The organism is Litchfieldella rifensis (assembly GCF_042646605.1).
Classification (GTDB): Bacteria; Pseudomonadota; Gammaproteobacteria; order Pseudomonadales; family Halomonadaceae; genus Litchfieldella; species Litchfieldella rifensis.
The window spans coordinates 351,540-395,344 of record NZ_JBHRUG010000019.1 but is presented as its reverse complement, the minus strand read 5'-3'; the positions used below and the strand labels follow the sequence as shown (position 1 = coordinate 395,344).

General features: G+C 65.1%; 37 protein-coding genes. 11 read left to right on the top strand and 26 right to left on the bottom strand.

Annotation, left to right across the window (positions count from 1 at the left end; genetic code table 11):
• Positions 1-498 (top strand): transketolase-like TK C-terminal-containing protein (locus ACFOEV_RS11160; RefSeq protein ID WP_386773862.1); only part of this gene is annotated, 498 nt, incomplete at its 5' end.
• 91 nt (positions 499-589) lie between these two features.
• Here ACFOEV_RS11160 and ACFOEV_RS11155 read toward each other — a convergent pair.
• The 3 genes from ACFOEV_RS11155 to ACFOEV_RS11145 form a co-directional block, all read right to left on the bottom strand.
• Positions 590-1,642: a class I fructose-bisphosphate aldolase gene (locus tag ACFOEV_RS11155; protein ID WP_386773886.1), complete on the bottom strand. Its 1,053-nt coding sequence runs from the start codon at positions 1,640-1,642 to the stop codon at positions 590-592.
• 171 nt (positions 1,643-1,813) lie between these two features.
• The gene (locus tag ACFOEV_RS11150) at positions 1,814-2,230 is read right to left on the bottom strand and encodes an Hsp20/alpha crystallin family protein (RefSeq protein ID WP_386773860.1); all 417 of its coding nucleotides are present in this window, start codon (positions 2,228-2,230) and stop codon (positions 1,814-1,816) included.
• A 33-nt stretch (positions 2,231-2,263) separates the two neighbouring features.
• Complete coding sequence (locus ACFOEV_RS11145; protein ID WP_386773858.1) at positions 2,264-2,725, bottom strand: Hsp20/alpha crystallin family protein; 462 nt, start codon at positions 2,723-2,725, stop codon at positions 2,264-2,266.
• Between the two features lie 160 nt (positions 2,726-2,885).
• Between ACFOEV_RS11145 and ACFOEV_RS11140 the strand changes: the two genes are divergently transcribed.
• A complete protein-coding gene (locus ACFOEV_RS11140; protein WP_386773856.1) occupies positions 2,886-3,260 on the top strand; it encodes a CidA/LrgA family protein in 375 nt (124 codons plus the stop codon).
• A complete protein-coding gene (locus tag ACFOEV_RS11135; protein WP_386773854.1) occupies positions 3,253-3,963 on the top strand; it encodes an LrgB family protein in 711 nt (236 codons plus the stop codon). Before ACFOEV_RS11140 ends, ACFOEV_RS11135 begins: the two co-directional genes overlap by 8 nt.
• Positions 3,964-3,973: 10 nt before the next feature.
• On the opposite strand, the gene ACFOEV_RS11130 is transcribed toward ACFOEV_RS11135, so the two are convergent.
• The 20 genes from ACFOEV_RS11130 to tssB all read right to left on the bottom strand — a co-directional run bounded on the left by ACFOEV_RS11130 (position 3,974) and on the right by tssB (position 31,892).
• Entirely contained in the window at positions 3,974-4,591 is a 618-nt protein-coding gene (locus ACFOEV_RS11130; protein WP_386773852.1) for a hypothetical protein, read from the bottom strand.
• A gap of 527 nt (positions 4,592-5,118) precedes the next feature.
• Positions 5,119-8,592 carry a toxin VasX gene (locus ACFOEV_RS11125; protein WP_386773850.1) on the bottom strand — a complete coding sequence of 1,158 codons (3,474 nt, stop codon included), beginning with the start codon at positions 8,590-8,592 and terminating at the stop codon, positions 5,119-5,121.
• A gap of 12 nt (positions 8,593-8,604) precedes the next feature.
• On the bottom strand, positions 8,605-9,525 hold the full coding sequence (locus tag ACFOEV_RS11120) for a DUF4123 domain-containing protein (protein ID WP_386773848.1): 921 nt from the start codon (positions 9,523-9,525) through the stop codon (positions 8,605-8,607).
• Positions 9,525-11,570: a type VI secretion system Vgr family protein gene (locus tag ACFOEV_RS11115; protein ID WP_386773846.1), complete on the bottom strand. Its 2,046-nt coding sequence runs from the start codon at positions 11,568-11,570 to the stop codon at positions 9,525-9,527. The genes ACFOEV_RS11120 and ACFOEV_RS11115 overlap by 1 nt, the downstream gene beginning before the upstream one ends.
• Positions 11,571-11,572: 2 nt before the next feature.
• Complete coding sequence (locus ACFOEV_RS11110) at positions 11,573-11,860, bottom strand: type VI secretion system PAAR protein (RefSeq protein ID WP_386773844.1); 288 nt, start codon at positions 11,858-11,860, stop codon at positions 11,573-11,575.
• A 45-nt stretch (positions 11,861-11,905) separates the two neighbouring features.
• On the bottom strand, positions 11,906-12,499 hold the full coding sequence (locus tag ACFOEV_RS11105) for a GNAT family N-acetyltransferase (RefSeq protein ID WP_386773842.1): 594 nt from the start codon (positions 12,497-12,499) through the stop codon (positions 11,906-11,908).
• The gene (tssM, locus tag ACFOEV_RS11100) at positions 12,483-16,175 is read right to left on the bottom strand and encodes a type VI secretion system membrane subunit TssM (protein ID WP_386773840.1); all 3,693 of its coding nucleotides are present in this window, start codon (positions 16,173-16,175) and stop codon (positions 12,483-12,485) included. Before tssM ends, ACFOEV_RS11105 begins: the two co-directional genes overlap by 17 nt.
• Before the next feature lie 43 nt (positions 16,176-16,218).
• Complete coding sequence (gene tssA / locus ACFOEV_RS11095) at positions 16,219-17,664, bottom strand: type VI secretion system protein TssA (RefSeq protein ID WP_386773838.1); 1,446 nt, start codon at positions 17,662-17,664, stop codon at positions 16,219-16,221.
• A gap of 11 nt (positions 17,665-17,675) precedes the next feature.
• Positions 17,676-18,335 carry a type VI secretion system-associated protein VasI gene (vasI, locus tag ACFOEV_RS11090; protein WP_386773836.1) on the bottom strand — a complete coding sequence of 220 codons (660 nt, stop codon included), beginning with the start codon at positions 18,333-18,335 and terminating at the stop codon, positions 17,676-17,678.
• Positions 18,332-19,903: a sigma-54 interaction domain-containing protein gene (locus tag ACFOEV_RS11085; protein WP_386773834.1), complete on the bottom strand. Its 1,572-nt coding sequence runs from the start codon at positions 19,901-19,903 to the stop codon at positions 18,332-18,334. Before ACFOEV_RS11085 ends, vasI begins: the two co-directional genes overlap by 4 nt.
• Before the next feature lie 25 nt (positions 19,904-19,928).
• Positions 19,929-22,541: a type VI secretion system ATPase TssH gene (tssH, locus tag ACFOEV_RS11080; protein ID WP_386773832.1), complete on the bottom strand. Its 2,613-nt coding sequence runs from the start codon at positions 22,539-22,541 to the stop codon at positions 19,929-19,931.
• An 8-nt stretch (positions 22,542-22,549) separates the two neighbouring features.
• Complete coding sequence (gene icmH, locus ACFOEV_RS11075; RefSeq protein WP_386773830.1) at positions 22,550-23,407, bottom strand: type IVB secretion system protein IcmH/DotU; 858 nt, start codon at positions 23,405-23,407, stop codon at positions 22,550-22,552.
• A 3-nt stretch (positions 23,408-23,410) separates the two neighbouring features.
• Positions 23,411-24,745, bottom strand: coding sequence for a type VI secretion system baseplate subunit TssK (gene tssK / locus ACFOEV_RS11070; protein WP_386773828.1), 1,335 nt, complete (start codon positions 24,743-24,745; stop codon positions 23,411-23,413).
• Positions 24,745-25,287 (bottom strand): type VI secretion system lipoprotein TssJ, encoded by a 543-nt coding sequence (gene tssJ / locus ACFOEV_RS11065; RefSeq protein WP_386773826.1) that lies wholly within the window; start codon positions 25,285-25,287, stop codon positions 24,745-24,747. Before tssJ ends, tssK begins: the two co-directional genes overlap by 1 nt.
• Entirely contained in the window at positions 25,284-26,645 is a 1,362-nt protein-coding gene (gene tagH, locus ACFOEV_RS11060) for a type VI secretion system-associated FHA domain protein TagH (RefSeq protein ID WP_386773824.1), read from the bottom strand. The genes tssJ and tagH overlap by 4 nt, the downstream gene beginning before the upstream one ends.
• A 5-nt stretch (positions 26,646-26,650) precedes the next feature.
• Positions 26,651-27,670 carry a type VI secretion system baseplate subunit TssG gene (gene tssG / locus ACFOEV_RS11055; protein WP_386773822.1) on the bottom strand — a complete coding sequence of 340 codons (1,020 nt, stop codon included), beginning with the start codon at positions 27,668-27,670 and terminating at the stop codon, positions 26,651-26,653.
• Positions 27,634-29,397: a type VI secretion system baseplate subunit TssF gene (tssF, locus tag ACFOEV_RS11050; RefSeq protein WP_386773884.1), complete on the bottom strand. Its 1,764-nt coding sequence runs from the start codon at positions 29,395-29,397 to the stop codon at positions 27,634-27,636. The genes tssG and tssF overlap by 37 nt, the downstream gene beginning before the upstream one ends.
• Positions 29,398-29,420: 23 nt before the next feature.
• Positions 29,421-29,852, bottom strand: a complete 432-nt coding sequence (tssE, locus tag ACFOEV_RS11045) for a type VI secretion system baseplate subunit TssE (RefSeq protein WP_386773820.1) — start codon at positions 29,850-29,852, stop codon at positions 29,421-29,423.
• 15 nt (positions 29,853-29,867) lie between these two features.
• Entirely contained in the window at positions 29,868-31,349 is a 1,482-nt protein-coding gene (tssC, locus tag ACFOEV_RS11040) for a type VI secretion system contractile sheath large subunit (RefSeq protein ID WP_386773818.1), read from the bottom strand.
• A gap of 33 nt (positions 31,350-31,382) precedes the next feature.
• On the bottom strand, positions 31,383-31,892 hold the full coding sequence (tssB, locus tag ACFOEV_RS11035; protein WP_386773816.1) for a type VI secretion system contractile sheath small subunit: 510 nt from the start codon (positions 31,890-31,892) through the stop codon (positions 31,383-31,385).
• 452 nt (positions 31,893-32,344) lie between these two features.
• Here tssB and ACFOEV_RS11030 point away from each other — a divergent pair, with 452 nt between their 5' ends.
• From ACFOEV_RS11030 to ACFOEV_RS10995, 8 genes are all read left to right on the top strand, one after another.
• Positions 32,345-33,385, top strand: a complete 1,041-nt coding sequence (locus ACFOEV_RS11030; RefSeq protein WP_386773814.1) for a type I glyceraldehyde-3-phosphate dehydrogenase — start codon at positions 32,345-32,347, stop codon at positions 33,383-33,385.
• Positions 33,386-33,415: 30 nt separating this feature from the next.
• Positions 33,416-34,582 (top strand): phosphoglycerate kinase, encoded by a 1,167-nt coding sequence (locus ACFOEV_RS11025; protein ID WP_386773812.1) that lies wholly within the window; start codon positions 33,416-33,418, stop codon positions 34,580-34,582.
• Between the two features lie 67 nt (positions 34,583-34,649).
• A complete protein-coding gene (fba, locus tag ACFOEV_RS11020) occupies positions 34,650-35,714 on the top strand; it encodes a class II fructose-bisphosphate aldolase (protein WP_386773810.1) in 1,065 nt (354 codons plus the stop codon).
• 674 nt (positions 35,715-36,388) lie between these two features.
• Positions 36,389-37,414: a LacI family DNA-binding transcriptional regulator gene (locus tag ACFOEV_RS11015; protein WP_386773808.1), complete on the top strand. Its 1,026-nt coding sequence runs from the start codon at positions 36,389-36,391 to the stop codon at positions 37,412-37,414.
• A 56-nt stretch (positions 37,415-37,470) separates the two neighbouring features.
• Complete coding sequence (locus ACFOEV_RS11010) at positions 37,471-38,457, top strand: sugar kinase (RefSeq protein ID WP_386773806.1); 987 nt, start codon at positions 37,471-37,473, stop codon at positions 38,455-38,457.
• A 42-nt stretch (positions 38,458-38,499) separates the two neighbouring features.
• Positions 38,500-39,483: a 2-hydroxyacid dehydrogenase gene (locus tag ACFOEV_RS11005; RefSeq protein WP_386773804.1), complete on the top strand. Its 984-nt coding sequence runs from the start codon at positions 38,500-38,502 to the stop codon at positions 39,481-39,483.
• Positions 39,484-39,599: 116 nt separating this feature from the next.
• Complete coding sequence (locus tag ACFOEV_RS11000; RefSeq protein ID WP_386773802.1) at positions 39,600-40,277, top strand: HAD-IA family hydrolase; 678 nt, start codon at positions 39,600-39,602, stop codon at positions 40,275-40,277.
• Between the two features lie 133 nt (positions 40,278-40,410).
• Positions 40,411-41,052, top strand: coding sequence for a TetR/AcrR family transcriptional regulator (locus ACFOEV_RS10995; RefSeq protein WP_386773801.1), 642 nt, complete (start codon positions 40,411-40,413; stop codon positions 41,050-41,052).
• A gap of 145 nt (positions 41,053-41,197) precedes the next feature.
• On the opposite strand, the gene ACFOEV_RS10990 is transcribed toward ACFOEV_RS10995, so the two are convergent.
• From ACFOEV_RS10990 to ACFOEV_RS10980, 3 genes are read right to left on the bottom strand one after another with little or no spacing between them, the layout of a single operon-like run.
• A complete protein-coding gene (locus ACFOEV_RS10990; RefSeq protein WP_386773799.1) occupies positions 41,198-42,136 on the bottom strand; it encodes an electron transfer flavoprotein subunit alpha/FixB family protein in 939 nt (312 codons plus the stop codon).
• 14 nt (positions 42,137-42,150) lie between these two features.
• A complete protein-coding gene (locus ACFOEV_RS10985; protein ID WP_386773797.1) occupies positions 42,151-42,900 on the bottom strand; it encodes an electron transfer flavoprotein subunit beta/FixA family protein in 750 nt (249 codons plus the stop codon).
• A gap of 33 nt (positions 42,901-42,933) precedes the next feature.
• Positions 42,934-43,728, bottom strand: a complete 795-nt coding sequence (locus tag ACFOEV_RS10980) for a pyrroline-5-carboxylate reductase family protein (protein WP_386773795.1) — start codon at positions 43,726-43,728, stop codon at positions 42,934-42,936.
• Positions 43,729-43,805 lie beyond the last annotated feature (77 nt).

Genomic DNA, 43,805 nt, shown 5'->3' with positions numbered 1-43,805 from the left:
GGGGCCGCGCTCAAGCGCCATGGCGCGCCCACCGCGCTGGTCTTGTCGCGCCAGACCCTGCCGCACCAGCCGCGCACCCAGCGGCAGCTGGCCGAGATCGAGCGCGGCGGCTACATCCTCAAGGACAGCGAGGACACGCCCGAGCTGATCCTGATCGCCACCGGTTCCGAGGTCGGCCTGGCGATGGACGCCGCCGAAGCGCTCGCCGCCAAGGGCAAGGCGGTGCGCGTGGTGTCGATGCCCTCCACCGACACCTTCGACGCCCAACCCGCCAGCTACCGCGAGGCGGTGCTGCCGGCCAATGTGACCCGGCGCCTGGCCATCGAAGCCAGCCACTACGCCTACTGGTACAAGTACGTGGGCCTCGATGGGCGCATCGTCGGCATGGACGGCTTCGGCGAGTCGGCGCCGGGCGGCGACCTGTTCAGGCACTTCGGCTTCACCGTCGACAATGTCGTCGAACACGCCGAGCAACTGCTGAACGGCACCGCCGAATAAGCGTCACGCCCGTAGACACAAGAAGGGCACGGCATGAGCCGTGCCCTTTTTCGTTGCGCGCTGTGCCTAACGGCAGTCCATTAGCCCTTCCTCAAGCAATGGTGACATCCGGCGACAAATACACGTCCTGGATGGCGTTCAACAGCTCTGCCCCGTCCTTCATCGGCTTCTGGAACGCCTTGCGTCCGGAAATCAGCCCCATGCCACCGGCGCGTTTGTTGATCACCGCGGTGCGCACCGCTTCGCCGAGGTCGGAATGCCCCTTGGAACCACCGCCGGAATTGATCAGCCCGGCGCGGCCCATGTAGCAATTGGCGACCTGATAGCGGGCAAGGTCGATGGGATGGTCGGAGGTCAGCTCGCTGTAGACCTTGTCGTTGGTGTGGCCGAAACCGATATCGCGGTAGCCGCCATTGTTCTCGGGCAGCTTCTGCTTGACGATATCCGCCTTGATCGTCGCCGCCAGGTGATTGGCCTGACCGGTCAGGTCGGCAGCCACATGGTAGTCCTTACCCTCCTTCTTGAACTGCGGATTACGTAGGTAAGCCCACAGTACCGTGGCCATCCCCAGTTGATGAGCCCGTTCGAAGGCCTCACTGATCTCCATGATCTGCCGACGGCTCTCCGGCGAGCCGAAATAGATGGTCGCGCCGACCGCCACGCAGCCCATGTCGTGAGCCTGCTCCACCTCGGCGAACAACGTCTGGTCGTACATGGCCGGCAGGCTCAGGGTCTCGTTGTGATTGAGCTTGAGTATCATCGGGACCCGGTGGGCATAGCGCCGCGCCACCGACGACAGTACCCCCAGCGTCGAAGCCACGCCGTTGCAACCCCCCTCGATGGCCAGCTCGACGATATTCTTGGGATCGAAATACATCGGGTTCGGGGCGAAGGAGGCTCCCGCCGAGTGCTCGATGCCCTGATCCACCGGCAGCAGGCTCAGGTAGCCGGTGCCGGCCAGACGGCCATGATTGAACAGTGCCTGCATATTGCGCAGCACCGCGGGGCTACGGTCGCTATCTGCCACCACCCGGTCGATGAAGTCCGGGCCGGGCAAATGCAGGGATTCGCGACGAATTCCCTCACAGGTGTGATTGAGCAGGCTATCAGCCTCTTCGCCCAGCAGTTTGGCAATATCCGTCATCATCGTGCCCTCTTCCTTTGGGTTGGGTTCCGTTCCCTCAGCGTAGTGGAAGAATTTCGCAATGATGAGCCCCGAAAGCAAGGGTCGTGCGCTCCCTGGAGCGTCCCACAAGAAAGGCGCCCCCAGACAGCGGGAGCGCCCGACAGGCTAAACCACCCAGCCGCTGAGCGGTCAGGCCGCTCGAACTTCGATACGACGACTGCGGTGTGTTTCCTTCTTCGGCAACACTAGGTGCAATACGCCGTTATCGACCCGCGCCTCGATGGCCTCGGTATCGATTTCGTGGCTCAACGTGAAACGGCGGGCGTAACGCTGAGCCCGTACTTCCGCGTAGGTCGCGGACATGCCTTCCGGCATATCGATCCGGATCTCGCCCTCGAGGCTGAGTATGTTGTTATCCACCTCGATATGCAGCCCGTCGCGAGTCACGCCCGGCATGTCGGCCAGCACATGCAGGGCATCGCCTTCCTCGTAGATATCCACTGGCGGCAGCAAGGCGTTGTCCTTCCGCTCACGGGCCGCGATATCCTGAGAGGATTCACGCTTGGTGACATCCTGGGATGATTCACGCTTGGTGACATCGCTCATGACAATTCACCTCCTCTATCCTATCCCCATTCATCACGCTGCCTGAATATCGATCCGCCGGGGCTTGAGCTCCTCGCGCTTGGGCAACAGCACCTCGAAGACGCCATCGTGGAAGCGTGCCTCGGCACGATCGACATCCAGTCCATCGGGCAGTGCGATCGAACGCGCGAACTCACCATCGAACCGTTCACGACGGAAGTAAGGACGCTTGCCTTCGCCTTGCGGCGCCGGTGCCACGGTCTCGCGCTTCCCTTTCAAGGACAGCACGTTGTCCTGGACATTGACTTCGAGATCGTCGCTGGACAAGCCAGCCGCAAACACATAGACGCGGATCGCGTCATCGGTACGGCCGACATTGATCATCGGAAAGCTGCCGCGCGGCACCGAGCGGATATCCGCCGCCCAGGACTCCGGGAAGAACTCATCCAGGAATTGCTGGAACCAGTCCAGGCCTTGGGACTGGTTGGTATCGAAACGCCTGAGATCTCCGAACATATCGAACACCTCCTACGCTATGACAGGTCATCAGTTTTGCGGGTCACCTCTAACCGCGGTACCTTGAGCCTTTCGCTCACCCAGGTCCCGTACCTGGAAAATAGGTACGACGCGACGATTTTCAAGCCCCCGGTCAAGAACGATCCGATTAAGGACGATCATGTCGATATTGCGTGGCTTCCTATGGCTGCTCGGCTTTCTGCTACTTGGCGATATCCTGGTAACGCTCCTGCACCTGCCGATCTCCCATGGCGTTGCCGGCATGTTGCTGATCACCGCCTGGCTGATGGGGCGTGGGCGGCTCAATAACGATATTGCCATCGCCAGCCAAGCGCTGATCCGCCTGCTGGCGATGTTGATCATGCCCGGCGTGGTCGGGATCTTCTTTATTGCCGATGAGTTCGCCGGCCACTGGCTGGCGGTGGCGGTCGCCCTGGTCGTCGGCACCCTGCTCAGCGTACTGACCACCCTGTGGTTGATGCGGCGCTTCATGCCCGGCGTGGAAGCGACATCCGAGGCCGCCCCGAATGAGTGAGTTGCACGACCATCTGCTGAACACGCCCATCCTGGCCATCGCTCTGACCCTGGCCGCCTATCTCGCCGGCCTCAAAGCGTTCGAAAGGCTTGGCCGGCCAAGCTGGTGCCCACCCGTGCTGCTCGCCGCCCTGCTGACAGCCGCTGCCCTATGGCTGCTTGCCATCGATTACACCGACTACCGGCGCGGCGCCGGCTGGCTGACGCTGCTTCTCGGCCCGGCCACGGTAGCCCTGGGCGTGCCGCTGTATCAGCAGAAGCATCATATCCGCGTCCTGTGGCGGCCGATCCTGATCAGCCTGCCACCCGCGGCCATGCTCGCCGCCCTCTACTCCGTGGCCCTGGCCTGGGCCCTAGGCGCCTCCCCCCAGGTGCTGGCCTCACTGGCACCCAAGTCGGTCACCGCCCCTATCGCCATCGGCATCACCGAGCAGATCGGCGGCTCCATCCCGCTGATGATGGGCGGCCTGCTGATTACCGGGGTGATGGCCACCACCGGCGTCAGTTTGCTGGCCAAGTACATGAAGATCACCGATCAACGGGTGCTGGGGTTCGTGCTCGGCGTCAACGGCCACGCCATCGGCACCGTACGCGCCTTCGAGCTCGGCCCCACCGCCGGCGCCTTCGCCTCGCTCGGCATGGGCCTCACCGGCATCTTCACCGCGTTGTTTTTGCCGCTGGCGTGGCGGGTGCTGGGGTTATAAAAATGATGGATCAGGCCGTCAGCTTCTCCTGCTCGTAAACCTCGGCAAAGACCTCGGTGATCGGCCGCTGCGGGTTCCGCTCGTGCAGCGCCTTGACCTTGGCGGACAACCGCTTCAGCTCCCCACTGGGCTGAGCCCATTCGCTCTCGGGTAGCGGCTGCGACCAGGCATCGAGGCTCACCGGCAGGGTCTTGCGCCCCGCCTTCTGGATGGCACGGATCTCCCATTCAGCGAGATGGAAGGGAATCGTCCACAGGTCGAGAATATGCCACAGGTACCACATCGTGACCTTGAACAGGCCGATCTCGCCCTCGCGGTGGCGACGATGCAGTCGCGCCCGGGCGTTGTGGAAGGTATGCACGCCCTCGTAGGGTGGATCACCGGGGCGTTGCAGGCCGTGCGGATCCTGAATCTCCTCGCGGGTGTGGACCTCATATTCCATATAGGCCCGCACCGACTCCCATAGCCCCATCGCCAGCGGCAGGCCGGGTTGCGGCAATTCGAGGAAATTCTGCTGCCCCGTCTCGGGATCGATAAAACCGAGCCCCAGGCCATACTGGCGTTGCACGCCATATTGAGTCACCCCTTGGGCTTGGGTGACCCAAGCCGCGACGGCTTCCCAGGGCACGATGATTGGTGGCTTGCCCCCGCCAGGCTGATAGGCGACTTCACGGCGCTGGCGATGGAAGCGGGTGGGGACATCCTTGCGGAATTTAAAGTGATACTGGAATTTAATGGCTAATGCTAAACAAAGAGCAAAGAGGCATGTTCCTAAAGCCAAGCCAAATGCTTCATTAAAAAGGGCGGCCGCCACCAAGAAAAATGCATCTAAATCTTTGCCATACAGACCAACTAGCCCCCCCCCCACAAGAGGGAGAAGAAAAGCCAACATTAAAAAACCAGTGAAAGGCCCGCCTAGTGTAAGCTGCCAGTTAAAGGGGGTGGGGAGGCTTCCGCCGAAATCTAGATAGGCATCATTCACTTCGCCAATGGCTTGGTTAAAATCTAGTGGAGCAGATCCGGTGGGCAGAGGTACAGGCGAGAGATAGTTGACCTTACCACCGGGAAAGGCGTCGCTATCCCCAGCCCGGCGAGGCTGGCGAATATCGGGTCGGGGTGTCTGGGGCTCGTTAGCTGCCATATTGATGCCTTGAATCAAGTGAGAAGAAGTGGATCGATTTCCTGCCAGGCTGCCGGTTCGCCACGCACGATCTCTTCCGATGGCGTATAGACACCCTCACCTCCCGAGAGGGAAAATCGAATATAGTAATCGTTGGGCTGATAACGTCCATCGCTACTGAGGCTCTCGACCCGTATCGCCATGACGGTATTATGGTAGCGCCAGTCTCCCTCGCCCACCGGCTCCGGCCTGGGAAAGCCCAGGGTCAGAGGCGCCTCATCTTCCAGATCGAGTTGACGATCAATTTGACTGGTCGCGGGATACCAGAATTCTCTAGGACCTGGTCCTGCGTTCGAGCGCACCTGATAGCAGGCCAGCGACAGGGTATATGACGGCTTACCGCCAAAAAGCGCGACAAGGTCCTGCAAGCCGATGGAAGGAAGACTGAGATCGAAATCCACCGACTTTGGCCCTTCGAGCCGATTCTTCCACCAGCTCTCGAACTCCTCGATGTTTACGGTGATCTTGGGCGCCAGTGCAATCGCCTGGAGTCGCATCTGATATTCTTCAAGCGAGGCATCATTGATTCGTTCTGACTCTTGGCTCCAGGGCGTGGTGAGCAGCCAGTCATCATGGCTGCTGGTGCTGTAACGGTTATACAGCCAGCTCCCTCCCAGCTCGAGCACGGTAAACAGCGCCCCGGCGAGATTGAAACGCCAGAACACCGTACCCAAGCGGGCACCGGCAGTGGCCCATTCGACGCCACGAAAAGCCACTGAAGCACCTGCATGGAGGGTATTGACCAGCCCATAGGCATTGGCACCCAACATACCACCGGCACCTACCATACTCGCCATGGCGGCACTCTGAGCACTGCGATTACCGCTTCGCACTGCCTCCTGCCAGTCACCAATACGACTATTCAAGCTCGAATAAGACGCAAAAAACCCTGTGAAGTATGCTGCGAAACCAAGACGAACGTGAAGTTTCCCCAAAGAGGTGGCCACACTTTGGGCGCCAAGGATATTCAAAGCATTTGTCAGAGCTTTTGTTCTGACACTTAGGGCGGTATCCATAATACCTTGAACGGCAAGAAAGCCAGCACTTCCTGTAGAAGCCAGGCTTGTTAAAAAGGGTGTTATTTTAATGTTTTCGTCTGTGTTGACCTGCCTCCATAAATCTCCTACTGCTCGAGATAGTGTGGACAACTGTGCCACAAAGACCAATAGTCCCAACCCATCTCCCACCAGGTTAACCTTAGGCGCCTTGGCAATCCCCTGCCGGAAATTGCGTACTAACCCACCCACTTCCGCCTGCTGAGCCGCTGGCAGCACCAATGTCAAACCGGCACGCCCAGGAGCGGCACCGGCGATACGGACACCGTCCTCGGGGAGTTCCTCGATCGGGCTTAATGCACGCGCAAGCTCTGGCTCATGTATCGTCTGCAACTCATGACGTAGGCGCTTGAAGTCTTCAAGCAGTGTCTTGGCTTCTGGTGACCGGTGTCCGGCGGTTTTCTTGACTCTGTCGCGGCGTTTTCTGATTCGGTCAAGCTCTTCTCGTAAAGCAATGACACGCTGCATGGTACGATGGAAGCTATCCAGTTTCGCGCCAGATTCCACGACGAAACTGGCGCCCGTACGATGGGCGGCGTCGAGTATCCTCGCGGGTAGCGCCTTGGGAAGGCGCCGAAATAGCTCCTCCAGGTTGGGCATAGTGTTGCGGTTGATGCCCTGATAGAACTCGTCCATGACCTGGGCGATGCCTCGCGAGATTGCCGGCGCCAGGGTCTGGTGGGCGCCCTCGGCGATGACCTGGGTGTTATCGGGCAATTCATCCACCGCCGGCAGCTGCCCCGACTCTAGCGAGTTGAGTTCACTGCGCAGATCATCGAACTTGAGCACTGTGCCATAGCCGGCATTAGCGATCGTCGAGTACTGGCCGATGTAGTCACTCTGGTCGGCGAGTGGCAGAGTATGGAACAGTGGTCGATCGTAGTGCGGGGATTCCTCCAGCCAATCGGCCACCTGCTCGGTCGCCTCGTCGCTACGGCAGATATCCTTCAGGCAGCCATACTGAGCTTTAAAGGCGTCATGTACTTGCTGCTCGTCCTGCGCATCGAAGTACCAGGCGGCGGTATGGAACCGCTTGCTGCACAGCATATCGGCGCGATCATCGGACAAGGCGTCAAGCAGGGCATTCCAGCGTTGCAGCCGGGGACGCTGCTCGGCGAGGAAGACATCCATACGCTCCCGGTCGATCAGCTCGTTGATGCCTCGCTGTCCGATCTTGCTGCCTTCCAGCATGGCCCTGAGCCGCTCGTTGTGCTGCCGCTTCATGGAGAGCAGTGCGTCGCCATGCCGATCCACGAAGTCGGCCCCCAGACTCTCGCTGAGGCTATCCTCGACATAGTAGCGGCGTACTTCTCCCTGCAACCGATTGACGATTTCGTAGACATTGGTGCGGTCCGCCTCGCCACGTATCCCTCTCAGGCGTTCCTTGAGTTCGGCCGGCAAGTCTGGGTCGGAGGGCTGCGGCAGTTCGCCGGTGTTGCTGTCCCGATTGAGGAAATCGAGTAGGGCCTGACGAACTTCTCCCTGTCGGGGCTCCTCCATCGCGGCGACCTCGTCCCACATGGCCTGGACGCCCGGATCTTCCGACACCTGACGAAGGTCATTCAGTGAGGTTGCCTTCAACTGGGAAAGCGACTCGATGTAACAGCCCAGCAGGTAATCGCGCTCCGTACGTCCTTCGTTCTCATTTGCCCAGGTGGCCACCCACTCCACTACATTGTCCTGGAACTGGGCCAGGTCGCGCATCACGCCGATATCGTCGCGCACGACCAGGCACAGAGCCTCGTCACGATCCTCCACATCATGCTGCTTGAGCAGCTTGCCCAGCCGCGTCTTGTGATAGTAGGGCTCGTTCTCCCAGAGATAGGGCTGCGCCTCGTGCTCATAGCCAGTCTCAGGCACCTCGAGCTGGGCATCTTCGGCAAACTCGGCCACCCACTCTTCCGCCTGGGCCGTAGTGATTAAGTGTTCGCCCCCACCGGATACAGGATTGGCGCCGGACAAATCTACCGCCTGCATGAAGGCATCGCGATCCGCCTCGCTCTCCATCACCTGGGCACGCTTGGCGTCCGTCCACGGCACTTCGGAGAAGCAGACGTAGAGTGTTCGATCCGTCTCGTACTCGAGCTTACCGCCGGTAATCGTATCGCCTTGGTCACGGAACTCGTATTCGTCGAGCTCGTTGGTCCCACCATCGAGCACATAAAGATAGCCGTTACGCAGCAGGCGAATACCAAGAGGACGCGCGCTCAAGGTGTAAGGAGTCGAGCACCCTGGCTCCAACTCCTCGATCAGGCCATAGCGCAGCGGCAGCAGTTGCACCTTACCATTCAACAGAGGACAGGTAGCGCCTTCCTCACTATCCCGGCATGGCAATTCATGGGCTGCCAGTTCGCCATTATCACGATCGTCAGCGGGGCGCTCAAAAGATGACATGTGACATGCTCCCTATGTCGTGGCGTTAGGTTGTCCAGTGGGTACCGCCGCCAGGGCGGCCTTCAAGCGTGCAAGCCCGCTATTCTGGGAAGTATCGAGCAGAGGGGTATGTACGCCATCAGGCAATAGCGCCATATCCAATGACGTGACCTGCAGACGTGCCATCAGAGTGCACAGCAATCCCCACTCCCGGAGCGAGGAAAATCCCATTTCTCGCCCCTGGTGCACAATCTCAGCCAAACGTGCATAACGCTCCGCATCGCTCGATATCAACAGCCACCCCGGACAGTACTCATCGACGAATCCCATCAAATGGCGGATATCACGGCGCAGATCACAGGTTTTCAAGCGCTGAACCTGAGTCTCGGTTAGTTGATATCCGGTTGGATCGATTTTCGGAGGCAGTGCCGTGGAACTCTCTGGTGACCAGCTTCGCCATTCTCCAGACACGGCATCCGGTACGATTAACTGTTCGATGGGTCCCCAAGGCAGTTGGCTCGAGGAACTGCCCTCTGTCAAAAGAGCCGTGATGACGGCAGGGTCGGCCAGTCGAAGCAACATAGGAACATTGGCGGGATGGCGGACCTGAATCAGACTCTTCAGGTGATCGGCTGTCTCGCCCAAGTCTGCCTGACAAGCCATGAGATACCCCCACTCGCCTTCGAGGCCCTCTTCCAAAAAATGCTGCAGCACTGGATCGTCATGGCCTGCGAGTTGCACCAGCCACGGTGAGACATCCTTGACCTCGGCCCACGGCGTGCCGGCATAGAGCAGGTCCGCGTTCAAGCGACCATCGGACCACTCATAGAGCTTGCGCGGCAGCTCTGGCACCCGAACGCCGTCGAGCATCAGGTAGACCTGATGCTCGATAGGCCAAATCCAGTCTCCACCCAATAATCCCTGTGTCAGAGGCCAGCGTTCGATCATGCTCATCAGCCATCACTTCCTGATTCACATACCGGACATAGCGCCTGCTGCTGCAGCAACGCTGCATGCTGCGGCGCTTTCACCGGTGTGAACTGCGGCGCGGCCTCCACTTCCCCCGGCACTTTGGGCCCCTGAGCCGCTTGCCCCGTCCCGCTACCGGGGCTGCCGCCGGAGTTGATCTTGACGCTGGGGCCGACGATGGTCACGCCGCTGGGGTCGAGCTTGACGAAGCTGCCGCCGGCCTGGAGGGTGATCTCGGCCCCGGCCTCGATCACCACTTTCATGCCGGCCTTGTGGTGCACCTCGTTGCCGGCTTCGATGAGGTGGGCACGACCGTATTTCTCGTGACGGGTCTGATCGACGATCAGGTGATCGTCGCCGTCGATCTGGGTGTGGCGCTGGCCGTGCACGGTCAGGTGCTCATCGCGATCGATCTCACCGATACGGTCGCGGGCCACCTTGAGGTGGCTGTCGTTGCGGATCTCCTCGGTGCGGTCGTTCTCGGTCAGCAGCTCCAGGTCTTTCTGGGCATGCAGCCAGATCTGCTCCCGGTCCTTTTCGTCCTCGAAGCGCAGCTCATTGAAGCCCTCGCCCTGGTGGGTCTGGGTGCGCAGCACGGTGCGCGTCTTGTGCTCGGGCAGTGCGTAGGGCGGGGTGTTGACCGCATGAAAGGTGCGCCCGGTGATCAGCGGCTGGTCGGGGTCGCCTTCCAGGAACGAGACGATCACCTCGTGGCCGATCCGCGGAATCGCCATCATGCCGTAACCGCCCCCGGCCCAGCCCTGGGAGACACGAATCCAGGCGCTCGCCGTGTCATCGGGGGCGGCATAGCGATCCCAGCGGAACTGGCACTTGACCCGGCCGTGGGCGTCGCAGTGGATCTCCTCGCCCGCGGGGCCGACCACGAAGGCCACCTGCGGGCCGTCGACCCGTGGCTTGGGGGTGGGCACGGGGCGCCAGGCAGCATCCCCCGGCGTCAGCACCAGCTCGTTGTGGTAGCGGGTCATGCCTTCTCGGTCGCTGGCGGTGAAGCCGTCCTCTTCCAGGGCCTGGGGCTGTTCGCCGTGGTGGACGACCGAGACCACCTGCCAGTCGCGGTTGAGGCTCGCCACGTCGTGGTCGGCGAGGGCAAAGCGCGCGCCCGGCAACAGTTCCGGCAGATCGCTCTGGGCCTCGGCCGTCACCGCATCGTGGCGCAAGGATTCGAGGCGAATGCGGGTGAAGGCCTCGCCCGAGGCATCGGCCTTGTAGCGGCCGGGGTAGTCGTAGTGCTCGTAATCCGCCCGTTGGGCATGCCCCTCCAGGCCGTCGGCCTGGTGCTCGTGGAGCTGCGCATAGGCGGGCTGCTTGAAGCTGTAGTCCTTGAGCGTCGCCGAGGCGGGCGCCACCCGCGATACCTGGGTCAGGCGCCGCACATGCCGCTGGGGTGCGCTGCCGCCGGCACGCGAATGGTAGGTGCGTTCACCGAGCTGGGTCAGCACCTGGGGGGCATCGGCGAATACCAGCCGATGGGCACCGCCGCTCGTATCCTCGAACTCGTGAAAGTAGCACCACCCCTCTTCGGCGGCCAGCCGCTCGAGGAAGGCCAGGTCGGTCTCGCGGTACTGCACGCAATATTCACGCGCCAGTGGCTCGCGGGTCACGGCGAAGGCGACATCGGTGATGCCGCGTTCCTCGCACAGGGTATTGATGATGGTGAGCGGCGAGACCTGCTGGAAGATCCGCGAATTGTGGCGCAGCGACAGGCGCCACAACGCCGGGCGAATCACCAGCGTGTAGCGGGTGCGGCGGTGGCCACGGTCGCCGCGGTGGAACTCGACGGCGATGCCATGCACTCGGCGCAGCGGCTCGCCGGCCTGCCATACGGTCAGGGTCAGTTCGCGGTCGAGGAAGGCATCGGGCGCCAGGTCCGGGTCGCGGCTGGCGACATCGATCCGGAGATGAAACGGCTGCGACAGGGCCTCTTCCAAGCGGAAGTCGACCACCGCCAGGTCGAGCGCATCGTGCCCGGCAAGCGCGAGCGTGAACTGCAGTCCGGTGCGGTTGGCCATGGTCAACTCCCTTCGCCAGTGGCGGAACCGATCACCACCCCGCCGCAGCTCACCGCATGACCGGTCAGGGCCGCCGGCTTGCCGTCGATCAGGATGCTGCCCGAGCCCTCGGCGATGGCGCGTGGGTGCGTCGAATTATCCGGCTTGTCATGCGGTGCCAGGGGATCGCCCAGGCGTGCCACCGGTTTGCCGTCGATCATCACCGAGGGGCTGCCGGCGGTCACCGGCGTGGGCGGAAAACCATCGTGATCGGTGCCGATGTCTCCCACGAGTACGAGCTTGCGTCCCATCCATCGTCCTCCTATGTCGTGTGCGGTACTGCGGCAGACCGCTTCTCACCTGTGCCATTGGGCCGGGGCCTCGAAGCTGGCCACCTCGGCCGCATCGACATGCATGCGCTGGAAGCCGGCGGCTTCCAGGCTATGAATCGCCGCCTCGCAGATCACCGGCAAGCGGGTATGCAGCGGTGTGCCACTCAGGCTGCGGCGTGCGGCCAGCAACAGTCGCGCGCCGTGACCGCTGCCCTGCCACTGCGGTTCGATGAAGAAGAAGCGCAGCTGCCAGGCGGCCTCGTCATCGGGGCGGCAGGCCAGCAGCATGCCCAGCGGCGGCCCTTCACCATGGCGCAGCGCCAGCAAACGGCCCTGCCAGTGCGCGACCCGCTCGCCGTCGCGCTGCAGCCACAGGCCTCGATGCACGGTGAATTCCAGCGCACGGCGCAGAGTGTCGAGGCGCGCGGCGTCGCGCAGCACCCAGGGAGAGTGTCCCTGGGCATCGGCGCGGCGTGCCGCTTCGAGGAAGCGCTCGATATCATCCTGCTGTGCCGCTTCCAGCCCACGCGCCTCGCTGTCGCTGGCCGACAGGCGCGTGGGCGAAGCGCCCCCGCCCTTCCGTTCGCCCCCCAGCAGGCGCTTAAGCGTCGTCAGCATCGGCACCTCCTTCGGCATACAGTGCGGTGGGCAACTGGAAGCCGGACACCAGCGGGCGGGTAAAGGGATTGCGTGTGCCATCGGCGCGCAACCGATAACGCATCGTGCCGCCGTCGACATGGAAACGCAGCTCCAGTTCGCGCTCGCTGGCGCCGGTGATATCGGCCTCGTCGAGCAGACGGAACCAGGCCCAGGCCCCATCGTGACGCAGGCTTCGCGGGGAGCGGTTCACGGTACTGGGCACCAGGGTCACGCGGCTTTCGTTGCCACTGCGCAGGGCATTGGGCCAGATCATCGACACGCGGCGGCTGGCACTGTGGATGTACTCGATCAACTGACCATCGACGCTGATCACGCTGCGCCGCTTGTCGGGGCTGAGGCTGAGCGGTTCGAGGGAAAACTCCACGTCGAGCACGCCGTCGCGATCGAAGTAGGCCTCGCGAATGCGTTCGGCACGCTGGACGGCCGTGAGCACGCTGTCGCGCAGCAGCGAGTTGCCCTCGGCGTCGAGCAGTTGCTCCGGCGCCTCCTCGATGAAGGGACGCAGGTTGTCCTGATAGAAGCTGTCGAGGGTACCGCCGGGTGCGAAGAAGGCCTCGAAGTCGTCCAGGGCGACATCGCGGGTGGCCCCGTGTACCAGGGGATAGCGACCGGCCAGGCGATCCTGATAGGGCGCGACCACGTCATCGAGCCATTGGCGTTCGAGGTGGCGAATGGCACTGGCCATCAGCAGCTGCCAGCTCTGGTCGGCGAGGCTCTCGAGCATGCTGTCCACCGGCGCGGGCGTACTCTCGGCGATGCGCTGCAGGTTGTGGATGGGATCGCCACCGCTGAGCGCCAAGCGGTCGCGGGCGCTGACGAAGGCCGCGCGGCCCGGGTCGCTCGCCCCCTGCACCTGACGCAGGTAATCGCGCAGCTCGGCAATGGCATCCTTGAGCTCGGCGATATCGGCCGGATTGTCGCCGCGCGCCACGAGCAGGCCATTGAGCTCGTCGAAATGCTGCTCGATCTCGCCGGCGAGTCGATAGCGCGGTGAACGCTCGAGCGCCTGTCGCGCCGTCTCGTCGTCGGCGGGCAGTTCCGGATACAGCCGGGTGTGGTGGGAGACCTCGCTCAGCAGCCGGTCCAGCGGTCGGCTGGCGCCGAGCAGGGTATCCATCACCACCACCGCCTGGTCGATGTCGGGGATCGGCACCAGTTCGACATTGTCCAGCGCCTGGCGCCAGGTCACATGGTAGTCGCTGACGTAGCGCTCGCGCAGGGCATCGCGCAGACGACGCTTATCGGCCTCGCTGAAGTCGATATCGTCACGCCGGCCGAGCACCCACAGGTCGATCAGCGCCAGGTCGGTGGCCTGATCGACCTCCTGCAGGAAATAGCCCTCGAAGCCGTCGCGGGTCACCAGGCTGGGAATGTGCACCTCGGCGGGGTCGTCGTTGCGCGCCATGAACACCGCACTGAAGGCGGGCCCCACGCCCTGACGCAGGTCCAGCATCGCACCGCCGCGGCGGTCGCTGCCGGCCTTGAGCGTCGCGTAGACTCGCTCGGCCATCGGCTGACGCCCCAGCTCTTCCTGGGCCGCCAGCAGGCTGCCGCGCAGCGACGCCATGGCCTGGACGGCATGCCGGTCGCCCGCCGCGACCTGGCCCTCCAGGTCGGTATAGGCCAGGGCGTAGTCGAGATGATCGAGCAGTCGCTGCTGCACGCTGCCGCGTTGCGGGAACTCGCGCTGCCAGCGGTTGGCCATGAAACCGTGCACCCGTTCCGGCTGGCGGCCGCTGGCATCGGACATCATGCGCAGCACGCGCAGCAACGCCAGCTTGTCGTTGCTGCCCGGCTCGGCGCGATTCATGTCGTCCATGATCCCGACCATCAGCGCCGGCAGGAAGTGGTACGCGAGCATCGCCAGATAGGCGCTTTCCACCTCGCGACCGACCGAACGGCCTTGATAGAGTCCCATGTCGGCGAGCAGGGGCACATGATCGCGATAGTCGCCGAACTCGAAGGTCGCGCTGCGCAGGCGGTCCAACGGCTCGAGCAGGGCATAGCCGGTGGGGTCGTCACTGCGCAGTTCGGCCGGCTGGGCGGCGAGGAAGTCCGCGGCCTTGCCTTCCACCGAGGCGAGGGCCGCGGCGTTCTTCTGATAGAAATGGCTCCAGCCGCCGACGATCACCGCACCGCCGAACACACAGGCCAGCACACTGGCACGCCGCACGCGACGCCGGCGCCGGGCGGCCCGCGCGTTGTCGCCGGCCAGGCCCGCCTCGGGGTAGATCACCTTGTCGAACAGCTCCTCGGTGAAGTACAGCGCACTGCGTGCCGCGCGATGGGCCGGCTGCACACTGTCGGCCATGCCATAGCGGCGCGCGGCGGCATCGACGAAGGGATCCTCGGGCACCCCCTGCTGATAGACCGAGGTGAAGTAGGTGCCGCGCACCATCGCCGCGGTGGAGAAGCGGTCGCTGGACAGGGCCTCGCTCAGGAAGCCGAGCAGCACGTCGCGCAGGCCGGCCAGCTGGCGCACGAAGCGGAACACCGATTCGCGCTCCTCACGGTCGCGACATTCGGCGAGCAGCGATGGCAGGCTGCGGTTGAGGCGCTCGAGCATGCCGTCATAGGCCGCGGCGAATTCCTCTTCCCACTGGCCGGGTCGGTCGAGCGAGGCGGGACTGAAGGTGAAGCCCAGAGGGGCGCGGCGTGCGGCACGGGAATAGTGGCGGAAGAAGTCGTCGAAGCCGTGCAGCAGGTCCATCTTGCTGAAGGTCACGTAGACCGGCAGGCGTGCGGCATGGCGTTCCATCAGCTCGCGCAGGCGCGCCCGCAGCAGCGAGGCATAGGCCTTGCGCACCGCCACCCGGGCGTCGCTCAAGCGCGCCAGGTCGAGCACCAGCACCACGCCGTCCAGTGGGCGCTGTGGCCGATTGCGCTCCAGCCAGTCGACGAAATGATCCCACAGCCGACTCTGCAGCTCGACGGGCTCGCCTCCCTCCATCGCGCCCTGGGTCAGCAGCTCGCCATCCGGGTCGATCAGCACCGCCTTGTCGCCGATCCACCAGTCGAAGCCGAACTGGCCTTTCTTGCCCTGTCCGGAGGCCTTCATGACGTGAGTCAGGGCGAAGTTCTGCCCGGAGCGGTTGATCAAGCTGGTCTTGCCGGCATTCTCGACCCCCATCACCAGGTACCAGGGCAGCCGATAGCGGCTCCCTTGTCCGCCGCCCAGGCTATCGACCAGCTCGGCCAGGGTGGCATCGAGGGTGGCCTCCTGCTGTTCCACCTTGGCCTGGGTCGGATCGAGCTGCAGGCGTTCGGCATGCTGGCGCTCCGCATTCACATCGCGCAGCCGTCGCGCCAGGCGCATGCCCCACACCAGCACCACCAGCGTGGCCAGGACCAGGGTCGCCAACAGGCGGTTGAGCCAGGGACCGAGTGGGCGGCTGTCGCGGATCTCCCACAATGGCCCCAGCCACCAGATGGCCACGACCACGCCGAAGGCCAGCAGGCACCACAGCATGACCCCCAGCTTGCCCAGGCCCTTGCCCTTGTTGCCAAGTCCCTTGGCCCGGTTGCCATGACTCTTGGCCAGGTTGCCATGACTCTTGGCCAGGTTGGCGCTGCTTTGTGCGCGTGAGGCGCCGGGCACCCAGCGGCCCAGCGCGGCCTTCAGTCCTTTCCACATGAGCCTGTATCCTCGTCCCTGTCGATGGTGTTCATCAGCGATTTCATGCCTTGAGCGATGCCTCGAGCCGCGACAACAATCCCGGCTCCCAAAGTTCCAATCCGATGTCGGCCACGGCCTGGTGCAGCGCCCGATAATGCTGTCGGGCCAGCGCTTCCAGTCCCGCTTCGCGCAGCAGGTCGGCACTGGCCAGGCGCCAGTAGGCGTCGTCGCGCGGCGAGCGGGCCGCGGCCAGCCCGCGGTCCAGTATCGTCAGCGCCGCCTCGAGCCCTTCCGTGGCCAGGCATTCGCGGGCCTCGTCCAGGCCCGTCTGCCAGGCATCGCCACCTCCGCCATGCCCCATCCCCGCAGTCCCGGAGGAGGCGCTTTGCAACCAGCGCAGCGTCTCGCCATCGACGAAGGGGCTGCCGTCGTTGAAGGTCAGCGACTCGATGCCGGGCAGCCGCGCGACGAAGCGTGCCGCTTCGTCGCGAATGCTCTCGGCGCAGCGCGCGTGACCCAGCGCCTTGGCGAGCGTGGCGCTCAGCCGATGGCCCTCGAGCCAATAGGGGCTGACCGCCAGGCTGTTCTCGATGCGTCGCCACAGCTCGATGTCGCCGCCGCGGGCCAGGGCGTCGCGGTATTCGGCGGCACGGTCGGCGGAGACCGGCGCCAGCTCGGTGCGCTCCCCGTCCCGCGTGGCCGGTGGCGCCTGGATAGCGCCCCAGATCGCATGGCGTCGCAGTCGGTAGCCCAACGCCTCGCCCGGCGCTTGTTCGTTGAGGAAGTCGGCCATCTTGAGCAAGGTCTGGCGATTGCCCCGCTCGTTACCGGCTTCCAGGCGCATCTCCGGCATTTTCGCCGTCGCCGCCGTGCCACCCCGGCCGGCCGTCTCGGGCGCCGGGCCCGAACCGCTCGCGGTGGCGGAGGGGGGCGCCGGTGGGGCGTCGTGCCGTGGCCGGACGTCCTGCAAGCATCGCTGCAGCTCGACCAGGGCATCCTCGGGAAGCTCCCGGGCCCGCGTTACCGTCAGCAGCGCCTCGAGCGCGGCCTGGCAGGCCTCGTGCTCCTCTTCGGCGGCCTTGAAATCCAAGGCCGCGGCGAGCGTCACCGCGCGCTGGGTGAACTGTTGAAACAGCCGCGGACGAACCCTGGCCCCACGCGGACCGCCAACCGGGTGGGCCTGGTCCCACCACCGCTCGAGGCTGCCGGCCAGCAGGTGCAACGACAGGGCGAAGCGCACGCCATCGCCACCGCGCTGCAGGCAGTGCAGCAGATGACCGAGCACCTTGAGGTCCTTGCCGGTCTCGCTGAGCAGCCTCACGGCGCGGGTTTCGGCGCCCTCCCAGTCGACCGTGCCGTGTTGCAGCGAGCCGATCTTCATCATTTCTTCGTCGAGCCAGGCGTAGTCGGCGCTGTCGTCGACGGGCCGCCCCACTCGCTGGCCGTCGACGCCGGCCTCCAGTGGTGCCAGCAAGGGTTCCAGGTGCGCTTCGGTGGTGATCTGCATGGACGCCTCCTTCACCAACGACAGGTGTCGCGCAGTGGCTGGATACGCTCGCGCAGGCCGGTCAGGTCGAAGCGCAGGCCATCGAGTTCGGCGAGGTCGCTGCCCAGCTCCAGCTCACGGCCATCCAGCAGTTGACGCAGGGTCGCGATGGCCGGCAACCCGCGCCCGCCGCTGATCACGTAGCCGCCATCGCGAATCCGCCAGTCCTGCTCCAGCTCCCGGCCGGCGGCCGTCAGTCGCAGGTGGGTCCGCGGGGCATTCGAAGCGGTCGACAGATGCAGCTGAAAGCGGGTGATGGCCTTCTCGCAACTGATCACCAGCAGCGGACGCGGCGGCGAAGTGCCACGCGCCGGCGCGCTCATCAGCACATCGCCATTGGCCTCGCTCACCAGGAACCCGAAGTCGTCGCCATCGCGGGCGGCCTCCTGCTCACGAATGGCATGCCACAGGGCCGGACGCGGATCCCCGGTGTCCGGCACCGCCTCGGGCACCCGGAACAGGGCGTCGTAGCAGCCCAGGCGCTCCAGGCGCGACGTCTGTCGCGCGCACTCGCGGGCATTCTCCAGCAGCCCGGGGGCAACCTCGTTGGCCAGCAGTGCACCGCTCTCGAGGCCCAGCCCCATGGCCAGGCACAGCAACAGCGCCGGGCGAATTCCGAACGTCAGACTCATTTGGCATCCAGTTCCAGCTGTCGGCACTTGTGTGCCAGGGTCCGCTTGGGTAAGCCGAGGCTCTCGGCGGCCAGCGCCCGGTTGCCGTCGTAGTGCAGCAGGCGCTGACGGATCAGCTCGGCCTCGAACTCGCGCAGCGCCTGACGCAGGTCGCCAACCGCACGCGTCGTGTTGTCGCCGGCATGGCTACCCGCCGGTTCGGGCGTTTCCGGCTCGGCCTGGTCGGGCAGGGCCATGGGCGCGATATCGTCCCCCGGCCGGGTCATGGCGCAGGCATAGTCGATCAGGTTCTTCAGCTCGCGCACGTTGCCCGGATAGTCGCGCTCGCGCAGCTGGCGCAGGGCCGCGGGCGTGATGCCCACCTCGTCGCGCCCCTCGCGGGCGCAGAAGTCGACGACGAAGGCTTCGGCCAGTGGCGCGATATCCTCGCGACGCTCGCGCAGCGGCGGCAGCGACAGGGGAAACTGCCCCAGCCGGTAATAGAGATCGGCACGGAAGCGCTGGTCGCGGATCCGTTCGCGCAGTGGCTGGTGGGTCGCCGCCACCAGCCGCAGATCGGCGCAGCGCTCCTCGCTTGCCCCCAGCGGCCGGTAGCGGCCGCTTTCCAGCACCCGCAGCAGCTTGGCCTGCAGCGCCAGCGGCATGTCGCCGATCTCGTCGAGAAACAAGGTGCCGCCATCGGCCTGGCTGATCAGGCCGGCGCGCGCCTGGTCGGCGCCGGAGAAGGCCCCCTTGGCATGGCCGAACAGTTCCGATTCGAGCAATGCCTCGGGAATCGCCGCACAGTTGATCGCCATGAAGGGCTTGTCGCTGCGTGTCGAGAGGCGATGAATGGCGCGCGCCACGCGGTCCTTGCCGGTGCCGGTCTCGCCTTGCAGCAGCACCGCCAGGCCGGTCTCGGCGGCGCGCACGACCTGGCCGCGCAGCGCCTGCATGGCCGGCGAGCCGCCGAGCAGGTCGCCGGCCAGGCGCTCGCTGAGCGCCTGGCGACGCGCGCCGTCATTGAGCTGCGCGAGCGACTGTTGCAGGCGGGCCTCGCGATGCCGCTCGCCCTGATGGCGCGACAGGCGCGCCCAGAGCTGGCACAGCAGCGACTCGAAGGCGGCGAAGCCACCATCGCGGTGGAGCCCATCGAGTGCCGTCGGGTGGGCGGCGAAGGCCAGGATGCCGAGCCATTCCCGCGCACCGTCCAACGCCCGCAGGGGGCGAACTTCCAGTTGCATCGCCGCGGGCAGCGCGGCGACCTGGGCCTGGAAGTCCGGGTGATCGAGCCGCGAGCGCGCCTCCACGAGGCCGAGGCGCAAGGGCGCGCCACTGCGAATGGCATGGGCGTAGGGATGGCGGAAGTCGTCGCAGGCCAGGCGCGCCTCGCTGGCATCGCTGCCTAGCCAACGGCCGCTGCCCTCCAGATACAGGCACTCCACCCACGCCAGCCCCTGGCTGTCGCGCAGGATCCGGCTGCCGCGCTCGCGCAGCTCGGCAGGCGTCGCGCTCTCGACCAGCGACAGGGCCAGCGCCATGCCCGCGAGGCTCGCCGCCGCGGGATGGCGCCTTTCGCCCTGGCTCATGTCGATCGCCCTCGCGCCCATGGTCTCAAGCCACCTCCGCGGTGAAGGCGCCGCTGTCGGCATCCACGCCCAGCGCCACGCGGGTCACCGGCTCGCGCCGGGCCATGCGCTCGAGCAGCGCCTGTGACACCGGCGGCAGCAGCTCGCCATCGATCACCGACTCGAGCATGCGCGCGCCGTTCTCGCTGCGCGTGGCACGCGCGCAGATGGCGTCGGCCAGGCTCGCGTCGAGCACCACTTCGGCCTGACGATGGCGCGCGCGAATGCGCTCGGCCAGGGTGTCGAGCTTGGCATGCACGATATCGCGCAGGGTATCGGCCCCCAGCGGGAAATACGGCACCACCTCCATGCGCGCCAGCAGCGCCGGCTTGAAGAAATCCGCCAGCACCGGGTAGAGGGCGGCATCGAGCGTGGTAGGGTCGTCGGCGTGGGCGACGATGGCTTCATAGCCCAGGTTCGAGGTCAGGAAGAACACCACGTTCTTGCAGTCGATCAGCCGCCCCTCGCCATCGGCCAGCTCGCCCTTGTCGAAGGCCTGATAGAACAGGTTGAGCACGTCCGGATGCGCCTTCTCGACCTCGTCGAGCAGCACCACCGAGTAGGGCCGCTGGCGGATGGCCTCGGTCAACAGGCCGCCCTCGCCGAACCCCACGTAGCCGGGCGGCGACCCGATCAGCCGCGACACGGTGTGCTTTTCCTGGTATTCGGACATGTTGATGGTGGTCAGGAACTGGCGGCCGCCGTAGAGCCGTTCGGCGATCTGCACCACGGTCTCGGTCTTGCCCACCCCGCTGGGGCCGACCAGCAGGAAGGCGCCCAGCGGGCGACCGGGGCGGCGCAGGTCGGCGCGTGCGGTGAGCAGGTGGCGATGCAGGCGCTCGATGGCCAGCGCCTGCCCCTGCACCGACTGTCCCAGGTGCTGGGGAAGCTCGGTGAGGCGGGTCAGCTCGTCGCTGGTCATGCGCTCTACCGGGACCCCGGTCCAGTCGCCGATGACCTGGGCAATCTGCGCCTCCTCGACGCTGGCGTTGACCAGCGCAAACTCCTGCTGCAGGTCGGCGAGCCGCGCTTCGTGCTCGGCCAGGGCCACACGACGCTGTGCCTGTTCGTCATCGTCGCTGTCGTCGTCCAGCAGTTCCCGGTGCAGGGCGAGGATGGCGTCGACACACGTGCGTTGCGCCTGCCAGGCGCTTTCCAGCGCGACCAGTTCGTCGTCGAGTCGCGCCAGCCGGGCGTCGAGCTCGGTCTCGCGGTCATCCTCCTGGCGACGCCCCAGCAGCGCCTCGCGATCGAGCTGCTCACGCTCGCGGCACGCCGCCAGATGCTCGCTCTTGAGGTGGCTGAGACGCCGGGGCGGGGTATCCAGCGCCTGGGACAGCCGGGCACTGGCGGTGTCCAGCACGTCGATGGCCTTGTCGGGCAGCTTGCGGCCGGCCAGGTAGCGCGCCGACAGGTCGGCGGCGGCCCGCAGACCACTATCGCCGACCAGTACGCCATGCGCGCGTTCGTAGACGTCGCGCAGCCCGCGCAGGATCACCAGGGCCTGCTCGACGCTGGGCTCGACCAGGCTGACCGGCTGGAAGCGCCGCGACAGCGCCGGGTCCTTCTCGAAATACTTCTTGTACTCGCGCCAGGTGGTGGCGGCGATGGTGCGCAACTCGCCGCGCGCCAGGGCCGGCTTGAGCAGGTTGGCGGCATCGCCGCCGCCCTCCTGGTTGCCGGCGCCGATCAGGGTATGCGCCTCGTCGATGAACAGCAGAATCGGGCGCGGGGCGCTCTTCACCTCGTCGATCACCGCCTTGAGGCGCTTCTCGAACTCGCCCTTGACCGCGGCCCCGGCCTGCAGGGCGCCGAGATCCAGGGTCAGCAGTTCGACATCGGCCAGCACCGCCGGCACCTCGCCGGCCACGATGCGCGCGGCGAGTCCCTCGACCACGGCGCTCTTGCCGACGCCGGCGTCGCCGATGACGATCGGATTGTTCTTGCGCCGCCGCCCGAGGATATCGAGCATCTGGTCGATCTCCGGGTCGCGGCACAGCACCGGGTCGAGCTCGCCGCGCCGCGCCTGGTCGGTGAGTGACGTGGCGAAGCGCGCCAGCGCGCTGTCGTCACCCGATGCAGCTGGCGCCCGGCGGGCCGGCGTCTCGTCGTCGGCCCGCGGCGCCTCGGCGGAGCCGATGGTCAGTCCCTCGAAGTCGCGGCGCAGGCTCTCGCGATTGATGCCGGCGAGCAGCGCCACGCTACGCGGCCCCAGGTACCGTGAGGCATTGTGCAGCAGGGCAGTGAAGATCAGGCCGCTACGCAGCTCGCCATGATCAAACTCGGTGGACGCCAGTAGCCAGGCGTCCTGGAGCAGTTCGATCAGCAGTGGCGAAAAGCTCGGCGTGGTCACCACCAGGTCGCGGGGCGGCCGCGATTCCTCGGCGAGCCGGGCGCGCAGTTCGCCCAGTTCGACCCCTTGCCCCTCCAGCAGGCAGCGCAGATCGCATAGCGGCTGATCGATCAGCACCTGCAGCAGATGGCCGGCGGTGACCTCCGGTGCCTGCTGCTCGGCGCACAAGGCCGCCGCCTGCTCCAGGCCCTGGCGGGCGATGGCGTTGAGTCGGCCGATGAGTGCCGGAAGCTCTACCCTGAGCATGATGTCTCCTAGCTGAAAATCTGGTCGAGTAAGGCGCTGACCTGCGCGGCCTGCTGGTCCAGCGACCAGGAAAGCCCCGCGTAGATCGCCACCATGGTCACGCCGAACAGCGCGAATACCGCCCACACCGGCAATCCCTGGCCATGACGACGATGCCCCTGCACGACGTTGTCGAGTGGCTGGGTCAGCAGATCGTCGGGCGGCTCGCCAAGCGCCGCCAACTGATCGCCGAGGGCCCGCACCACGTTCTCGTATTCCTCACGGCCCTGGGGCATGACCCGATAGCGCCCCTCGAAGCCCAGGCACAGGCATAGGTAGATGAAGGCCAGCATGTCGCGATAACGCTGCGGCTCCTGCTGCAGGCGCGCGAGGATCGAGAACACCTTCTCGCCCCCCCAGGTCTCGTTGTGGAAGCGCGTCAGCAACGAATGCTCCGCCCACTTGCTCTGATGGCCCCAGGAGGTCCCCATCACCGCCTCGTCGATGAACGAGCACAGCACATAGCGATAGGCCAACAGCGTCGGCCGGTCGTAGCCCTGTTCGGTGAGCTCGATCTCGATCGCGGACACTTCGTCGACCACCTGGGTGTAGAGACGCTCGAGGTCGTCGAGGGCATCGAGCTGGCGCACCCGCACCACCATGCCCAGCAGCGAACTGGCGGCGTCCACCAGCGGGTTGAGGTTGTGGCCACGCAGGCGGAACCAGTAATCCTCGTCGGCGTCCAGCTGCTCGGAGTGGCTATGGATCAGTTGATCCACGCCCTGTGCGTTGATGCGGTCCTCATGGCGCATGGGGTCACGAGGCCTGATGCCATGAAGTCCAGCGTCATGAGGGCCCGCGTCGTGGTGCGTAGCAAGGTCTTGCATGGCTTAACTCCTGATCGCCCAGAACTGCATTTCCAATCCAGGGAATTCGCCCGCCACATGGAAGGCGAAGCCACTGGCCCCGGCGAGCATGCTCCAGGCCTGGCTCTGCCGGTCGAGCTGGAAGTAGCTGTACCCGGCGTGATAGGGCAGCTCGCGCGGCGCCACCGGCAGCGGCTCCAGCGGCACCCCCGGCAACTGCAGGCTGATGAGGTCGCGGATGCGCTCGACGCTGGCCACCTTGGTCTGCTGCAGGAACAGCTTGCGCAGCCGCTCGTGGGGCATGTCGGCGCGTACCGCGAGGATGAAGTCGGCCTCGTCGAGCAATCCCGGGTCCGACAGCGGCGCGACCAGCAGTCCATAGCGGCGCGACTGCAGCTGGATCGCCAGCGCGCGCGGCTCGAGCACCGTCGACAGGGCCTGGCGCAGCCGCTGCATCAGCGGCCGGAAGGCGCGCTCGGGGTGCTCGTGGTCGTAGGCCGGAGACTCCGGCGGCAAGCGCGACTCGTCGGTGAAGGTGACCAGTTCGCTGGCGGTCTCGAGCATGGTGTCGTACAGCCGCTCGGGATGTAGCTGGCCGAGACGCGCCAGGTGCTGGAAACGCGGCTGGGCCCGGTTGAGCAGTTGCAGCAACATGAAATCCGAGACGTCGGCGACCCCGGTCTGGTGCGGCGTCGACAGGCGCTGGGCGATGTTGCGCGCGCGTTCGCGCATCAGGCCCGCCATCTCGCCGACGAAACGCTGCAGGGTCGGTGCCGCCTGGACATTGAGCAGGGTCGGGATGAACTGCTCGTCGAGCACCAGGCTGCCGTCCGGCCGCCGCTCGACGATGCGCGCCACCGCCAGGCAGGCGTAGGCACTGCGATCATCGCGCTCGAGCAGCAACCGGGGAGCGACCCTGGCGACGTCAAGGTCGGCCGTGTCGCCGTCGCGGGAGTGCAGGTCGCGCACGGCGCGCTGGGACCAGCGGTAGCGAGTCGGCAGGTCGTCGTCCGGCCAACGCACCTCGCCCACCGCATCGGTGGCCAGCGGCAGGCCCAGGTAGACCACCTGATTGGTGATGCCGGGCTCGTCGATCTCCAGCGGCTGCGGCTCGATATCGTCATCGGGCAACTGGAAGGCGGTGCCATCGGGCATCACGCCGCTGGCCCGGCTCACGGCGATGCGCCCGAAGCTCAGGAACTCGGCGTTCAGCTCCAGCGTCAGGAAGCCATACAAGTAGTGGCTGACGCCGCGCAGGCGCGTGTCGATCAACCCCTCGAGGCTGCGCTGCTGCTGCTGGAAGTGCTGTGGCTTGATGAACAGCCCTTCGCTCCATACCACTCGATTGCGGCTGGCCATCAGTCTTCCTTCCTTAGCTCGGCTTCGTGCTCGCGCAACTGCACCAGCAGGTGATAGTCGTGACCGCGCGATTCGACCTTGACCACCTTCTTCCACTGCGCTGCGTCGGGCGTGGCGTAGAAGGCGATGATGCCGACGTAGCGGGTGTCCTCGTCGATGTCGAAGGGCTCGTAGAACTTGAACTGCCCCGGCAGCAGGGTGAAGTCGTCATGCGCCAGGTAGTTGGTGCCCAGCGCCTCCTCGAGGTCCTCGCGCAGCTGGTCGTGGTCGGCGGCCATCAGCATCGAGTCGTCCTTGAGCTGCAGGATCTGAAACTGCAGTGGCGTGCCCTCACCTTCGACATTGGGGTTGACGCCGGGCTCGGCCACCATGCTCAGATCCACCTGGGTGGGGCGGTCCTCGGGATAGCCGACCGGTATCGACGGATCGCTCACGACCTGCCAGGTCTTGCTGGCGGTGGTGCAGCCGCTGAGCAGCAGCGCCAGTAGCGCCACCCCGAGCCATGACATCGCGGCCTGCCGGCTGGCGCCTTGCCCGCTCATGCGTCCTCCCGTTGCTGGCGACGCACCGACTGGTCATAGGCCTGCTCGAAGACTTCCCAGAACAGCTTCTCGAACCCCTGCTGACGTCCGGAATTCAGTTCCTGGTAGTAATGGCGATACATCTCCCACGCCCAACCGCCCTCGTCGTCGATGCGGTTGCCGGCGCCGCGATAGGCGTGGAAACGCCTGAGCAGCGCCTCGGGAGCGAAGGCGTCGAGGATCGACTTGAGCGCCTGCCCGATGGCTTCCTCGACGGCCGCCTGATGCTGCCCCTGATGGGCCAGGCACTCGGCGACGGCAGCCGGCGCCGACAAATGCACCGGGCTGCGGTTCGCGGAGAACAGCGTCGCGACGGTCTCCTGATAGGGCTGGCCCAGACGCAGGGGATTGTCCTCGATGGGTTGCAGGCGGCGGTCGCGGAGCGGGTAGCGGCTATCGTCCTGGGACTGATGCAGGCGCTGCAGGCCAGCGATGGTCGCGCGCAGGGTGCGCCCCGCCTCCTCGAGGAAGGCCTGCTGCTGTTCGCTGTCGCGAAAGCGTAGCTCGGCTCCCAGGGCGCGCAGCAGCGGGTCGGCACCGACATGCCCCGCCGCACTCGATGCCGGCTCCTGCCAGCGGTCCTCGAGTTGCTCGCCGACCGAGCGCTCCAGATCGTTCAACAGCCGTTCATCCATGTTCACATCCTCGTGTCGTCGAATCTCCGGCATGCGCATCGCCGCCTCACGCCGGTCCTGTAGGTCATAGCCCGCCACCCGCACGTGCTGGTCTTCCAACTCGTCGATCAAGGTCCCGGTGACGCAATCGGCGTCGTCTTCGGGGTGTTCCAGGGCGGTGATCGGATCGCGCTGGCTGGCCCCGGGAGTCGCCTCCCCCAACGCCTCGAGCGGGTCGTCCTGTCGCGGCGGCGCCGCGTTCATCAGCGGCGTATCCCGGGCCAGTGGCGACCCCTGGGCGTCCGGCGTTTCCTGTTCCTCGTTGATCAGCATCGTCAGTGGCTGGGCGCCCGGCAGGCCAGCCTGGCGGTCTCCCAGGTGAACGCGCAGGTGGTAGTCGCCGAGGCGCAGTTCATCGCCATCGCGCAACGCGGCCCGACGGTCGCGGCCGAGCGGCAGGGTGGCATGGTTGACGAAGGTGTGACCGCTGAGGTCGGTCAGGCAGAAACGTCCATCGAAACGCTGGATCCGGGCATGGCCGGGATGGATACGGCCGGCGTGATCCTGCAACAGCCAGTCGTCGCTCTCGGCGCTGCCCAGGGTGCCGCCGCCAGCGTGGAACACGTGGCTGCTGGTAGAGCGGCCCTCGAGTCGCTCGCTATTGGTGACCACCAGGGTGATCGCGGAATGCGGGGTGGCTTGCATGGGCATTACCCTGTCATCTGGATGCGCACCCGGCGGCGCCGCGAGGCACTACCGGACTCGGGATTGACGAATGTGGTCCAGCCGAGCTGGCTGCTGCCGGCTTCGCCCAGACGCATCGGGCGGACGGCACTCGGCAGCAGCTCGAGTTCCAGGTCGTAGGCCATCGGCTCACGTAGCACGAAGTTCACCAGCGTCTCGAGTGACGCGTGCTCGCAGCCGTCGGGAAGAAAGTCGCGGAACCGCCCCAGGCTCAGGCCGCGCAGACACAGCGCAAACTTGCCGCCGACATCGGCGACCCGTTCACCGGCGACCATGTCGCTGCCCAGCGTCATGGCGCCTTGGCCGGCACGGCTGCGCTGGTCCTCGGGAATGGTGACCCAGCGCTGCACCCATTGCTCGATGTGAACCTCGTCGAGGTCGAAACAGTGGCCGACGATGCCGCACACCACCTCGGGCGAGCGCGAGCGGCCGGCGAGCAGGCCGGCGTAGGCCAGCATCTTGCTCCAGTTGATCGGGGTCTCGCCGCGCAGCTCGCTGTCGGCCAACCCCACCAGCGCGAAGATGGCGGCGGAGAAACCGTCGCTGGCACCATCCTGGTAGCGGACATAGTGGCGATGCTTGCGCCAGGCGCGGTGGACCAGGGTCAACAGGCGGTGATTGAAGAAGTCGAGAAAGTCGCCGGCCACGCCCTCGTGATGCGCCGCATCGTGGGCCAGGGTTTCCAGGTAGTAGCCGGGCAGCGGCGACTGCGCCCCCTGCAAGCCGAAGAAACTGACTTCCAGCGCATAGTTCCCGGACTGGCGGGGCTCGAGTGCCACCACGTCGCTGCCGGGAAAACCCAGCGATGCCGATGCCTTGAAGCGCACCCGCTCGAAAGGCGGCTGGTTGTCGAGACCGCGCTCGAGGTCGTCGTCGTGATGACGATGCAACAGCTCGACGAGTTGGAAGAAATCGTAGCGACGCGCCCCGTCGAGCAGGGGCGCGAGCGCTACATCAGGGGCTGCTGACCCGACTGCAAGGTCCATGTATAGCGCTCGCGATTGTGACGGTTGATGACGTGCAGCTCGTGAAACGAGTTGATGCTGGCGTACAGCGAAAAGAAGCGCGCCAGCACGCTGCCGAACAGGAACAGGCTGCCCTCGTCGCCGAACGCCTCCTGGTCGAGGGTCATGACCGACCGTAGGCCGCGTACCGGCAGGCCTCGTTTCAGCCGGTCGATGGATTGCGTCTCGATGTCGGCGATGCCCGTCAGGCGCTTCTGGGAGACGCGTTCCGCCTGGCGATCGACCAGCGCGCGGAAGTCATAGGCGCGCAGTACCGAACACAGCGCATCGCGTTCGAGCAGCGACAGGTAGTTGAGCGACAGGTTGGAGATCAGCGTCCACAGCAGGCTGCCGTCCAGGGTCGGCCGCAGCGCCGGCGTCGGCCGCGTGATGTTGCGGAACGAGGCATAGGCCGGGCTGTCCTCGGTGGGCTCGCAGATATCGCCGACGGTCAGCCGTTCCGGCAGCTCACGATTGCTGCAGGTCAGGCGCAGCGAGACGGTCTCGCGCAGCCCCAGACAGGCGCGCTCGTCGCCGCGCACGAAGGCGATGTCATGATCGAAGCCGTCGCCGCGCAGGCTGTCGCGCACCCGTACGCGGTAGTACAGCGCCTGGCGCTGTCGATCGCGCTCGATCTGGTGCTGGAAGCTCTCGAACGGCACGTAGTTGCGCGGCTCCCCGCGGATCTTGCCGGACTCGCTTTCCAGCCAGCCGTGCACCTCATCGACGCTGAATACCTCGTAGTGCGAGGGATAGCGGCTGCTGGGATGGATGCGGTACTCGCTGCGCTCGCCACTGAGATCGATGGGATCGGCATCGTGGGAGAACAGGTTGATGGCCGGCGTGCAATAGAGCGCCAGATGCTCGTCGCCGACCTTGGCATCCGCCGGCAGGGTCCGCGAGAACACGAAGCGCAGCGTGAGCCGTTCGGCTTGCGCTCCGGGGAGATAACGTCCCAGGCCCGCCAGATCGAAGAAATGGAAGGCCTCGGGAAAGCACAGGTATTCCTGCAGGATGCGATACCCCTGGTAGGCATTGCGCGGATAGGGCAACAGGGCGTGTTCGCGTTCGAAACCGACCGGCTTGAGCAGCGCGCTGGGCAATGACATGTGGCGCCCGTCGATCTCCAGTTCGATACGCTGCAGATAATGGCTGAGCCACAGGTACAGGGTGCGCGCCGTATAGGCGTTGCCGCCCAGGTGCAGCCGCAGGTCATCGATGCCCAGGGCATTCAGCGGCTGATCGCTATGCACGTCGAGCCCCAGTTCGACGATCGAGGCTTCACGCGAATGGCGCGCCTCGACACCGGCATGCTCGAGGGGATACAGGGCCACATCGTGGCAGGTGCGAAAACGGCAGGCCGTGCCCTCCACCGCCCGACTGGCCAGCGACGTGCCCTGCGCGACATGCTGACCGGTGCTGAGGGTGTGCCAGGTCGGCGTGAACTGCACCACGGTCATGCTCGGTACCGGGCGCAGGTAATTGGGCCACAGCATGCCGATCAGCGAGTGGGTCAGCTCGGGGAACTCGTCCTCGACCTTTTCGCGCATGCGCCCGGTCAGGAAGGCGAAGCCTTCCAGCAGTCGCTCGACATCGGGGTCGGTACTGCGCTCGGACAAGAAACGGCTGAGTCCGGGGTTGCCTTCGGCAAACTCCCGCCCCTGCCGCTTCAGGAAATTGAGCTCGTCCCGGTAGTAGCGATTGAGCATGCGGGCCTCGGTGGTGTCAGCGCTCAGTCCAGGCACTGATAACGTTTGTCGTTGAGCAACAGATCGATGGTGGTCTGGGCGCTGTCTCGGCCGATATCCAGGGTGGCGTGCACCTGGAATCGCAACTGCAAGGGATCCCCCGCCTTGGGCAACGACTCGACCTCCACGCGCTGCACCCGCGGCTCGAACCGCTCGATGCACTGACGGATGGCACGCTGGATATTGAGTTCCAGGTCGAGTACGCCGACGGTGGCGTCATTGAAGTCCAGCAATCCGAGCTCCGGGGCACATTCGCTATGCCCCGGATGGCTATTGAGCAAGTCGACCAGATGCCGCTTGATGGATTCGATAGCTTCGGCAAGGCGGGACTCGTCACCCTCGACGACCGGCGGTTCGGACGCCCCCAGGCGCTCGAACAGCCGACTACCGAGCATGCCGCCACTGCGATGCGTCATGGCGGTGGCACTCCCTTACTCCTTGTCGAGACGCCCGACCAGCGACAGCTCGAAGTTGGCTCCCATGTACTTGAAGTGCGGACGCACCGCCAGGGACACCTGGTACCAGCCCGGATCGCCCTCGACGTCGGAGACCTGGATCGATGCCGCGCGCAGCGGGCGACGGCTACGCACGTCGGCCGGCGGGTTCTCCTGGTCGGCGACGTACTGACGAATCCAGGCGTTCAGCTCGCGCTCGAGATCCTGGCGCTCCTTCCAGGAGCCGATCTGCTCACGCTGCAGCACCTTGATGTAGTGCGCCAGGCGATTGATGATGAACATGTAAGGCAGTTGGGTGCCGAGCTTGAAGTTGGTCTCGGCGGCCTTGCCTTCGGGGGTATTGGGGAAGGCCTTGGGCTTTTGCACCGAATTGGCGGAAAAGAAGGCGGCGTTGTCGCTACCCTTGCGCATGGTCAGGGAGATGAAGCCCTCCTCGGCCATCTCGAACTCGCGACGGTCGGTGACCAGCACCTCGGTGGGGATCTTGGCCTGCAGCTGGCCCAGCGCCTCGTAGGTATGCACCGGCAGGTTCTCGACGGCACCACCGCTCTGCGGGCCGATGATGTTGGGACACCAGCGATACTTGGCAAAGCTGTCGGCGAGGCGTTCGGCGAGCAGGTAGGCGGTATTGCCCCATAGATAGTGCTCGTGATCCGCGTTGACCGTTTCGCGGTAGTTGAAGCTCTTGACCGGGTTCTCGACCGGGTCGTAGGGCATGCGCAGCAGGAAGCGCGGCGCGGTCAGCCCCAGGTAGCGGGCGTCTTCGGACTCGCGCAGGCTCCGCCAGCGCGCGTACTTCGGCCCCTCGAAGATGGCCTTGAAGTCCTTGATGTTGGGCAGTTCCTCGAAGCTGTCGATGCCAAAGAAGTCCGGCGCCACCGAGGACAGGAACGGCGCATGGGCCATGGCGCCGACGGCAGCGGTGTACTGCAGCAGCTTGATGTCCGGGGTCGAGGGCGAGAAGTCGTAATGGCCGATGATCCCGCCCACCGGTTCGCCGCCGAACTGGCCGTAGCCCGATGCATAGACATGCTGGTAGAGCCCGCTCTGGCCGAGCTCGGGAGCGAACTCGAAATCCTCCAGCAGCTCCTCCTTGGTGGCATGCAGCAGGTCGAGCTTGATGTTCTCGCGGAAGTCGGTGCGGTCGACCAGCAGCTTGAGGCCGCGCCAGGCCGACTCGAGTTGCTGGAAGTCCCGGTCGTGGAGAATCTCGTCGACCTGACTGCCGATCTTGCGATCGAGTTCGACGATCATGCGATCGACCACGGCCTTGTTGGCCTGAGGTGCGTCGCTGTCACTGTGCAGCAGCTCGGCGATGAACGCCGCCACCCCTTGTTTGGCGATGTCGTAGCCTTCCTCGGTCGGCGCCAGGCGCGTCTGCGCCATCACCTGGTCGAGGAGGGAGTCTTCGACCAGCGTCTCGGCGGCCTGGCCTTGCTGTTGTGCCGTATCGGTCATGAGAATGCCTCGGATCCCTTGCGGTGCGGTGAATCAGGCGTCGCCCTGGTGGTTCGTCTCGAGCAGCTCGAGCTCGGCCAGGAGTTGCTGACGCGCCTCGTCGCTCTCGAGCAGCTTCTGCAGCCGATCGCGAAAGGCCGGCACATTGCCCAACGGCCCCTTGAGTGCCACCAGGGCTTCACGCAACTCGACCAGCTTGCGCAACTCCGGCACTTGGCGCGCCACGCTGTCGGGCGCGAAATCGCCGAGCGACTTGAATTCCAGGTTCACCGCCAGATCCGAGGGCTCATCGCCCTCCACGAGGCGGTTGGGGACGGCGGCCTGCAGCCCGAGTCCCGCCTCACGCATGACCGAATGGAAATTGTTCTTGTCGACCGAGACCGCGTCACGCTCCTCGATCGGCGTCTCTTCCGTACCGCCCTTGAAATCCCCCACCACCAGCAGTTTGAGCGGCAATTCGGTTTCCGCCTGCTGATCGCCGGTGGCCGGCACGTACTTGATATTGATGCGCTCTTTCGGCGCAACGGTTCCCTCTTTGGCCATTGCTATCGCTCCCTGGCAGGCAACATCCCGCGTTGCTGTATTCAGCCATTTACCCCGTGCAAAACACCGGGCCCCAAGAGGGGGCCCGCTGATCGGTCACCACCGAGACGGTGGCTCAGCACCGGGGCATAGCCATGTAGTTTGCGGGGAGGGTAACAACTACAGCGACAAAGGAAAGGCGGTCATAAAAGCGTTTGTTTGACCCAGGACTACAAGGACAATCAGCGTAACGGGGCGCAAAAGGCCCCAAAAATCTTCAAATTTCGATAAAACCACTGGATTCAGGAAAGCCTGAATAAGCGAATTGTTGAGATGGATTACATGAATTGTCAGAGATCTCTTACAAAACGAGGAGATTTTGCCGGCGGCTTGCCCTCTCTCACACCACCTTGGTCAGCGGCACCCGTTTTGCGCTAGAATCGCTGTTTTCCCTGATTGTCTGAGCCCTGCCCATGGCCTACCGCATCGCCATCAATGGTTACGGTCGTATCGGCCAGTGCGTGTTGCGCGCGCTGATGGAGCGTCCCGCTCACGCCCTTTCCCCCGCCCTGCAGGTGGTAGCGATCAACGACCTGTCCGATCTGGATACCATCGCCTACCTCACGCGTTACGACACCACCCACGGTCGCTTTCCGGGGCGCGTCGAGACCCATGAGGGCCGCCTGCATGTCAACGACCGGATCATCGACGTGATCTCCGAAACCGATCCCGACAAGCTGCCGTGGGACGAGCTCGACATCGATCTGGTGCTCGAGTGCTCGGGCAGTTTCAAGGATCGCGCCACGGCAAGTCGCCATCTCGATGCCGGCGCTCGTCGCCTGCTGTTCTCGCAGCCTGGCGAGAGCGACGTCGATGCCACCATCGTCTGCGGCGTCAACGAGCGCAGCCTGGCCCCCCACCACCGCATCGTCTCGGCGGCATCGTGCACCACCAACTGCCTGATACCGGTACTCACCGTGCTCGACGAGGCACTAGGTGTCGAGCATGGCGTCACCACCACCATCCACTCGACGATGAACGACCAGCCGGTGATCGACGCCTACCATCAGACCGATCTGCGCCTGGCCCGTTCGGCCATGCACTCCATCGTGCCGGTGGACACCGGCCTGGCGCGGGGCATCAACCGCCTGATGCCGCACCTGACGGACCGTTTTCAATGCCTGCATGTGCGTGTGCCGACGATCAACGTCTCGGCCATGGACCTGGCGATCTGCGTGCGTCGCGATACCACTGCCGACGAGGTGAATGCCCTGTTGGCGCTGGCCAGTCGCGAACGTTTGCAAGGCCTGCTGGGCTTTACCGAGGAGCCGATGGCCTCGGTCGACTTCAACCATGATCCCCGCTCGGGTATCGTGGATGCCACTCAGACCCGGGTGGCCGGTAGCCGGCTGATCAAGCTGCTGTGCTGGTTCGACAACGAGTGGGGGTTCGCCAACCGCATGCTCGATGTCGCTCAGCACCTGGCGCGTCTGGACCATTCCCCTGCTTCTTAACCTGGCTTGCAACTTCGAGGAACACGACCGATGAACGTACGCAAGATGACCGACCTCGACCTCGCGGGACAGCGCGTGCTGATCCGTGAAGACTTGAACGTACCGATCAAGCATGGCCGTGTGACCAGCGATGCCCGCCTGCGTGCCAGCCTGCCGACCATCCAGGCCGCGGCGAAGACCGGCGCCAAGGTCATGCTGATGAGTCATCTGGGACGACCCACCGAGGGCGAGCCCGCGGAGGAGTTCTCGCTGGCGCCGGTGGCCGAGCGCCTGGGCGAGTTGCTGGATCGTCCGGTGCGCCTGGTCAAGGACTACCTCGACGTGAACCTCGACCTCGCCGACGGCGAAGTGGTGCTGCTCGAGAATGTGCGCTTCAACCAGGGCGAGAAGCAGGACGACGATGCGCTGGCCAAGCAGTACGCCGCGCTGTGCGACGTCTTCGTCATGGACGCCTTCGGTACCGCCCACCGTGCCCAGGCGTCGACCCACGGGGTGGCGCGCTTCGCGCCGACGGCCTGTGCCGGCCCGCTGCTGGCCCGTGAGCTCGAGGCGCTGGAGAAGGCGCTCGCCACGCCGGCGCGCCCCATGCTCGCCATCGTCGGCGGTTCCAAGGTATCGACCAAGCTCGAGGTGCTCAACGCGCTGTCCGAGAAATGTGACCAGTTGATCGTCGGCGGTGGCATCGCCAACACCTTCATCGCTGCCGCGGGGTACAATGTCGGCAAGTCACTGTACGAGGCCGACCTGGTCGACCAGGCCCTGGCGTTGATGGAAAAGGTCGACATCCCGTTGCCCACCGACGTGGTCGTCGCGACCGAGTTCTCGGAGTCCGCGAACGCCGTGGTCAAGGGTGTGGAGCACGTTGCCGACGACGAGATGATCCTCGATATCGGGCCGATCACTGCCGAGCGCTTCGCGGCCCTGCTCAAGGATGCCGGCACCATCCTGTGGAACGGGCCGGTCGGGGTGTTCGAGATCGATCAGTTCGGTCAGGGCACCGAGGCGCTCTCCCAAGCCATCGCCGCGAGTTCCGCCTTCTCCATCGCCGGTGGTGGCGACACCCTCGCGGCCATCGACAAGTACGGCATCGCCGAGCAGGTCTCCTATATCTCCACCGGCGGCGGGGCCTTCCTCGAGTACGTCGAAGGCAAGACGCTGCCCGCCGTGGCGGCGCTGGAAGCCGCCGCCGAGGCATAATCCCCAATCCCCGACTCACGGCGTGGCCTTCGCGGGTCACGCCGTCATCACGTAGACAGGTAAGTTCATGGCTCTGATCAGCATGCGCCAACTGCTGGACCACGCCGCCGAGTATGGCTATGGCGTGCCGGCTTTCAACGTCAACAACCTCGAGCAGATGCGCGCCATCATGGAGGCCGCCGATGCGACCGACTCGCCGGTCATCATCCAGGCCTCCGCCGGCGCGCGCAAATATGCCGGCGCGCCCTTCCTGCGCCACCTGATCCTGGCCGCGGTCGAGGAGTTCCCGCATATCCCGGTGGTCATGCACCAGGACCATGGCACCAGCCCCGCGGTGTGCCAGCGCTCCATCCAGCTCGGCTTCTCCTCGGTGATGATGGACGGCTCGCTGGGCGAGGACGGCAAGACCCCGACCAGCTACGAGTACAACGTCGATGTCACCCGGCGCACCGTCGAGATGGCACACGCCTGCGGCGTCTCGGTGGAAGGCGAGCTGGGCTGCCTGGGCAGCCTGGAAACCGGCATGGCCGGTGAGGAAGACGGTATCGGCGCCGAGGGCAAGCTGTCCCACGACCAGTTGCTGACCGACCCGGAAGAAGCCGCCGACTTCGTCAAGGCCACCCATGTCGACGCCCTGGCCATCGCCATCGGCACCAGCCACGGCGCCTACAAGTTCACCCAGCCGCCCACCGGTGACACCCTGTCGATCTCGCGCATCAAGGCGATCCACGAGCGCATCCCCAACACCCACCTGGTGATGCACGGCTCGTCCTCGGTGCCGCAGGAATGGCTGGAGATCATCAACGAGTTCGGCGGCAAGATCCCCGAGACCTACGGCGTACCGGTCGAGGAGATCGTCGAGGGCATCAAGCACGGCGTGCGCAAGGTCAATATCGACACCGACCTGCGCTTGGCCTCGACCGGCGCCGTGCGCCGTTTCCTGGCCCACAATCCGGCCGAGTTCGACCCGCGCAAGTTCCTCAAGGAAACCGTCTCCGCCATGCGCGACGTGTGCATCGCCCGCTACGAGGCCTTCGGCACCGCCGGGCAGGCCAGCAGGATCAAGCCGATCAACCTGGAGGAGATGTTCCTGCGCTACGAGCGTGGCGAGCTGGATCCCAAGGTGAACTGAGCTTCGCTGCAAGACTGACGAGGCGGCCATCCGGCCGCCTTTTTCATGCCCGACTGTCGCGCCGCTGGTCGAGCGACAACGGGGTTACGGGACGCGCAAGCGGGCGGCTCAGACACACAAAACCCGCCTCGAGCACTGCCCGAGGCGGGAAGCCTTGCCATGCGTCACGAGTGGAGGAGATCTCAGCCGCCTTTGCGTGGGCGGCCTCACGGGGGAAGGGATTACGTGCCATCGTTTACCCTTCCTTCCTCTTCCCATGCTTCCTCATCGATGTTCGGACTCGATACCTATCCCGGTACCGGTGCCACCATCGAAGGTTGCTCTTCCTGAGCAAACGGTCGTCCCTGCTTCCTATCGAAGGAGCGCTCTTCCTGAGCAAGTCGTCGTCCCTGTCTCACCCTAACAGCAGCAGCATACGTGCCAATTCCCGCCGACCAACAGAAAGCCAAATTAAATCAATGGCTTAAAAAAACCACCATCTGGCGATTGCCTTTGCCCAAGGCGTTTCTGCCCCTGTGGGGGTGGGAATATATGACACATGGGTCTTGAGGACACGACCCGGCACTGGCGCGACTTATGTCTACCCTCCTGCGGCGTTGCCAGTAGCGGGAAGGGTGACTACGATGGGAACGGTTCCATTTTATCGTGAGAAGATGGTGTCCAAATCATCGCCCATGACCCGACGCTCCACCATTCTCGAGGTGGCCAGGGACGCCGGAGTCTCCAAGACCAGCGTATCGCGCTACTTCGGCGCCGAGCGCGATCGGCTGTCGGCCGCCCTCCAGTCACGCATCGCCGCCTCCGCCAAGCGCCTCGGCTATCACCCCAATCAGATGGCTCGCGGCCTCAAGGGAGGGCGTTCGAGGCTGATCGGCATGCTGGTGGCGGATATCCGCAACCCCTTCTCGGTGGCGGTGATGCATGGCGTGGAGCAAGCCTGCCGGGCCCGGGGGTTCTCGTTGATGGTCTGCAACACCGACAACGACCCGGCCCAGGAACGCGACCACCTGGCCCTGCTCACCGCCTATCGGGTCGAGGGCCTGGTGATCAATGCCGCCGGCCAGCCCAGCCGCGAACTCCGCAGCCTGGCCGACCAGGGCACCCCGCTGGTGCTGCTCGACCGTATTCTCAGCGACTTCGAGGCCGATATGGTGGGACTCGACAATGCCCAGGCGATCGACATGGCCCTCGCTCACCTGGAGGAACGCGGCTATGGCGAGCTGCTGTTCATCAGCGAGCCACCGGCCCAGGCCAGTTCTCGCCAGGCACGCCTGGGACGCTTTCGGCAACAGGTCGCGGCGAGGGGGCTGGCGGGTGAAACGCTATGCCTGCCACTGGAAGGCGGTGAGCGACAGCTGGACGACGCCATCGCTGCCTTTCTCGTACGCCGGCCTCGGGCACCCAAGGCCGTGCTGTGCGCCAATGGCAACGTCACCCTGGCGGTGACGCGAGTACTGCAGGCTCAGGAGGCGAGGCTGGGCGATGTCGGTCTGCTGGGCATCGACGAACTGGAGTGGTGCAGCCTGGTCGCGCCAGGCATCACGACACTGGCACAGCCCACCGACGTCATCGGCCGGTCGGCGGTCGACAGCCTGCTGCAGCGCCTGGCGACAGCCGACCGTAGGTCGCCGCCGCGGCGCATTCACTACCAGGCCGAGTTGATCCCGCGCGGCTCGACCCGTCGCCGCGACACACCCTGAGTGATGGACGGCCGCGCCATGATGGTAACGTTCCCAAATATTGCGAGGCATCCAGGATGACAACTGCTTGCGATTCCCCCGAAATCCTCGCCTTCGGCGAGGCCATGACCCTGTTCATCGCCGATACCCCGGGCGAGCTGGCCAGGGTCGAGCACTTCCAGCGCCGCATCGCCGGTGCCGATACCAATGTGGCCATCGGCCTCGCCCGCCTGGGCTTTCGCGTCGGCTGGCTGAGCCGCGTCGGCGACGACAGTTTCGGCGCCTATATCCGTCACACCCTCGAGGACGAGGGCCTGGACTGCCGCCACCTGATCACCGACCCGGCGCATTCCACCGGCCTGATATTCAAGGAGCGCGCCGTCGGCGGTGCCGACCCGCGGGTCGAATACTTCCGCCGCGGCAGTGCCGCCAGCCACCTGTCGCCGGGCGACGCCACCCAGGTGGGCTTCGCCACCGCCCGCCACTTGCATGCCACCGGCATTCCGCCGGCCGTCTCGGCAAGCTGTCGCGAACTGTCCTGGCACATGCTCGAAAACGCTCGCGCCGCCGGCGCCAGCATCTCCTTCGACCCCAACCTGCGCCCCACCCTGTGGAGCAGCGAAGGCGAGATGCGCGAGACCCTGAATGCCATGGCCGCGACGGCCGACTGGGTACTGCCGGGGCTTGAGGAGGGGCGCCGGCTGACCGGCTTGGAGACACCCCATGATATCGCCGGCTTCTATCTCGACCGCGGCGCCCAGGCGGTGATCCTCAAGCTAGGCCCACAAGGCAGCTATTACCGCGGTACCCTGGGTGGCAGCGAAGCAAGCTTCACCGTGCCCGGTTTCCCGGTGGCCGAGGTGGTCGATACCGTCGGCGCCGGCGACGGCTTTGCGGTCGGCGTGGTCAGCGCCCTGCTCGATGGCCTTTCACCCCGGGCGGCGGTGCGCCGTGGCAACCTGATCGGCGCCCAGGCGGTCCAGGTTCCCGGCGACATGGAAGGCCTGCCCAGCCGCGCTCGGCTGAACGAGCTGGAGGCCGCCCTACCCAGCCTCGACGATTGAAGCCCAACCATGAAGGAGGGCCCGACTATGAAGGAAAGCGACATGACCAAGCGCATCGTGGCGTTTAGCCGCCTCAAGTCACCGCATCTCGAGCAACTGCGGCAGGAGTTCCACGTCGACTACTTCGAACGCCTCGACTCGACCGACGCCCCCGACTTCCGTGCCGCGCTCGCGCACGCCCATGGCCTGATCGGCTCCAGCCTCAAGATCGCGCCCGAGTTGCTCGACGAAGCCCCTCACCTGGAAGCCATCGCGACCATCTCGGTGGGCTACGACAATTACCCGGTCGACGAGTTGACCCGTCGCGACATCCTGTTGTGCAACACCCCGGACGTACTCACCGAGACCACCGCCGACACCGGTTTCCTGCTGCTCATGGCCGCGGCACGCCGGGCGGTGGAACTCGCCGAGTTCGTCAAGCGTGGCGACTGGCAGGCAAGCATCGGCGAGGCGCATTTCGGCAGCGACGTTCACGGCAAGACCCTGGGCATGATCGGCTTCGGTCGCATCGGTGCCGCCATCGCCCGGCGTGGCGCCCTGGGTTTCGGTATGCCGGTGCTGTACTCCAATGCCTCTCCCAAGCCGGCGCTCGAAGAAGAACTGGGGGCCAGACGCTGCGAAATGGATGAACTCCTGGCCCAGGCCGACTTCGTGTGCGTCACCGTGCCCCTCTCCACGGAGACCGAGCACCTGATCGGCGCCCGCGAATTCAAACGGATGAAACCCTCGGCGATCTTCGTCAATATCGCGCGCGGCAAGGTGGTCGACGAATCCGCGCTGATCGCCGCATTGGAGATGGGCGAGATTCACGCCGCGGGCCTCGACGTCTTCGAGCAGGAGCCCCTCTCGCCGGAGTCGCCCTTGCCGTACATGACCAACGTCGTGGCGTTACCGCATATCGGTTCGGCGACCCATGAGACGCGCGATGCCATGGCCCAACGCGCCGTCGACAACATCATCCTGGCGCTCGAGGGCAAGCGGCCCATCAGCCTGGTCAACGAAGAGGCTTGGAAGCAGCGCCAGTAACAGATTTCAATTACCCCTACCTCACTTTCGCGAGGTGAGGGGACTCCGCGTCTACCGTTTCAGGCCTCTGGTATCCTGAGGGCGGCGCAGCTCATTCATCCTTTTGCGAGGTTCCCATGTCATCACCGCTCTGTCTGCTCTTCGACTCCGACGGCACCCTGGTCGACAGCGAAATCCTGCTGGCCCAGGTGATGGCGGAGGTACTGCCGTACTTCGGCCTGCCTTTCACCGCCGAGCAGTACATGGAGGAATTCCGCGGGGTGCGCTTTCTGACCATCGTGCTGACGCTGGAAAAGCGCCACCATGCGCTCGACGACGAGCAGCGCCAGGACCTGGAAAACCAAATGCGCAGCCGCATGGAGACACGCATGCGCGAGGAGTTGCAGGCTATCGCTGGCATGGCGGAAGCGCTAGACGCCTTGGGTGTTCATCCCAAGGCCGTGGTCTCCAACGGCCCCGAACGCAAGATCCGCTGCGCCATGGAAAGCACCGGCCTGGCAGCACATTTCGGTGACAACCTGTTCAGCGCCTATACCCTTGGCGTATGGAAGCCGGATCCTGCGCTCTACCTCATCGCCGCCGAGACCATGGGCCATACCCCCGAGCGCTGCGTGGTAATCGACGATGCCGCGGTGGGCGTCGCCGCCGGACTGGAAGCCGGCATGCGGGTGGTCCACCTCAACCACTTCCCCGACACCGAAACGACGCCCGAAGGCGCCATCGCCATCCACCATGCCAGAGACCTGCCGGCGGCGATCGCCCGGCTGGCGCAAGAGAATCCCGTGACTGCCTAGGCGATCCAAGCATCGGTAAGTCAGTGCTGACCCTGTCTTTATGTACATAAACTAGACACCAATGTACACTGCGACTTGTAATCAGCGCTCTTTTCCTGCCGCGCTGTGTTCCCGGACCAGAGAGACCGTCTCGATGCAACCCGCCACCAACCACGGCACCAATTGGAGAGGCTCCCGCGACGCCTGGCTTGATGCGGCCTTCGAGTTGCTGCTCGAATCCGGCGTGGACAGCGTGAAGATCCTGCCGCTGGCCAAGCGACTCAATCTGTCACGCACCAGCTTCTACTGGTTCTTCAAGGACCGCGAGGCGCTATTGGATGCCTTGATCGAGCGCTGGCGTCAGAAGAATACGCAGGGCCTGGTGCGGCAGACCGAAGCCTATGCCGAGAGCATCGTTGAAGCGATTCTCAACGTCTTCGACTGCTGGCTGAACCCCGAGCTGCTCGACTCGCAGTTGGAATTCGCGATACGTAGCTGGGCGCTGCAGTCGGACGAGGTGTCCAGAGAGATCGATATTGCCGACGAAACACGCATCGAGGCACTGACACGGATGTTCGTGAGTCACGGATATGACACGCTGGCGGCCAACGTGCGGGGGCGCACCATCTACCTCACCCAGATCGGCTATATCTCGATGAAGGCCCAGGAAGCGCTCGAAGTTCGCATGCGGCGCATCCCCGCCTATGTCGAGATTTTCACCGGGCAGGCGCCACAACTGCGCGAGCTGCAACGCTTCCACGCCCGGCATGGTTATACACCGGAAGTAACATCCTGAAAGAAGAAGTTATCGATAACCCCTTCTATCCTGGCGTTACTATTCCAACATCCCAAATGACTTGGCGGCATACAGTTTCGCTCGGGCTTGCGCCAGGGTGTTGCTGGCCCTGCTGGCGCAAGCCCGAGGAAGATCGCGATCTTCCTTAGAGCTTTTGCTCCAGCTCCGGCAATACCTCGAACAGGTCGCCCACCAAGCCATAATCCGCCACCTGGAAAATCGGCGCGTCCTCGTCCTTGTTGATGGCCACGATCACCTTGGAGTCCTTCATCCCCGCCAGGTGCTGGATGGCGCCCGAGATGCCCACCGCGATGTACAGCTCCGGGGCGACGATCTTGCCGGTCTGGCCGACCTGCATGTCGTTGGGCACGAAGCCGGCATCCACCGCCGCCCGTGAGGCGCCGATCGCCGCCCCCAGCTTGTCGGCGATGCCCTCGAGCAGCTGGAAGTTGTCGCCGCTGCCCATGCCGCGCCCGCCGGAGATCACCACCTTGGCCGCGCCCAGTTCGGGGCGCTCGCTCTGCGCCAGCGCCTCGCCGACAAACGCCGACAGGGCGTTGTCGACCCCCGTGTCGACGGCCTCGATCGCGGCACTGCCGCTCTCGCTTACCGCGTCGAAGGCCGAGGTGCGCACGGTGACCACCTTGAGGGGATCGGCGCTCTGCACGGTGGCGATGGCGTTGCCGGCGTAGATCGGGCGCCGGAAGGTATCGGCGCTCTCGACGCCGATGATGTCGGAGAGCTGCGACACGTCCTTGAGCGCGGCCAGCCGCGGCAGCACGTTCTTGCCGGTGGTCGAGGCGCTGGCCAGCACGTGGGTGTAGTCATCGGCCAGCGCGGCGAGCAGGTCGCCCAGCGGCTCGGCGAGCTGGTGGGCATAGACGGCATGGTCCGCCACGCGCACCCGGGTCACGCCGTCGAGCCGGGCGGCGGCCTCGGCCATCGCCGCCACGTTCTCGCCGACGACCAGGACGTCGATGGCGCCGCCACTGGCGTTGGTAATCTGCTGGGCGGCGGCGACCACGTGGGCCGTGGCAGCACCGAGTTGACCCTCGTGATGGTCGGCCAGAACCAAGATGTTCATGAAATCGGCTCCTTTCAAAGCACTTTGGCTTCGTTCTTGAGTTTGTCGACGAGCTCGTCCACCGAGCCCACCTTGATGCCGCCCTGGCGCTCGGCCGGCGGCTCGACCTTGAGCAGCGTGACCTTCGAGGCCACCTCGACCCCCAACGCTTCCGGCGTCTGGGTATCCAGCGGCTTCTTCTTGGCCTTCATGATGTCGGGCAGCTTGGCGTAGCGCGGCTCGTTGAGGCGCAGGTCGGTGGTGACGATGGCCGGAAGCCGAAGTTCGACGGTCTGCAGGCCGCCGTCGATCTCGCGGGTGACCGTGACCTTGTCCCCCGCGACCTGGACCGCGGAGGCGAAGGTGCCCTGGGCCAGCCCGGTCAGGGCGGCGAGCATCTGCCCGGTCTGGTTGTTGTCGGTGTCGATGGCCTGCTTGCCGAGGATCACCAGTTGCGGCTGTTCCGCCTCGACCACCTTGGCCAGCAGCTTGGCCACCGCCAGCGACTCGACCTTGGCATCGGTCTCGACATGAACGGCACGGTCGGCGCCCAGGGCAAGCGCGGTGCGCAGCTGTTCCTGGGCGGCCTTGGGGCCGACGGTGACGGCCACCACCTCGCTCGCCACACCTTTCTCTTTCAGGCGCACCGCCTCTTCCACGGCGATCTCGCAGAACGGGTTCATGGCCATCTTGACGTTGGTGAGGTCGACGTCGCTGTGGTCCGGCTTGACCCGGATCTTGACGTTGTAGTCGATGACGCGTTTGACCGCGACGAGGATTTTCATTCCATGCTCTCCCGGTTGCTTGGTTGACTTATTTTACCGCGATCCACTTGCCGCCTGGTGAGCCTCAGCAAGACCACGATGAATGATCTGCTCAATGCCCCCGTCGATCATCGTGCGTAACCCCTTGGACGTGGTGCCGTCATAGGCAATCAGCCGCTCCACCATGTCGCCGGGGTCGTCACCTAGCTTTTCCAGCAACAGGCTGCCGCCCACCAGGGTCTGCATGACGGCTTCGCGGGCGATATCGTCGGCGATACCCATCCCCTTGGCATGCTCCAGCATCGCCTGGGCCAGCAAGGCGGGGTAGGCCGGCCCGGCCCCGCTCAGCGCCGTCAGGTAGTCGAGGTCGCGCTCGGCGGGCAGCTCCCGTGCCTTACCGCAGCTTTCGAGCAACGCCTGCACGAGCTGTCTGTCGGCTTCGGTAACCTGCTGTGAGGCGTACCATGGAAAGTAGGCCCGGCGGATTTCCGCCGCGGCGTTCGGCATGGCACGCACCACCCGGCGGCTTCCCACCTGACTGGAGATCGCCTGCAAGGAAGCCATCGCCAACAGGGAAATGACCAATTTGTCCTGTGCCTCGATATCGACGCTGGCGAGATCCTCCGGGCGCACGGACAGCACGATCACGTCCGCCAGGGCGACCAGCTCACGGTTGTCCTTGACACAACGGACGTCGGGCCAGTCGCGATAAGCGTCGCCGCTCCCGGAACGCGATGAGACCACCAATTGGCCGGCGGACACGACGCCCTGTTCCAGCAGGGAAAGCCCGAGTGCTCGCCCCATCCACCCATGACCGCCAATGATGCCGATCACTGTGTTTTGCGACATTCGTCCAGCCTCCTCCTGCCATAAGCCGACATCCCTCACTGCTTCATGACGGCCTGGCACATCGGGGTTTTGTTTTC

Bases quoted from the DNA above. Each gene is read 5' to 3' on its own strand.
- tssK (WP_386773828.1), bottom strand. From the start codon at position 24,745: ATGGCCAGCCGCAATCGAGTGGTATGGAGCGAAGGGCTGTTCATCAAG.
- ACFOEV_RS11155 (WP_386773886.1), bottom strand. From the start codon at position 1,642: ATGACGGATATTGCCAAACTGCTGGGCGAAGAGGCTGATAGCCTGCTC.
- ACFOEV_RS11030 (WP_386773814.1), top strand. From the start codon at position 32,345: ATGGCCTACCGCATCGCCATCAATGGTTACGGTCGTATCGGCCAGTGC.
- ACFOEV_RS10995 (WP_386773801.1), top strand. From the start codon at position 40,411: ATGCAACCCGCCACCAACCACGGCACCAATTGGAGAGGCTCCCGCGAC.
- ACFOEV_RS11010 (WP_386773806.1), top strand. From the start codon at position 37,471: ATGACAACTGCTTGCGATTCCCCCGAAATCCTCGCCTTCGGCGAGGCC.
- ACFOEV_RS11025 (WP_386773812.1), top strand. From the start codon at position 33,416: ATGAACGTACGCAAGATGACCGACCTCGACCTCGCGGGACAGCGCGTG.
- ACFOEV_RS11115 (WP_386773846.1), bottom strand. From the start codon at position 11,570: ATGGCCAACCGCACCGGACTGCAGTTCACGCTCGCGCTTGCCGGGCAC.
- tagH (WP_386773824.1), bottom strand. From the start codon at position 26,645: ATGCAAGCCACCCCGCATTCCGCGATCACCCTGGTGGTCACCAATAGC.
- ACFOEV_RS11110 (WP_386773844.1), bottom strand. From the start codon at position 11,860: ATGGGACGCAAGCTCGTACTCGTGGGAGACATCGGCACCGATCACGAT.
- ACFOEV_RS10985 (WP_386773797.1), bottom strand. From the start codon at position 42,900: ATGAAAATCCTCGTCGCGGTCAAACGCGTCATCGACTACAACGTCAAG.
- ACFOEV_RS11015 (WP_386773808.1), top strand. From the start codon at position 36,389: ATGACCCGACGCTCCACCATTCTCGAGGTGGCCAGGGACGCCGGAGTC.
- ACFOEV_RS10980 (WP_386773795.1), bottom strand. From the start codon at position 43,728: ATGTCGCAAAACACAGTGATCGGCATCATTGGCGGTCATGGGTGGATG.
- vasI (WP_386773836.1), bottom strand. From the start codon at position 18,335: ATGAGTCTGACGTTCGGAATTCGCCCGGCGCTGTTGCTGTGCCTGGCC.
- ACFOEV_RS11085 (WP_386773834.1), bottom strand. From the start codon at position 19,903: ATGAGCCAGGGCGAAAGGCGCCATCCCGCGGCGGCGAGCCTCGCGGGC.
- icmH (WP_386773830.1), bottom strand. From the start codon at position 23,407: ATGCAAGACCTTGCTACGCACCACGACGCGGGCCCTCATGACGCTGGA.
- ACFOEV_RS11125 (WP_386773850.1), bottom strand. From the start codon at position 8,592: ATGTCATCTTTTGAGCGCCCCGCTGACGATCGTGATAATGGCGAACTG.
- tssE (WP_386773820.1), bottom strand. From the start codon at position 29,852: ATGACGCATCGCAGTGGCGGCATGCTCGGTAGTCGGCTGTTCGAGCGC.
- ACFOEV_RS11140 (WP_386773856.1), top strand. From the start codon at position 2,886: ATGTCGATATTGCGTGGCTTCCTATGGCTGCTCGGCTTTCTGCTACTT.
- fba (WP_386773810.1), top strand. From the start codon at position 34,650: ATGGCTCTGATCAGCATGCGCCAACTGCTGGACCACGCCGCCGAGTAT.
- tssM (WP_386773840.1), bottom strand. From the start codon at position 16,175: ATGTGGAAAGGACTGAAGGCCGCGCTGGGCCGCTGGGTGCCCGGCGCC.
- ACFOEV_RS11135 (WP_386773854.1), top strand. From the start codon at position 3,253: ATGAGTGAGTTGCACGACCATCTGCTGAACACGCCCATCCTGGCCATC.
- ACFOEV_RS10990 (WP_386773799.1), bottom strand. From the start codon at position 42,136: ATGAACATCTTGGTTCTGGCCGACCATCACGAGGGTCAACTCGGTGCT.
- ACFOEV_RS11005 (WP_386773804.1), top strand. From the start codon at position 38,500: ATGACCAAGCGCATCGTGGCGTTTAGCCGCCTCAAGTCACCGCATCTC.
- tssB (WP_386773816.1), bottom strand. From the start codon at position 31,892: ATGGCCAAAGAGGGAACCGTTGCGCCGAAAGAGCGCATCAATATCAAG.
- tssF (WP_386773884.1), bottom strand. From the start codon at position 29,397: ATGCTCAATCGCTACTACCGGGACGAGCTCAATTTCCTGAAGCGGCAG.
- tssC (WP_386773818.1), bottom strand. From the start codon at position 31,349: ATGACCGATACGGCACAACAGCAAGGCCAGGCCGCCGAGACGCTGGTC.
- tssA (WP_386773838.1), bottom strand. From the start codon at position 17,664: ATGCAGATCACCACCGAAGCGCACCTGGAACCCTTGCTGGCACCACTG.
- tssJ (WP_386773826.1), bottom strand. From the start codon at position 25,287: ATGAGCGGGCAAGGCGCCAGCCGGCAGGCCGCGATGTCATGGCTCGGG.
- ACFOEV_RS11000 (WP_386773802.1), top strand. From the start codon at position 39,600: ATGTCATCACCGCTCTGTCTGCTCTTCGACTCCGACGGCACCCTGGTC.
- ACFOEV_RS11120 (WP_386773848.1), bottom strand. From the start codon at position 9,525: ATGAGCATGATCGAACGCTGGCCTCTGACACAGGGATTATTGGGTGGA.
- tssG (WP_386773822.1), bottom strand. From the start codon at position 27,670: ATGGACCTTGCAGTCGGGTCAGCAGCCCCTGATGTAGCGCTCGCGCCC.
- ACFOEV_RS11105 (WP_386773842.1), bottom strand. From the start codon at position 12,499: ATGCTGACGACGCTTAAGCGCCTGCTGGGGGGCGAACGGAAGGGCGGG.
- ACFOEV_RS11145 (WP_386773858.1), bottom strand. From the start codon at position 2,725: ATGTTCGGAGATCTCAGGCGTTTCGATACCAACCAGTCCCAAGGCCTG.
- ACFOEV_RS11150 (WP_386773860.1), bottom strand. From the start codon at position 2,230: ATGAGCGATGTCACCAAGCGTGAATCATCCCAGGATGTCACCAAGCGT.
- tssH (WP_386773832.1), bottom strand. From the start codon at position 22,541: ATGCTCAGGGTAGAGCTTCCGGCACTCATCGGCCGACTCAACGCCATC.